Raw genomic sequence first — 57074 nt, forward strand, 5'->3', positions numbered from 1 at the left:
CCGACCGGCGGGAATCGGACACCGGTGCAGAGCTCGCGGTATTCGTGGCTGTGGAGGGACGTTCTCCCGGATCGGACGCGGAGGAGGGGTGCTTGGCGACGCCGACGTCGATTCCTCCCTCCACAGGCGCCGATCAGGCGATTCGTCCGACGTCCGCGGAGGATTCAGCCCACGGCGGTGCAACGGGTCGGCAGGATCGCCGCATGACCTCCTCAGCCCTCACCTCGACACCTGTTCCCGCCGCCCTTCCCTTCGTTCAGTGGGCCGATGCCGCACCGCTCCCCACGGCGTTCGCGGTCAGCCGTCCGCGGCCGAGCCCCGGCCCGGGGAGCCTCGTGCTCGTTGCGCTGCGCGCGGGTTTGCCGGTCGGCTCGCTCCGCTTCGCGTTGACGGGCGCCGGTCCCGAGCTCGTCGCGGGGGCCTGCCTCGGAGCGCTCGGCCGCTTCGGCCGCATCCAGCGCGCGATCGCACTGGTGCGACCTGACGAGCCCGATCCGGAGGCGAGCGCCCGCCTCGTCGTGGCGCTTCGTGAACGGGCGCGGAGCCTCCCCGCGCTGTCGCTGCGAATCGCCGTTCTCCCTCGTCCGGGCCGGGAGCAGGGCTTCGGTGAGACCGGGCGCGAGGACACGCGAGCGGTCGTGGCCGCCGTCGACCGGCTTCTCGACCGGCACCCGGATGCAGCACTGCCGCGGGTCCTGCTCCTCGCCGTGGACGATCTCGTCCGCCGGGCGCTCCGCGACCAGGACGCTCGGGCGAGGCCCGCGGCGCTGGCCGCGCTCATCGTCGCGGTGCAGAGCACTCGCGGCGCGGACCGCCTACTCCTGCTGGCCCGTGGGGGAGCGGAGGTATCCGCGGGATCGCTTGTCACCCTGCTCCGACGCGCCGCAGCCGCCGCCCCGGTGAGCGAGCGAGCCGGTGTCCTCGTCGTGCTCGCCCGGCTCCTGGCGGGCGACGGGCAGGCTGCGCAGGCCCGAGATCTCGCGAGTCAAGCTGTCGCACTCGACCCGCACCACCTCGGCGCGCGTCGTCTCGCGTCCGCCCTCGCCGCCGAGCGGCAGGAGCGCGCGGCATGAGGACTCTAGAGACGCGACCAGGCCTCGGTCAGCACGGCCCGCAGGATCTGCTCGATCTCATCGAACTCCTTCGGACCGATTGTCAGCGGAGGAGCCAGCTGCACGACGGGATCCCCGCGGTCGTCCGCACGGCAGTACAGACCAGCATCGAAGAGCCCCTTCGAGAGGAATCCGCGCAGCAGCCGCTCCGACTCGTCCTCGTCGAACGTCTCCTTCGTCGCCTTGTCCTTCACCAGCTCGATGCCGAAGAAGTAGCCGTCGCCGCGCACGTCTCCGACAATCGGCAGGTCGAGGAGCTTCTCGAGTGTCGAGCGGAAGACGGGCGAGTTCTCGCGGACGCGTTCGTTCAGACCCTCCTCCTCGAAGATGTCGAGGTTCTCGAGCGCGACTGCTGCCGAGACGGGGTGCCCACCGAAGGTATAACCGTGCGGGAACACGACCTGGCCGTGTCGGAAGGGCTCGTAGATCCGATCGCTCACGATGGTCGCGCCGATGGGGGAGTAGCCGCTCGTCATCCCCTTGGCGCAGGTGATCATGTCCGGAACGTAGCCGTACTCGTCGCAGGCGAACATGCGGCCGATGCGACCGAACGCGCAAATGACTTCGTCCGAGACCAGCAGCACGTCGTGCTTGTCGCAGATCTCACGCACCCGCTGGAAGTAGCCGGGAGGCGGCGGGAAACAGCCGCCCGAGTTCTGCACGGGTTCCAGGAACACGGCGGCGACCGTGTCCGGCCCCTCGAACTCGATCATCTCCTCGATGCGATTGGCGGCCCAGAGACCGAATGCCTCCAGATCGTCGCCGTGCTCGGGCGCCCGGTAGAAGTTCGTGTTGGGCACGCGGAAGCCGCCCGGGACCAGCGGCTCGAACATCGACTTCATACCGGGAATGCCGGTGATGGCAAGGGCTCCCTGCGGAGTGCCGTGGTAAGCGACCGAGCGCGAGATCACCTTGTGCTTGCCGGGCTTGCCCTGCAACTTCCAGTAGTGCTTGGCGAGCTTGAAGGCGGTCTCGACGGCCTCGCCTCCGCCGGTCGAGAAGAAGACGCGGTTGAGGTCGCCCGGCGCGTAGTCGGCGAGGCGGTCGGCCAGCTCGATCGCCGAAGGGGTGGCGTACGACCACAGCGGGAAGAACGAGAGTTCCGAGGCCTGCTTCGCCGCCGCCTGCGCCAACCGGCGGCGGCCGTGGCCCGCATTGACGACGAAGAGGCCGGAGAGGCCGTCGAAGTACTTGCGTCCAGTGCTGTCCCAGATGTGGTGGCCCTCGCCGCGCGTCACGATCGGGACGCCCGCTCCGGAGTCCATCGTGGACTGGCGGGTGAAGTGCATCCAGAGGTGGTCCTTCGCCTTCTTCTGCAGCGAGGCGTCATCGATCCCCCCTGGTGCGTCGGTTCCGCGGACGGGATCGCCCGACTCGAGGCCGGAGGTCGAAAAAGCTGTCTCGGTGGTCATCGGTTACCGCGTTCCCCAGTTGTAGAACTGCTTGTGAAGCTTGAGATAGACGAAAGTCTCGGTCGAGAGGACGCCGGGCAGTGCACGAATCTCCTGATTGAGCAGGGCGATCAGGTCGTCGTCGTTCTCGCAGACGACCTCGGCGAGGATGTCGAAGGATCCGGCCGTCAGGACGACGTAGTCGACAGCGGGGATCGAGGCGAGCCGATCGGCCACGTCCCGGGTGTCGCCCGTGACGCGAACGCCGATCATCGCCTGGCGGTAGAAGCCGAGCTGCATGGGATCCGTCACCGCGACGATCTGCATGACTCCCGATTCGGTGAGTTTCTGCACCCGCTGCCGCACGGCCGCCTCGCTCAGGCCGACCGCCTTGCCGATCTCGGCGTACGAGCGCCGCCCGTCGGCCTGCAGCTGCTCGATGATCGCCTTCGAGACCTCGTCGAGCTGAATGGGACGCTGAGACGGAGGGCGGGAAGGGCTCATGCGGTGATTCTGGCAGTCGAGGAGGGGGTGGGCAAGTGAATCCGCATCCGCCGAGGTGCCGCAGCGGTGGAATCGGTGGTTCGAGGGGCGGTCGGGCGATCGGTCGGGCGGGCGATCGAGAGTGCCATCTCGCGCGCGTGACGAACCGTGGCGCGACGGCCGTCACCCCCTTGGTCGAGAGCCGGCAGCGACTAGCATCGGGAGGCGGCTGCGTGCCGGAAGGCACGAGCGATCCGGACAGCCCGACGGCTCGTGACCGGACCGGGCGGGAGCGAGGAGACGCGATGACGCAGATCGGCCGCAGCCGTGCATCCGTCACTGTTCCCGTCTCGGCCTGGACCTCGGACACCCCGTCCGCCGAGGTGACCCTCGGCTGGGCTGCTCGCACCGAGACCGGCCTCGTCCGCAGTGCGAATGAGGACAGCTACCTCGCCAAGAGTCCCGTCTTCGCGGTGGCCGACGGCATGGGCGGGCACGCGGCCGGAGAGGTCGCCAGCGACGCTGTCGTCTCGCGCCTCTCGACTGCAGCCCTGGGCGCAACCGTCGGGGCGGAGGAGATCGACAGGGCGCTGCGCGAAGCCGTCGGGGACATCGCCCGGCAGTCGCACACGGCCGACAGCGGCACCGGCACCACGGTAACCGGTATCGCGCTGACCGCGATCGGCGGCGAGCCCTACTGGTCCGTCTTCAATATCGGCGACTCTCGCGTCTACCTCAGGGTCGCCGGCAGCCTCGTGCAGCTCACCGTCGACCACTCGATCGTCCAAGAGTTGGTCGACGCGGGCCTGATCACGCGAGACGAAGCGGACGTGCATCCGCACAGCAATATGATCACCCGCGCGGTCGGCTTCCACGAGGCGCCCATTCCCGACTACCGCCTGGTCCCCGTCCTCGCGGGATCGCGCCTGCTGATCTGCTCCGACGGACTCACGAAGGAGCTCACCGACGCAGGCGTCGGCCACCTGCTCGCCGGGACGTACTCCGCACGGGAGGCGGCCGATGCGCTGGTAGACGCGGCACTGAGCAACGGCGGGCGCGACAACGTCACCGTGATCGTCGTCGACGTCCTCGCCGTCACCGGCGACGAGGAGACGGGCATCCCCATCTGAGACGAGATGGCGTGCACCGCCGCCGGCCGGTTCGCGTCGGGATCGGGCGGCTCAGGGGTCCCGGCGCTCGGGCTGGGTACGATGGGGAGAGGAAGGGCGTTCTCGGTGATCTGCAGCACGTGTGGCTCCACTCTCGCTCCCGGGGCGATTCTCTGCGGCGAGTGCGGTTCGTCGGTGGCGGCGCATGCCACGACGGGTGGCTTCCGGCCCTCCTCCTCCGGCGACACGACGGTCCTGGACCCGTCCCGTCGTGCCTGGCTGCCGGGCCTGGCCCCCAGCAGGCATCGGCGCCCCGCCCCCGGCGCTCCGATGGCGCCGCCCTCGCAGGGCCTCGTGCGCCTCGATTTCGCCACCGGGCAGCACGCGATCGTCACCGGCAACGGCCTGATCGGACGCCAGCCGCTGCCCGACCCCAACGAGACCTTCCGGCACATCCTCGCGATTCCCGATCCGTCTCGCTCGCTCTCGAAGACCCACCTCGAGTTCGGCTTCGACGAGGGCGGGCTCTGGGTCCGCGACCGCTGGTCGGCGAACGGCTCGATCCTGGTCGCGCCGACTCAGGCGCCGCTCCCGCTCGAAGCCGGCCGGCGGTACCGGGCGAAGCTCGGCAGCCGGATCCTGCTCTCCTCCGTCGAGATGGCCGTCGAGCGCGTCGACGGCTCCGCTGGCGGGTCGGGGCGCCCGAGCGTCACCCGCTGACCGTATCGGCGCTCGGGAACCGAATCAGTGGTGTCCACGTCGTCCGGGTGCGGATGTCGTGACGATCATGTTTCCGGATGAGTGTTCTCCTCCGTTCGCCGTGACAGGCGGACGAGCGCTGTGCCAGTATTTCCCCACATTCGGCCCTCGAGGTCCGAGCCTCGACGCAGTCAGGAGCCCCCGCTATGACCCGTCCCCTCCCGAGGGATCCTGTCCTCCGCCGGGCCATCGCGGTGGCTCGCTCGCACGAGCGCGAGCGCCGGGCGGTCCTCTCCCGTCGAGCGGTCCTCGGCGGTATTGGCCTCGGAGCGAGCACGCTCGCTCTGGCCGCCTGCGCTGCGCAGACCCGCGCCGCTCCGACCGCCGCCGCCGACGGCTCTGCGGGCGACCCGCAACTGGTCTGGGATAACTGGCCCGCCTACATGGACGAGGACGACGACGGGAACTACCCCTCGCTCCAGGGCTTCGAGGAGCAGAGCGGCATCTCGGTCACCTACAACGTCGCCGTCGATGACAACAACACGTACTACGGCAAGGTCAAGGACCAGCTCGCCCTCGGGCAGTACATCGGCGCCGACACCGTCTGCCTCACCGAATGGATGGTGTCGCGGCTGGTCCGTCGCGGCTACGTGCAGGAACTCGACCACGCCAACATCCCGAACATCGCCAATCTCACCCCCTCCCTGGCGAACCCCGACTTCGATCCTGGCCGCAAGCTCTCCCTCCCGTACCAGGCCGGATTCTCGGGGATCTGTTGGAACAAGGAGAAGCTGCCCGACGGCCTGTCCAGCATCGACGAGCTCTGGGACCCCTCGCTCCGAGGCCGGGTAGGCGTACTGAGCGAGATGCGCGACACGATCGGGCTGATCATGCTCGCGCAGGGGACCGATATCGCCGGCTCCTGGGGCGACGACGAGTACATGAACGCGATCGATGTCTTCCGCGAGCAGGTCGATGCCGGTCAGATCCGCAACATCAAGGGGAACGCGTACCTCAACGACCTGCAGAACGAGGACACCCTCGCGGCGATCTGCTGGTCCGGCGACGTCACTCTGATCAATGCCGAGGCCGGCGACAAGTGGGAGTTCGCCTTCCCCGATTCGGGCGGCGCGCTCTGGAACGACACCTTCGTCGTGCCCATGGGCTCCCAGCGCAAGGCGAACGCCGAAGCCCTGATGAACTACTACTACGAGCCCGAGGTCGCCGCCGAGGTGGCTGCCTGGGTCAACTACATCACCCCCGTGGATGGAGCGAAGGACGTCATGGAGAGTATCGACGCGGAGCTGGCCGAGAACCAGTTGATCTTCCCCGACGAGGACACGCTCGCACAGGCGCACGTGTTCCGCACCCTGACCGCCGCGGAGGAGAAGGAGTACCAGGCCGAGTTCCAGAAGGTACTCCTGGGCATCTGATGGCGATCGGGACCTTCGCCGAGAGCGGCGCCGACCTCCAGCTGGTCGGGATCAGCAAGCAGTACCCGGGTTTCGCCGCCGTCGACTCGCTCGACCTCACCATCCCGGCGGGCTCTTTCTTCGCGCTGCTCGGACCCTCCGGATGCGGCAAGACGACGACGCTGCGCTTGATCGCGGGACTCGAGGAACCGTCGGCCGGGCAGATCCTCATCGGCGGTCGCGACGTCACCGAGACCAAGACCTACCAACGGCCGGTCAACACGGTGTTCCAGTCGTACGCGCTGTTCCCGCACCTGTCGATCCTCGAGAACGTCGCCTTCGGGCTGAAGCGGCGGAAGATCGCCGACCCGGTCGGCAAGGCGCACGAGGCGCTCCGGCTGGTCGAGCTCGACCACCTCGCCCAGCGGCGCCCCGCGCAGCTCTCGGGCGGCCAGCAGCAGCGGGTCGCCCTGGCCCGAGCCCTGGTCAACCGGCCGGCGCTGCTCCTGCTCGACGAACCGCTGGGCGCTCTCGACCTCAAGCTCCGCCGCCAGATGCAGCGTGAGCTCACGTCGATTCAGCGGGAGGTGGGCCTCACCTTCCTGCACGTCACGCACGACCAGGAGGAGGCCATGACGATGGCCGACACGGTGGCGGTGATGAACAAGGGCCGCATCGAGCAGATGGGGGCGCCGGAGGAGCTCTACGAGTTGCCCCGCACCGCCTTCGTCGCGAACTTCCTCGGTCAGTCCAACCTCTTCACCGGCGAGGTGGTCGGCAGCACCGATCGGGCGATCACGGTGGACGCGGGTGGACACCGCATCGTGGTCCCCACGGCGCGCTGCGCCCGAACGACCGGCGAGATCACCGTGGGCGTTCGTCCCGAGAAGCTGCTGCTGCTGCTGACGCAGGAGCCGCCGACGAGTTCGGATCGCACCGTGCTCGGGCCCGGGCGCGTGACCGACGTCTCCTTCAGCGGAGTCAGCACCCAGTACACGATCCAGATGCCGGGCGTGGGGCCGGTGGTGGTCTTCGCGCAAAACATGGTCTTCGGGCCTGTCGTTGGCGAGGGTACGCAGGTGTGGGTCGGCTTCAGCACCGAGCACGGTTTCGGCCTGGCGGACGAGCCGGGCGCGATCCCGCGCTTCGCGGCGGACGACTCGACCAGCGCCATTGCCGTGCGGCGACGGGGGCTGTTCGCCGGCCGCAGCGGAGCGGCGTAGGCATGGCCTTCGCCGCTTTCGCGACCGGGTCGGCGACCCCGAAGGCCGCACCGGTCCGTCGGCGCTCGAGCGTCGCGCTGATCCTGCTGCTGCCGGGCATTGCCTACATGCTGCTGTTCTTCCTCGCACCGCTCATCTCGCTCGTGCTCACCTCGTTCCAGGCCGAGGTGCCGGACGGCGACATCGGTGAGTACGCGCCGGGATTCGCCTGGCAGAACTACCTCGCGGTGATGGCGGACTACTGGCCGCACGTGCTCCGCTCCTTCGGCTACGCACTGATCGCGACGGTGCTGGCACTGGTGATCAGCTATCCGCTCGCCTACTTCATCGGCGTCACGGCGCGGCCGTGGCCGCTGGTGCAGAATCTCCTCCTGACGCTCGTGATCGCGCCGTTCTTCATCAGCTTCCTGCTGCGGACCCTGGCGTGGAAGCAGATCCTGGCCGACGAGAGCCCGCTGGTGCAGGCGCTCAAGACCGTCGCGATCCTCCCGAGCGACGGCCACCTCACCGGCACGCCGATCGCGGTGATCTTCGGGATCACCTACAACTTCATCCCGTTCATGACGCTGCCGCTGTACACGACGCTCGAGCGGCTCGACGTGCGGTTCCTCGAGGCCGGCTCCGACCTCTACGCGCACCCCGCCTCGGTGTTCTGGACGGTGACCGTCCCGCTGTCGATGCCGGGCATCGTGTCGGGCACGCTGCTGACCTTCATCCCGGCGGCGGGCGACTACATCAACGCGAGCCGCGACTTCCTCGGCTCATCGCAGACCTCGATGGTGGGCAACGCGATCGAGGCGAACTTTCTCACCCTCGAGAACTACCCGGCGGCGGCCGCGCTCTCGATCGTGTTGATGGCCGTGATCCTGGTCATCGTCGGCTTCTACGTGAAGCGCAGTGGAACGGAGGACCTCCTGTGACCGCGACGGCCGATCGTCCGATCGCCAGCGCCCAGGAGGCGCTCGGTGCACCGGCTCCCAGTCCGATTCGTGGCCGGAGGCGCTTCGGGGGCCTCGGGCTCGGCGTCTACACAGCGCTCGCCCTGATCTTCCTGCTGATCCCGATCGGCTACACCTTCGTCTTCTCGTTCAACGACTCGGGCAAGAGCAATCTCGCCTGGCGCGGCTTCACCCTCGATAAGTGGGTATCGGCGTGGAGCAGCGAGGACGTGATGACCGCCTTCGGCAACAGCCTGCTCGTGGGCGTGATCGCGACTGTGCTGGCGACCGCGCTGGGCACAATGATCGCGATCGCCCTCGTGCGCTTCCGCTTCCGGTTCCGTTCGGCGATCAGCCTGCTGCTGTTTCTTCCGATGGCGACCCCGGAGGTCGTGCTCGGCGCCGGCCTGGCCGCGCAGTTCCTCAGCGTCGGCGCCGAGAAGGGGCTCGTCACGGTCGTTCTGGCGCACACGATGTTCTGTATCAGCTTCGTGGTGGTCACGGTGAAGGCGCGGGTCGCGAGCCTTGACCCGACGCTGGAGGAGGCGGGACGCGACCTGTACGCGTCGCCCCACCAGGTCTTCTGGCGGATCACCTTCCCGCTGCTGCTGCCCGGGATCCTCGCCGCGGCACTGCTCTCGTTCGCCCTCAGCTTTGACGACTTCATCATCACGAACTTCAACTCCGGATCGGTGACCACCTTCCCGAAGTACATCTATATCGCGGCGGCCCGCGGGATCCCGGCGGAGGCGAACGTCATCGCGTCGGCGGTGTTCGTGCTGGCGATCGTCGTCGTGGTGGTCACGCAGGTGTCCTCAGCGGCGCGGGCGAAACGCCTCGCGCGGGAGCAGTAGCACGGGGAGGCGCGAGGGCGCTCAGACGTAGGAGGCGCGGATCGCTCCGACTGGGCGCCCGCCGCCGGAGACGACCGGGTTGAGCCGCACCAGCACCTCGTTCGCCGCGGTGCGGTCCACCGCCTCCGCCTCGACGAGGAGCTTCAGCGCGACCACGGTCGCCGCGCGCAGGCTCCCGTCGAGGATCTTCAGTGCGACGGTGGTGCCGTCCGGTGAGGCCATCACGAGCACGCCCTCGGCACCGAGCTTGGCGACCAGACCCAGGCGCTCGATGACCACCGTGTTGTCGCGGCCCGGTCCATCGATCGCCCAGGCGTTCTCGAGGATCGCGGCGGTGAGCACGCCGGCTTGCCGGTAGAGGCCGAAGGGCGAGGCGGGGGAGGAGGAGACGATCCGCGAGATCCCCTTGGCCAGGGCGGTCAGGGGCAGGGCGTGCACCGGAGCACCGCAGCCGTCGATCCCGGTAGCGACGACGCGCTCGCCCGTCAGGCGCTCGATCGTGTCCACGATGTGCTGCTGCAGCGGATGGCTCCGCTCAAGGTAGTCCTCGGTGCTCCAGTCGTTCTGCACGCAGGCCAGCAGCATCGCCGCGTGCTTACCCGAGCAGTTCATGAAGAGCGCGTCCGGAGTCGCCCCCGCGCGCAGCAGCTGGGCACGGGTCGCGGAGTCGCCGGGCCAGTCGGCCGGGCACTGCAGCGCGGTGTGGTCCAGGCCGGCGCGGAAGAGCAGGTTCTGCACCAGGGCGACGTGCTGGGGAATGCCCGCGTGGCTCGCGGTGGCGATGACCGCCTCCGCGCCGGTCAGCTCGACTCCGGCGGTCATCACCGCGAGGGCCTGGAACGGCTTCAGGCAGGAGCGGGGGAAGACCGGGGCAGTCGGAGCGCCGAGGCTGCGGACGACGCGGCCCTCGGAGTCCAGGAGCACGGCGGAGCCGGCATGGCGGGACTCGACGAACCCGGAGCGCTCGACGACCGCCAGCTCGACGGACTCGGCGACAGTGAAGGTTCCTGCAGGCATCCCCCCATCCTGCCCGATGCGGCGACCGGTCCCGTGCCCGGAAACGCTGAGGGCCACCGGCGAGCGAAGTGTCGCTCCCCGGTGGCTCTCGGTGGATCGCGTCTAGAGAGTGGCGAAGGCGTCGGCGATGACGGACATCGCGTCGTCGAGCAGCTCGTCGGTGAGGGCGAGGCTGGGCAGGAAGCGGACGACGTTGCCGTAGGTGCCGGCGCTCAGCACGAGGACTCCGTGCTGCGCGGCGTAGTCGATGATCGCCTGCACGGCCGCGGTGTTCGGCTCCTTGGTGGTGGCGGCGGTGCCGGGCTGGACGAGCTCGATCGCCATCATCGCGCCGATGCCGCGCACCTCGCCGATGATGTCGTAGCGCTCCTGCAGGCCGCGCAGCGCGGTGCCGAGGCGGGCGCCGATCCGGTCGGCCTCGGCGAGCAGGCCCTCGCGCTCAATGCGCTCGAAGACCGCGACCGCGGCCGCCGCAGCGACGGGGTTGCCGCCGAAGGTGCCGCCGAGCCCACCGGCCTGCGCCGAGTCCATGATCTCGGCGCGGCCGGTCACACCGGCGAGCGGGAGGCCACCGGCGATGCCCTTGGCCGAGAGGACGAGGTCGGGGACGAGGCCCAGGTGCTCGCTGGCGAACCAGGCGCCGGTGCGGGCCATGCCCGACTGGATCTCGTCGGCGACGAAGACGATCCCGTTGGCCGTGCACCACTCCTGCAGCGCGGGCAGGAAGCCCTCGGCGGGGACCATGAAGCCGCCCTCGCCCTGGATCGGCTCGGCGACGAGACAGGCGAGGGCCGAGGCGCCGACCGTCTTGTCGAGGTAGGAGATGGCACGCTGAGCGGCCTCTGCTCCTGACAGGCCGTCGTGGTAGGGGTACGAGCTCGGCGCGCGGTGCACGTCGCTCGCGAACGGTCCGAAGCCCAGGCCGTACGGCAGGGCCTTGAAGTTCATCGCCATCGTGAGGTTGGTGCGGCCGTGGTAGGCGTGATCGAGCACCGCGACGCCGGGGCGCCCGGTGTGCTTGCGAGCGATTTTGACGGCGTTCTCGACCGCCTCCGCACCGGAGTTGACCAGGACGGTCTTTTTGGCGAAGTCACCGGGGGTGTGCTCGGCGAGCAGCTCCGCCACGCGGATGTACGGCTCGTAGGGAGTGACGGTGAAGAGCGTGTGCGTGAGGCGGGCGAGCTGCTGGGCGGCGGCTGCGACGACGGAGTCGTCGGTGTGCCCGATCGTCGTCACGCCGATGCCGGCGCCGAGGTCGATGAAGCTGTTGCCGTCGACGTCGACCAGGATCGCGCCGTGCGCGCGGTCGATGTAGACGGGGAGCGCGGTGCCGACTCCGGTGGGGACGACGGCGAGGCGGCGCTCGTGCAGGGCCCGGGATCGCGGCCCGGGGATCTCGGTCGCGACGCGCCGCTCCTGGGGGACTGCGGACGTGGGAACCTGGGGGGCGAGCGTGTCTGTCATGGTCCTCGAAGTCTACCCGCGGTGCTCCGACACCCAGAGGTCCAGATGGGCGCGAGCGGCCTGATCCACCGCCAGTGAAGGGGAGCCCTGATGACGTCCGAGCACAAGTACGCGGTGTCCGTCGTCTGGGAGGGCGATCGGGGAACCGGCACGAGCGGATACCGCGAGTACGGGCGCCAGCTCACCGTGACGGCACAGGGCCCAGCGCCCATCCTGGCCTCGGCCGACACGCCCTTCCGGGGGGAGGCCGACCGCTGGAACCCGGAGCAACTGCTGCTCGCCGCGCTCGCGCAGTGCCACCTCCTCTCCTACCTGCACGTGGCCGTGAAGAACGGAGTCGTCGTCACCGGCTACTCGGACGACGCGATCGGCGCGATGGTTCACGAGGGGGAGAGCGGCCACTTCACCTCGGTGACCCTCCGGCCGCGCGTGACGGTCGCCGAAGAGTCGATGGTCGAGCTTGCCCAGACGCTGCACGCCGAGGCGTCCCGGCTGTGCTTCATCGCGAACTCGGTGAACTTCCCCGTCGGGCACGAGCCGGAGGCATTCGCGCGCTGACGCTCAGCGGCGCTCGTGCGGGAGCGCACGGCGGATCCGCTCGACCGTGGTCGTCGGCGGTGACTCGTTGTATGCGCCGGCGAGCTCCTGCTCGGAGAGCGCGTGGATGGCGGCCATCACCTCGTCGGTTGCATGCCGGCGGGCCCGGCCGGAGTCAGCCGAGCCGTGCCGCGAGAGGTCCAGCGGTGCGCCGAAGCGGACCGTGATCCGGTGCAGGCGCGGGACCCGCGTGCCGACCGGTTGCAACTCCTGCGTGCCGATCAGGCCCACGGGGACAACCGGCGCACCCGTCGTGAGGGCGAGCCACGCCACTCCGGTGCGGCCCTTGTAGAGACGCCCGTCGCGGGAGCGGGTGCCCTCCGGGTAGACGGCGAACGCCTCATCCCGCTCCAGGATCGCCCGGCCGAGATCGAGCGCCTCCTGAGCTGCCTGGCCCGCGCCGCGCTCGACTGCGACGGCGCCGACGGTCGTGAAGAAGGCCCGCGAGAGGGCGCCGCGCACGCCGGTGCCCGTGAAGTAGTCCGCCTTCGCCAGGAACTGCACGGGCCTTGGCGCGAGCAGGGTCAGGACCGGGGAGTCGATGAAGGAGAGGTGGTTGCTGGCGAGGATCACGCGGCCCTCGGCCGGCACGTTGTCGCGGCCCTGCACGATCGGGCGGTAGACCAGCCGACCGATGCCGCCGAGGGACAGGCGCGCCACGCGCGCGGAGAGGCCGATCCCCGGGGGAGTCGGCCTCTCGTGGTCGTCGTCGATCCGCATTCCGACGAAGATACCGGCGCCTTCATGCCGCACCGGCTATGGCTCAGCCGAACTGGGCGAGCGCCTCCTCGATCACGCTCGCCGCGTCGTCGATGAGCTCTTCGCTGATCACGACGCTCGGCATGATCCGCAGCACGCTGTCCCAGCTGCCCGCGTCGAGCACGATCACGCCGTTCGTAGTGGCGTGCTTCAGGATCGCGGTGAGCGCCTCCGGGTACTGCTTCTTCGTGCCCGGGTGCACGAGCTCGACGCCCCACATGGCGCCCTTGCCGCGCACCTCGCCGACGACGGCGAAGCGCTCGGCCCAGTCGCCGATCCGCGCCTGAAGCAGGCGCTCGACGCGCTGCGCCTCCTCGAGCAGGCCCTCGGACTCGATGGCCTCGAAGGTCGCGAGCGCGGCCGCGGTCGAGACCGGGTTGCCGCCGAAGGTGCCGCCGATACCGCCGGGCTGCACCGCGTCCATGATCTCGGCGCGGCCGGTGACGGCGGCGAGGGGGAAGCCACCCGCGATGCCCTTGGCGGTCGTGATCAGGTCGGGGACCACTCCGTGGTGCTCGATCGAGTACCACGTGCCGGTGCGGGCGATGCCGGCCTGGATCTCGTCGGCGACGAACACGATGCCGTTCTCGGTGCAGAACTCGGACAGTCGGCGGAAGTAGCCCGGCGCCGGGATGATGATGCCGCCGTCGCCCTGGATCGGCTCGACGAAGAGCGCGGCCAACTCCTGCGCGCCGATGTGCGTGGTGATGGAGTCGATCGTGCGCTCGGCCGCCTCCTCGCCCGTCATGCCCTCGGGGTCGCGGAACGGGTAGCTGATCGGGAGGCTGTAGATCTCGCCAGGGAAGGGGCCCATGCCGGCGCGCTCCGGCCAGGGGCGGTAGGTCATCGCCATCGTGAGGTTGGTGCGGCCGTGGAAGGCGTGATCGAGCGTCGCGATTGCGCGCCGGCCGGTGAACTTGCGGGCGATCTTGACGGCGTTCTCGACCGCTTCTGCTCCGGAGTTGACCAGGATCGAGTGCTTCTCGAAGTCGCCGGGAGTGATCTGGGCGAGCTTCTCGGCGACGCGGACGTAGTTCTCGTACGGAGTGACGGTGAAGAGGGTGTGCGTCAGCTTCTCGGCCTGCGCGGCCGCGGCGGCGGCGACTGCGGGGTGCGCGTGACCGATGGTCGTGACTCCGATTCCGCAGCCGAGGTCGATCAGACGGTTGCCGTCGACGTCGACCAGGACGGCGCCCGAGGCGTGGTCCATATAGATGTTCGCGAGCGTCCCAGCCCCGCGGGAGACACTGGCGACGCGGCGCTCCTGCAGGGCGACGGAGCGCGGGCCGGGGAGCTCGGTGACGAGCTCTCGGGACTGGGGGACCGAGAATTCACGCATGCCCCGATGGTAGGCCTCGGACCCCGGCGGGCCTGCACCCAGCGCGTTGCGAGGCGCGCCGTGCAGGATGGGTGCTGATCCCCGAACGTTGCCGGCCGCCGCCGGTCAGAAAGGTGCTCCTGTGCGCAGAACCCTCGCGATCCTCGCCGTCCTCGGCGCCTCTCTGAGCCTAGCGGCCTGCACCCCCGGAGCGCCGGACGCGGCGCCGACCGCCTCCGCGACTCCGCTGGGCTGCGCGAGCGAGGGGGAGGCGACCGCGGCGGTACAGACCAGCGGCGACTTCGGCACCAAGCCGGTCACCGTGTTCCCGAGCCCGATCAGCGTGGACGCCACCGAGCGCTCCGTCGCGATCGAGGGCACCGGTGCCGAGGTCGCCGAGGGCGACACCGTTCTGGTCGATTACACCCTCTACAACGGCAGCAGTGGCGCCGAGTTCTCGGCCAGCAGCTACGCCTCGGGCGGCCGGGCCGCCTTCGAGGTCGACACCGACCAGTACCTCGCCGGGCTCGTGAAGGCCGTGAACTGCGCGAGCGTCGGCTCGCGCGTCATCGCCGTCGTGCCCCCGGCCGATGCGTTCGGCGACGCCGGGCAGAGCGAGTTCGGCATCGCGGCGACCGACTCGATCGTCATGGTTATCGACGTCGAGCAGATCGTGCCGAGCGCCGCTGACGGCGAGCCGCAGCCTCCGGTCGACGGGCTGCCGACGGTGGCGCTCGCCGAGGACGGGGCGCCGACCGTCACGATTCCCTCCACCGACCCGCCCGCCGACCTGCAGCTCGCCGTGCTCAAGAAGGGGAGCGGAGCGACCGTGGCCGACGGCGACCAGCTGATCGTGCAGTACCAGGGTGTCGTCTGGGGCACCGGCACGGTGTTCGACCAGAGCTGGGGCAAGCCGACTCCTGCCGCTTTTGGCACGGGCGGCGTGATCGAGGGCTTCAAGGAGGCGGTGGTCGGCCAGACCGTCGGCTCGCAGGTCCTCGTCACCATCCCGCCGGCGAAGGGCTACGGCGACCAGGGCAACCAGAACGCGGGGATCAGCGGGACCGACACCCTCGTCTTCGTGGTGGACATCCTCGCCGTCAGCTGACCGGGAAGCGCCCTGCGCTCCGTGCCAGGATGGGCGGATGCGCAGGGTCATCATCCTCGGCTCGACCGGGTCCATCGGCACGCAGGCCCTCGACGTCATCGGCGCGAACCGCGAGCGGTTCGAGGTCGTCGGCCTCGCGGCCGGCTCCAACCGCTCCGTGGTCGCCGAGCAGGCGAGAGCGTTCGGTGTCGAGCACACGGCGTTCGGCGCCGAGGAGGCCGAGCAGTTGATCCGCACGGTCGACGCGGACGTGGTGCTCAACGGCATCACCGGCTCGGTCGGCCTCGGGCCGACCCTTGCCGCGCTCGAGGAGGGGCGGACGCTCGCCCTCGCCAACAAGGAGTCGCTGATCGTCGGTGGCGAGCTGGTCACCTCCGTCGCGGCCCCCGGTCAGATCGTCCCCGTCGACTCCGAGCACTCCGCGATCGCTCAGGCGCTCCTCGCGGGCGAGCACCGCGAGGTGCGGCGGCTCGTGCTGACCGCGTCGGGCGGGCCGTTCCGAGGCCGCGACCGCGCCTCCCTCCGCGATGCCACCCCCGCTCAGGCACTCGCGCACCCGACCTGGGACATGGGCCTGGTCGTCACCACCAACTCCTCGACCCTGGTCAACAAGGGCCTCGAGGTGATCGAGGCGCATCTACTCTTCGACGTGCCCTACGACCGGATCGACGTCACTGTGCACCCGCAGTCGGTGATCCACTCGATGGTCGAGTACGTGGACGGCTCGACGATCGCCCAGGCGTCGCCGCCGGACATGCGCCTGCCGATCTCGCTCGGCCTCGATTGGCCGCACCGCGTCGCCGGAGTCGGTGTGCCGCTGGACTGGACCCGCTCGCACAGCTGGACCTTCGAGCCGCTGGACGAGGAGGCGTTCCCCTCCGTGCGCCTCGCCAAGCGCGTCGGCGAGGCCGGCGCCTCCTACCCCGCCGTCTTCAACGCCGCGAACGAGCAGGCCGTGCAGGCTTTCCACGCCGGCCGGATCGGCTACCTCGACATCCTCGAGACGGTGGAGGCCGTGGTCGACGCGCACAGCGTCGACGGCGCGCTGACCCGGGAATCGCTGGCCGCAGCGGAGCAGTGGGCGCGCCGCACAGCGGACGAGCGGATCGCTCGGGGCTGACGCGACGCCGTAACGTCAGCTGAGAGTGCTCCTCATCCACCATCGCGGCTGAGGTGCGCTCTCAGCTGACGTTGTGCGTTCGACCCGCGGGTACACACGGCTCAGTGCATCCGTGCAGGCGCACCCCAGCGCGGGCGACCGGCTCCGGCCTACAGTGAGTCGGTGGAATCCGTGCTGCTCTTCGTCCTCGGCGTCGTCATCATCGCCGTCGGCGTCGCCCTCTCGATCGCGCTGCACGAGGTCGGGCATCTGCTCCCGGCCAAGCTGTTCGGCGTCAAGGTCACTCAGTACATGATCGGCTTCGGTCCGACGCTCTTCTCCCGGCGCCGCGACGAGACCGAGTACGGCGTCAAGGCGATCCCGCTCGGCGGCTACATCGCGATGATCGGGATGTACCCGCCGAAGCATCCGGGGGATCCCGTCACGGAGTCACCGGTCGGCATGTTCCAGGGCATCGGGTACGAATCGTCGGACAAGCGCGCGTCGAAGCGGCCGTCCATGATCGACGAAGCCCGTGCAGCGAGCGCCGAGACGATCGGCGAGGGCGAGGACCACCGTGCCTTCTACCGCCTCCCCGTGTGGAAACGCGTGATCGTGATGGCAGGCGGGCCCTTCATGAATCTCGTGATCGCCTCGGTCCTCTTCACCGTCCTGCTCTGCGGCATCGGCATCCCGCAGAGCACCAGCACCCTCGCCGCGGTGTCGCAGTGCGTGGTCCCGGAGTCGCAGCGCGCAACCGCGACCTGCACCGCCGACGACCCGCTCGCCCCCGGAGCTGCCGCGGGACTCCTGCCCGGTGACACGATCACGGCGATCGACGGCACTCCGGTGAGCACCTGGAACGATCTGACTCCGATCATTCAGCGTTCGGCAGGAGTACCGCTGAGCGTCTCGGTCGTCCGCGACGGCAGCTCGCTGACCCTCACCATCACCCCCGCCGAGAACGAGGTGGCGGTCACCGACCCGAACGGCGCGGCCGTCACCGACAGCTCCGGCGCACTTCGGACGCAGACGGTCGGCTTCATCGGCATCTCGCCCACCTCGGGACTCGCTCAGCAGCCGGTCACGGCGGTGCCCGAGACGGTCTGGTCGAACATCACGAGCGTCGCCCACGTCATCCTGAATCTGCCGCAGCGCCTCATCGACGTCGCTCAGGCGGCGTTCGGCTCGGAGGCGCGCGACGCCAACGGCCCGATCAGCGTCGTTGGAGTGGGCCGCATCGCAGGCGAGATCGCCGCCTCCGATCAGCTGCCGATCGTCTCGAAGGTGCAGACCATGGTCGGCGTCCTCGCTTCCCTCAACGTCGCCCTGCTCGTGTTCAACCTGGTGCCCCTCCTGCCGATGGACGGCGGACATATCGCGGGTGCCCTCTGGGAGGGCCTGCGCCGCCGGATCGCCAAGCTCTTCGGACGCCGCGACCCCGGCCCCGTCGACATCGCGCGCCTCCTTCCGCTGACGTACGTCGTCGTGCTCGTGCTCGGAGGGATGAGCGTCCTTCTGATGTATGCCGACATCGTGAAACCGATCACGCTGTTCTGACCTGCCACGCCGATCCTTCGCCGGAAGCGATTCGTCCTGTCACCCTGGGGGGACTCCAGCCGGTTTCGCTCGCTTCACGGGGTCGCTCCCTGCTCGGGCGTGATGGGCTGGGGTGGCGAGGTGCGATGTGCAGGGGATTCGGCTTCCCGGATTCCAGCGACGCGACTGGGAGCGCTCTCAGCCGTCGGGGTCCTGCAGATCGGACGGGGTCCTGCAGATCGAACGGGGTCCTGCACATCGAACGTTCTCCTGCAGATCCGTTCGCCCGAGCGAGGCGCGACGGGACTCGATCGCCCCTCGGTCTCCCCTCCGGGTCGGGTGCCGCCTGGGAAGACGCGGCGAGCGGACGGGGGGTCCCGCGGCGCGCGTACGATGGGGCGCGTGCCAGCAGTGAATCTGGGTCTTCCCAAGGTCCCCATGACCCTCGCCCCCCGCCGCAAGTCCCGCCAGATCAAGGTCGGGAAGGTGCTCGTGGGCGGTGACGCGCAGGTCAGCGTCCAGTCGATGTGCACCACTCCGACCACGAACATCAACGCGACCCTTCAGCAGATCGCCGAGCTGACCGCCTCCGGCTGCGACATCGTCCGAGTGGCCGTCCCCAGCCGCGACGACGCGGAGGCGCTGCCGATCATTGCGAAGAAGAGCCAGATCCCGGTCATCGCCGACATCCACTTCCAGCCGAACTACGTGTACGCCGCCATCGACGCCGGCTGCGCCGCGGTCCGGGTGAACCCCGGCAACATCCGCAAGTTCGACGACCAGGTCGGGAAGATCGCTGCCGCCGCAAAGGCCGCGGGCGTCTCGATCCGCATCGGCGTCAACGCCGGCTCGCTCGAGCCGAGCATCCTGCAGAAGTACGGTAAGCCCACCCCCGAGGCCCTCGTCGAGAGTGCCGTGTGGGAGGCGAGCCTGTTCGAGGAGCACGACTTCCACGACTTCAAGATCTCGGTCAAGCACAACGACCCGGTCGTTATGGTGAAGGCCTACCGCCAGCTCGCCGAGCGCGGCGACTGGCCGTTGCACCTCGGCGTCACCGAGGCGGGCCCGGAGTTCCAGGGCACTATCAAGTCGGCCACCGCCTTCGGCATCCTGCTCGGCGAGGGCATCGGCGACACCATCCGCGTGTCCCTCTCGGCCCCGCCGGCGCAGGAGGTCAAAGTCGGACTGCAGATCCTGCAGTCCCTGAACCTCCGCGAGCGCAAGCTCGAGATCGTCTCCTGCCCGAGTTGCGGCCGCGCGCAGGTCGACGTGTACACCCTCGCCAATGACGTCACCGCCGGCCTCGAGGGCATGAGCGTCCCGCTGCGCGTCGCCGTCATGGGCTGCGTCGTCAATGGTCCGGGTGAGGCGCGCGAGGCCGACCTGGGCGTCGCCTCCGGCAACGGCAAGGGCCAGATCTTCGTCAAGGGCGAGGTCATCAAGACCGTGCCCGAGGCCGAGATCGTGCAGACCCTGATCGAGGAGGCCAACCGCCTGGCCGCCGAGATGCCCGCGGACGATACGTCGACCGGAGCCCCGGTCGTCTCCGTCGGCGCGAACTAAGTCGGCGCGGGGCGGATCGACGTGGTCCGTCCCGCTCTGCGTCTCGCTCTCGGCGTCGTCGCCGTGGCGCTCCTCGCCTCCGGAGTCGCCGCGCTCCGCAGCGGTCCGTCGTCCGAGGCCGGGGAGTGCATCGACAGCCGGACTCCGCAGGATCCGTTCGGCTGCGACCGCTGGGTGCTGACCGCGGCCGAAGGGGAGACCCCGTACACGGCCTGGGTCGAGGACGCCCGCGTTCGCCTCCGCTCCGAGCGCATCGGCGGGGCGCCCACCCTGGTCGTCGGTACTGGCTGCCTGGTGGTCAGCGCGACGTACCGGATCGACGGCGGCGTGCTGGTTCCGGGCGGCGAGGTAACCGGATCGGACGCCTGCTCCGACGCGCCGAGCCCCGAGGCGATCCGACTCCGAGCGCTCCTCTCGGGTCCGATGGCGATCGGAGGGACTCCCGACGACGTCCTGCTGGACGGCACGGGCGGCGCCGTCGTCTTCTCGCGCATCCCGGGCTGAGGCGCTCCGGCGCATCGCGAGCCGCGGGAGTGCAGCGGATAGGATCGTCCCTCGTGGTCACCCGTCTCTCGCATCTGTTCGTCCGCACGCTCCGGGAGGACCCCGCCGACGCCGAGGTCGCGGGCCACCGCCTCCTTGTCCGCGCGGGCTACATCCGCCGCCAGGCGCCCGGCGTCTTCGCCTGGCTGCCGCTGGGCCTGCGGGTGAAGCGTCGCATCGAGCGGATCATCCACGAGGAGATGGAGGCGGCCGGCGCCCAGGAGGTGCACTTCCCTGCTCTGCTGCCCCGCGAGCCCTACGAGCTCTCGGGACGCTGGACGGAGTACGGCGACGGCGTGTTCCGGCTGAAGGACCGCAAGGACGCCGACTACATGCTGGCCCCGACGCACGAGGAGTTCTTCACGCTGCTCGTCAAGGACCTCTACTCCTCCTACAAGGACCTGCCCTTGTCGATCTACCAGATTCAGGACAAGTACCGTGACGAGGCGCGTCCGCGCGCTGGCCTCCTGCGCGGCCGCGAGTTCACGATGAAGGACGCCTACTCCTTCGACTACACCGACGCCGGGCTCGATGCGAGCTACCAGCGCCAGCGCGACGCCTACGAGCGGATCTTCGCGCGCCTAGGGCTGGAGTACGTGATCGTTCAGGCCGACGCCGGCGCGATGGGCGGCTCGCGCAGCGAGGAGTTCCTGCACCCCACCCCCGTCGGCGAGGACACCTTCGTCCGCTCGGCCGGTGGCTACGCCGCGAACGTCGAGGCGTACCGAACCCCCGTCCCTGCGGCGCTGCCCGTCGAGGGTCAGCCGGAGGCGCGCGTCTTCGACTCACCCGACACCCCGACCATCCAGACTCTGGTCGACCTGGCGAACTCGACCCAGCCCCGCCCCGACGGCCGCGCCTGGACCGCGGCGGACACGCTCAAGAACGTGGTCTTGGCGCTCACCGCGCTCGATGGCACCCGCGAGCTCGTGATCGTCGGCCTGCCCGGCGACCGCGACGTCGACCTCAAGCGGGCCGAGGTGGCCTTCGCGCCGGCCGAGGTCGAGGCCGCGACGGCCGAGGACTTCGCGAAGCACCCCGGATTAGTCAAGGGCTACATCGGCCCGTGGTCGTCGGAGGGCGCGGTTCTGGGCGAGGAGTCCACGACTGGCGTGCGCTTCCTGCTCGACCCGCGGGTGGTCGACGGCACCGCCTGGATCACCGGGGCCAACGTGTCCGGGCAGCACGTGCTCGACCTGGTCGCGGGTCGCGACTTCCACGGCGACGGCACCATCGAGGTCGCGGATGTGCGCACCGGCGACGAGGCGCCCGACGGCTCCGGCCCGATCGAGACCGCCCGGGGCATGGAGATCGGCCACGTCTTCCAGCTCGGCCGCAAGTACGCCGACGTCCTGGGCCTGAAGGTGCTCGATGAGAACGGCAAGCTCATCACCGTCACGATGGGCTCCTACGGGATCGGCGTGACCCGTATCCTCGCGATCATCGCCGAGGCCACGCACGACGACCGCGGCCTGCTCTGGCCCGCGAACGTCGCCCCCTTCGACGTGCACGTGATCGCGACTGGCAAGGACGCGGCGGCACTGCAGCTCGCGGAGTCGGTCGGCGCCTCGCTGGAGGCGGCCGGCCGCGACGTGCTGATCGATGACCGACCGAAGGTCTCGCCGGGCGTCAAGTTCGGCGACGCCGAGCTGATCGGTGTGCCCGTGATCGTCATCGCCGGGCGGAGTGCAGCCGACGGGATCGTCGAGCTCTGGGACCGCCGGTCCGGCGAGCGCGAGCAGCTCCCCGTCGCCGAGGCTCTCGTCCGACTGGGCGCCTGACACCCCTGCGAGAGCCCTCGCCGCCGTCCTCCCGGGCGCGCGGCGAGAGCTTTCGTGCCCGTCCCACTCCGCCCGACGCAGCGAGATGATCGCGCTGGCCACCACGGTGATGAAACCGGCGCCCCGGCAGGACCCGAACATCCGAGTCAGCTCCACCACTGCTCTCGCCGCCGCAGCATCTGCTGCACAGCCGCCTACCCCGGACGAAGTGGCTGCTCTCGCGTCTGCATCCCCCGACGCGCTGGCCAACACAGCCACGCCCACTCCGTCTCCGCGGGGGTCAAAACAGAAGAGCGTTGTCAGCAACGCGCCTCTGCTTGCGTTCGGAACGGACAGCACCGCGCCTGTCACGGTCAGCGCACCGTTCGCCGACACCGCCACCGCAGCCCCGACACAACAGGCGGGCGTGACTGTCTACGACAACCGCAACAGCACGTCCACGGTCGCCGTCACGCACACCGACGGCTCCGTTGCTGTCAACACCGTCATAGGGAGCAGTTCCGCCCCTCACGCCCACAGTGACAACCTCGATCTTCCTGTCGGATCGAGCTTGCACGCCAATGACAGCGGCACAGTCAGCGTGCTCGACGCGGTCGGGTTCTGGAGCGGAGGCGTGAAGGCCGCTTGGGCCCGCGACGCGAACGGAACGAGTATTCCTACCCATTACGACATCGCTGGCACGACACTCACTCAGATCGTCGACCTCTCTCAACCCGGTATCGCCTTCCCTCTGGTCGCGGACTCGTGGTTCGGTCAAGACCTCATCGATCACGTCACGTGGGTACAGGGCGACCCGCAGCGGGGACCCACCGCGCAGGTCTACCCCACGGACTACGGACGCGACCAGCTCGCCGTAGGCCCCGACGCCAACGAGGCCGCCTGGGGAGAAGCCCTGGAGAAGGGCGACCGGTCTTGACTCGATCACAACAACCTCCACGACCAGTTCAGCTGTCACTTCCTCGGCCGCACCTCCATCGCAGGCAAGGAGAGCTGGAACCTCGACAGCAACCGACCCGACGTCGGACTCGCTGCCACGATCGCCGCCTCCTGCACTCCACAAGGTGGAGAAGGCTAGCTCAACGGGCAGGAACGGTCGGTTCCTGATCGTTGTGTTCTCTCGGACGCCGCACCGGGCGCGTCCTGTCGGATCTTTCACGACGCCCTCTGCCACTCCTCCCGTTCCTCCCACCGCTTCCGGGTGTGCGGGTGGACCGTGCGGCCGCGTCGGGTACCCTGGATCGCTGATCCGGGTGTGAGCCCGGGGCGAACGTCCGCGGTCACCACCGCTGGATCCAAGTGAATAGAGAGAAAGGCCCGCCCGTGGACATCGACTTGAGCGTTCTGCGACTGATGGAGCGCGAGCGCGAGATCCCGTTCGAGGAACTCGTGCAGATCATCGAGCAGGCGATCCTGACCGCCTACCTCAAGCACATCGGCCAGGCCGACGACGCCGACAAGGCCACCGCCGTCGCCGCCCGTGTGCACCTGGACCGTAAGACCGGCCACGTCTCGGTCTTCGTGCCCGAGTACGACGACGAGGGCGCCGTCGTGGGCGAGGCCGAGGACTCGCCGCGCGACTTCGGCCGCATCGCCGCCTTCGCCGCCAAGCAGGTCATCAATCAGCGCCTGCGCGACATCGCCGATGAGCACGTGCTCGGCGAGTTCAAGGGCCGCGAGGGCGATATCGTCGCCGGAGTCATTCAGCAGGGCCCGAACCCGCGGATGATCCACGTCGACCTCGGCTCGATCGAGGCGATCCTCTCGCCGGAGGAGCAGGTGCCCGGCGAGGACTACAGCCACGGGCGCCGGATCCGCGTCTACGTCACGAGCGTTGGCCGCGGGCCCAAGGGCCCCTCGGTCCACGTGTCCCGCACCCACCCGTCGCTCGTGCGCAAGCTGTTCGCGCTCGAGGTCCCCGAGATCGCATCCGGCGTGGTCGAAATCGTCTCGCTCGCCCGCGAAGCCGGTCATCGGACCAAGATCGCCGTTCGCGCGACCGAGCCCGGTGTGAACGCCAAGGGCGCCTGCATCGGCGAGCTCGGCCAGCGCGTGCGCGCGGTGACCGCTGAACTCAATAACGAGAAGATCGACATCGTCGACTACTCCTCCGACCTGCCGACCTTCGTCGCCAGCGCTCTCTCACCGGCCAAGGTGACCAGCGCGTTCGTGATCGATCAGAGCCTCAAGGCCGTCCGGGCGCTCGTCCCCGACTATCAGCTCTCGCTCGCCATCGGCAAAGAGGGCCAGAACGCCCGGCTCGCCGCCAAGCTCACCGGCGCGAAGATCGACATCCAGCCCGATTCGGTGATGGACGGGGAGTGATCCGCGCGCATCGGCTCGACGGGGGAGCGGTCTCGGAGGGGAGGGAGTAGGGTGGAACCCGTCAGAACGTGCGTCGGCTGCCGTTTGCGCGCTCCCCGGGCCTCTCTTCTGAGGCTGGTCCTCCACTCGAACGTCCTCGCGGTAGATCCGCGTGCCGTTCGTCCCGGACGGGGAGCGTGGCTCCACAACGCGGTCGACTGCTACGAACTCGCGGTCAAGCGCCGCGCGTTCGGCAGGGCGTTTCGGACGCGCGAGAGCGTGGACGCGAGCGAACTGGAGCAGTACCTCGCACGATCCGACCGGCTCGGTCCCTCATCCGGAGGGCCCGGAGCAGCGCACGATCACACCATAGAGAACAGGCAGAACGGCCCGTGAACTGATCATGAGCGAAGACTGATGAGCGGCTCGATATGAGACCCGTCCGTTCGTAACGCCTGCCCCCGTCTTGGGTGCAGGCCCAAGACAGGAGAGAAGTGGCAAAACCACGCGTACACGAGATCGCATCCGAACTCGGTGTCGATAGCAAGGTCGCACTTGCGAAGTTGAAAGAGCTCGGCGAGTTCGTCAAGGGACCGTCCTCGAGCATCGAACCCCCGGTCGCCCGCAAGCTCCGCCAGGCCCTTCAGGGCCAGGGCGGATCCGCAGCGGGCGCGTCGTCGACCCCGGCGACCCCTACCGCCAGCGCCCGGCCCGGGGCTCCCCGCCCCGCCGGCGCACGCCCCTCCGCGCCGACGCCCGGCCCGGTGAAGCCGCCCGCTCCGGCGCCGGCTCCGCCGATGTCGGTCGCCGAACGCCAGGCTCAGGCTCAGGCCGCCCAGGAGGCCGCGGCCGCTCAGCGCGCTCAGGCCGCGAAGGACGCCCCGGCCGAGGCCGCCGCTCCGGCTCCGACCGAGGCGGCCGAGGCCCCGGCCGCGACCGACAAGCCGACGTCCGGCCCCACCCCGGGCGGACCCAAGCCTGTGACTCCGCGTCCGGCTCCCGCCGCGAACACTCCGCGCCCCAGTGGTGCCTCGGGCGGCTCCAACCGCCCCGGCGGCACCCCGCGTCCGGGCAACAACCCGTTCGCCAGCAACCAGGGCATGGGACAGCGTCCGGCCGCCCCGCGCCCCGGCAACAACCCCTTCGCCAGCTCGCAGGGCATGGGATCGCGTCCGACCCCGGGCAACATTCCCCGCCCCGCAGCTCCGCGCCCCGGCACGCCCCGACCCGGCGGACCCGGTATGGGCCAGCGCCCCGCCGGCTTCGGCCAGCGTCCCGGCGGGCCCGGCGGCGGCGCGGGACGTCCCGGCGGTGCCGGTCGTCCCGGCGGCGGCGGATTCCAGCGCCCCGGCGGTGCTCCCGGTGCCGGTGGCGGCTTCGCCCCCCGTCCCGGTGGCGGCGGCGGTCGCGGTCGCGGCCCCGGCGGTGGGACCGCGGGCGCCTTCGGCCGCGGTGGCGGCAAGAGCAAGGCCCGCAAGTCCAAGCGCACGAAGCGTCAGGAGTTCGAGCTCAGGGAGGCCCCGTCGCTCGGCGGTGTCAGCGTTCCCCGCGGGGACGGCAAGACGGTCATCCGTCTTCGCCGCGGCGCGTCGATCTCGGACTTCGCCGACAAGATCGAGGCCATGACCGGCGTGCCGGTACCCCCCGGCAACCTGGTCACCGTCCTCTTCGCCCTCGGCGAGATGGCGACGGCGACCGAGTCGCTCGACGAGGCCACCTTCGAGGTGCTCGGCTCCGAGCTCGGCTTCACGATCCAGGTCGTCTCGCCCGAGGATGAGGACAAGGAGCTCCTCGAGGGCTTCGGTCTCGACCTCGAGCAGGAGCTGGACGACGAGACGGACGAGGACCTCGAGATCCGTCCCCCCGTCGTCACCGTCATGGGTCACGTCGACCACGGAAAGACGCGCCTGCTCGACGCGATCCGCAACGCCAACGTCGTCGCCGGCGAGGCGGGCGGCATCACGCAGCACATCGGTGCGTACCAGGTCGTCGCGGAGCACGAGGGCATCGAGCGTCCGATCACCTTCATCGACACCCCGGGTCACGAGGCGTTCACCGCCATGCGAGCCCGCGGTGCCCAGGTCACGGACATCGCGATCCTGGTGGTCGCGGCGGATGACGGCATCATGCCGCAGACCATCGAAGCGCTGAACCACGCCCAGGCGGCCAACGTGCCGATCGTGGTCGCGGTGAACAAGGTGGACAAGCCCGACGCGAACCCGGCCAAGGTGCGCCAGCAGCTCACCGAGTTCGGGCTCGTCGCGGAGGAGTACGGCGGAGACGTCATGTTCGTCGACGTGTCGGCCCGTGCCGGCACCGGTATCCAGGACCTCCTGGACGCCGTGCTGCTCACCGCGGACGCCGGTCTCGACCTGCGCGCCAACCCCGACAAGGAGGCGCGCGGAGTCGCGATCGAGGCGAAGCTCGACAAGGGACGCGGTGCGGTCGCGACCGTCCTCATCCAGTCGGGAACGTTGCGGGTCGGCGACGCGATCGTCGCCGGAACGGCGTACGGCCGCGTGCGTGCGATGGCGGACGAGAACGGCAACGCCGTCCTCGAGGCCGTACCGTCGCGTCCGGTTCAGGTGCAGGGACTCTCGTCCGTGCCCCGCGCCGGCGACACCTTCCTCGTCACCGAGGAGGATCGCACCGCTCGCCAGATCGCCGAGAAGCGCGAAGCCGCTCAGCGCAACGCCCTGCTGGCCAAGGCCCGCAAGCGCATCTCGCTCGAGGACTTCACCCGTGCTCTCGAGGAGGGGAAGGTCGAGTCGCTCAACCTCATCATCAAGGGCGACGTGTCCGGTGCCGTCGAGGCGCTGGAGGAGTCGCTCGTCAAGATCGAGGTCGACGACTCCGTGCAGCTGCGGATCATCCATCGCGGTGTCGGTGCGATCACGGAGTCGGATGTCAACCTCGCGACGATCGACAACGCGATCATCGTGGGCTTCAACGTCCGCCCCGACCCGAAGGCCCGCGAGCGCGCTGCCCGAGAAGGAGTGGACATCCGCTTCTACTCGGTCATCTACAACGCGATCGAAGAGGTCGAGAACTCGCTCACGGGCATGCTCAAGCCCGAGTTCGAGGAGGTTCAGTCCGGTGTCGCCGAGATTCGCGAGGTGTTCCGCTCCTCGAAGGTCGGCAACATCGCGGGTGTCATCGTCCGCTCCGGCACGATCACCCGCAACTCGAAGGCGCGTGTCATTCGTGACGGCGTGGTCGTCGGTGACAACCTCGCCATCGAGTCGCTGCGTCGCTTCAAGGACGACGTCACGGAGGTCCGTACGGACTACGAGGCCGGTATCGGTCTCGGTAAGTACAACGACATCCAGATCGGCGACGAGATCGAGACGATCGAGATGAAGGAGAAGCCGCGAGGCTGATTCGTTCCACTGGAAGGCCCGGGTCCGCCCGGGCCTTCCGGCGTTTCTCCTGGTGCGCAGTGGGATCGGGAGGGGACTCTCGTCCTCTCCCTCCTCCGGAGGAATGGGAAACGCCCTCGTCTCGGAGGCGCGGACCCTCCGACGGGCGCTGCCGCGGGTTGAGACCGAGGCGGCCGCGGCCGTCGCAGACTCGGGAAGACGTCGGACGACGCAAGGCCCCCCGGACGGGAACAGTCGGACGGGCGGGGAGTGGTTGAATGGCGAGCTGAACGGTTCGCCGAGAGAGATGTGAGGACCAGTCATGGCAGATCCGGCCCGGGCGAGGAAGCTTGCCGAACGTATCCAGGTGATCGTCGCGAAGCGGCTCGAACGCGGTCTCCGTGACCCGCGCCTCGGCTTCGTCACGATCACCGATGTGCAGGTGACCGGCGACCTGCAGCACGCTTCCGTGTTCTACACGGTGTACGGCACCGACGAGGAGCGTGCCGATTCGGCCGCCGCCCTCAAGGCCGCCACTGGCATGCTGCGGACCGAGGTGGGGAAGAACATCACCGCGCGGCTCACTCCGTCGCTCGAGTTCATCCTCGACGCGCTTCCCGAGAACGCGAAGCACATCGAGGATCTTCTCGCCACCGCGCGCAGCCAGGACTCGCAGGTGCAGTCGCTCGCCGCTCAGGCGGACTACGCAGGCGAGGCCGACCCCTACGTGAAGCCCCGCGAGGACGACACCGAGGATTAGACGCCGAGGTTGAACGCAGCGGAGCCCGTGGCGACGTCGAGCGAGTCCAGGACGACGACAGCGGTGCAGCCGGCGCCGCGGAATAGCGTCGCCGCTGCGTACACGATCGCGAGCTGGGCGGGATCGTCGGTGTCGAGCCGGCGGACGTAGGCGCCGTCGACGGCGACGACCTTCTCCTCGGGGAGGGTGCGGGTCGCCCCCGTCGACGCTGTGCTGCACGCCGTGGTAGTCGAGGCGGGCGACGCCCGTGCGGTCGATGTCGGGGCGGGAGAGGCGGAGGCGGCGACCGGTCGCGGCGCCGACCCTACCCGCCCCCTCCGACGCCGGACGATGAACCGGCCTCAGGAGCCGGGGAGGAGATAGCCGTTGTCGGCGTCCCCGGTCGCCAGGCCGTCGGCCAGAAGCCCGGCCAGAGCCCGACCGCGTTGCTCAGCGTCGGGCCAGAGCGACTCCACCTCGGCCGCCGTGACCGGGCCGTGGGCGGCGCGCAGCTCGGCGAGGATGAGCCCGCGGACCTGACGATCGGAGCCTTCGAACCGCTTCTGCTTCGACTTCACCGCTCCGGTGTGCTCCGGGTAGCCCTCAGCCCGCCAGCGGCAGAGGTCGCGGATCGGGCACTCGCCGCAGCGCGGGGCTCGGGCGGTGCAGACGATCGCCCCCAGCTCCATCGCTCCGGCGTTGAAGGCCGCGGCGTCGGGTAGCGACTCGGGCAGCAGCGCCGACATCGCGTCGAGGTCGGCCTTCGCGCGCGGAGGACCGGGCTCGGCCGCACCGCCGACTGCGCGTGCGATCACCCGCCGGACGTTGGTGTCGACCACCGGATGGCGCCGTCCGTAGGCGAAGACGGCGACGGCGCGCGCGGTGTAGTCGCCGATGCCGGGCAGCGCGAGGAGGGTGTCGACATCGTCCGGGACCACGTCGCCGTGCTCCTCGGCGATCGCCACGGCGCAGGCGTGCAGGCGGAGTGCCCGTCGCGGGTAGCCGAGGGACTGCCAGGCGCGCACCGCCTCGCCGGGCGGGACAGCAGCGAGGGCGGAGGGGGTCGGCCAGCGTTCCAGCCAGGCGGCCAATCGGGGCACGACGCGCAGGACAGGGGTTTGCTGCAGCATGACCTCGCTGACCAGAGTGCCCCAAGCGGGGAATCCCTCGCGGCGCCACGGCAGGTCGCGTGCGTTCGTGCGGTACCAGGCGACGATCGCAGTGGCGAGGGCGGCGGAGGGCATCAGCCCACACTAGGCGCTGGCGCGTATCGTGGGCGGATGACCAGGTGGGCTCCGCAGAAGGCCGATGTGCTCGACGCTCTCGCGGCGGAGGTGCTGCACAACTACGCGCGCGGACGGGTCACGGTCGGTATCGACGGCGACGACCCGGAGGTGAGCGGCGCATTCGCTCTCGAGCTGGCGGAGGCGCTGCGCCGGGCCGGTCGGGACGCGATCATCGCGCACCTTGCGGACTTCCGCCGTCCCCGGGCCGAGCGGGAGGATCCCGCCGTGCCCGAGCAGCAGCGCTCCTACGCGGGCGGCTACAACTACGAACTCCTGCGGCGGGTGCTCCTGGATCCGTTCACGCTCGGCGGAAGCACGGGATTCGTGCTCGCGGGCTTCGACTCGCTGCGGGACCAGGCGAGGCAGGCGCGCTGGCGGACCGCCGGCCGCGATGCGGTGCTGCTCGTGGACGGCGAGTTCGCGCTGCGGCCGGAGTTGCGCGGGGCGTGGAGCACCAGCATCCGGCTCGATACGCAGGAGCCGCCGGTTGATCGGGCCTACCGCGCCACGACGGATCCGCGCCGGCTCGCGGGCATCCTCGTCGACATCCGCGATCCGGAGCAGCCCCGCCGCATCTTCGCCGACTCCTGCTGAACGCGCCGCCTGCACAGCGAACGCAGAGAAGAGCCGGGACGGAGTCTCAGACCGCGGCGGCCCGGCGAACGACCTCGGCGGGGGGCAGGAAGGTGCCCGCCCGCTCGACCTCATGCACCAGGTCGACCAGCAGCTGGTTGACCGGGGCCTCGCGTCCACCGCGATGAGCGGTGCGGACCACGGCTCCGGCCAGGTGGTCGATCTCGCTGGGCACCCCGCGTCGGATGCTCTGCAGCGTCGATCCGGGGTTGGGCACCTCGCCCATGCCGGCGGCCATCCGGCGGGGGAGCAGCTCGACCACGGGCAGCGGAGCGGCGGCGAGTGCGCGGACGGAGGCGTTCGAGAGGCCCTGGAGCGAGCCGAAGCGGATGCCCGCAGCGATGCCGGTCCGGGCGGCCTCGCGCATCGCCCGAGCCAGGACTCGGCGCAGGCCCTGGTCGGCGATCGTCTCCTGCACCGAGAGCCCGGTGATCGCCGGGAGGGCGTTCATCTCGTTGATCAGCAGCTTCGTCCACTGCGCGCCGAGGAAGTCGTCCGTGACCGCGGTGGGGACTGCCTCGCCGAGAAGAGCGGCGGCGCGGCGCACGTCGTCGTCGGCCGGACGGCCGGGGACGCCGAGCGTGGTCGTCGCAGCGGCGGTGACGGTGACGCGACCGGGCTCGAGGTGGCTCGCGGCGAACAGGGCCAGGGCGCCGACGAGGCGAGCGTCGCGCACCTGGCGGGCGGCGGCGGTGAGGCCGTCGAGTCCGTTCTGGACGACGACGACCAGAGTGCCGTCGACGGTGCGACGGTTGCTGCGCAGCGCGTCCTCGGCGTCCTGCGCCTTCGTGCAGACGATGGCGAGATCCGGGACGAGGTCGAGGGTCTCACCGCAGCGGACCCACGCGGTGTGCTCGCCCCACGCCCCATCCAGACGGAGCCCCGAGCGGCGGACCGCGGTGAGGTGGTCGCCGCGAGCGGTGACCTCGACGTCGTGCCCCGCCTTGTCGAGAAGGGCGGCGACGGTGCCGCCGACGGCGCCTGCTCCGAGTACTGCGATCCTCATCCGGACAGCCTAGGGCGGGGAGGAGCGGGGTCCGACGCCACCCCCAGAGAGGACTCCCGATCCGTCCGTGTATCCTCACATCCGTGCTCGAGACCCCCGCCCCGGCTCCGAACGGCATCCTCCTGCTCGACAAGCCCGGCGGCATCACCAGCCACGACCTCGTCTCGCGGACTCGTCGCCGCGCGGGGACCCGGAAGGTCGGCCACGCGGGCACACTCGATCCGATGGCCACCGGGCTGATGATCCTCGGGCTCGGCCCCTCGACGCGGCTGCTCACCTACCTGGTGGGCCTCGACAAGCAGTACGAGGCGACCATTCGGCTCGGCGCCTCGACCAGTACAGACGACCGCGAGGGCGAGGTCCTCGCCTCCGCCGACTCCGACCTCGTGGCAGCTCTCACCCCGGAGGCGGTGGCCGACGGCATCGCGGCCCTCACTGGAGCGATCGAGCAGGTTCCGAGCACAGTCAGCGCGATCAAGGTGGACGGCCGGCGTGCCTACGCTCGCGCCCGCGACGGCGAGGAGGTCGTTCTCGCCTCCCGTCCGGTGACCGTCTCGGCCTTCGACCTGCTGGAGAGTCGCCGGATCGACACCCCCGACGAGGGTGCACGCCTTGACCTCGACGTGCGCGTCACCTGCTCCTCCGGCACCTACATCCGTGCGCTGGCTCGTGACCTCGGCGCGGCGCTCGGAGTCGGCGGGCACCTCACGACCCTCCGCCGCACCGCCGTCGGACCGTTCTCGGTGGCGCAGGCCGGCGAGATCGACGAGCTCGACGTCCCCGCCGCGCTCCTGTCGCCGACGCGCGTGGCAGGCGAGCTGTTCCCGCTGCTCCACCTCGATGCGCAGGAGGCGGGTGACCTCGCCAATGGCAAACGCATCCCGGCCCCGGAGGCGGTCGCGGGTTCGACGGGGCTCCTCGCCGCCGTCGGCCCGGGGGAGCGGCTGATCGGCCTCGCCGAGCGCCGCGGCACCCAGCTCAAGAGCGTGGTCAACTTCCCGACCGAGGACCTGCGGACGGTCGCGTCGTGATCGAGTGGTTCACGACCCTCCAGGTGGGGATCGCCGTCGTGGCGGGCCTGCTCTGCCTGGTGCTCGGGCTGCTCGCCCGCCGCCCCTCTGATGTCTCGGTGGGAGCGACGGCGATCGTCGAGTTGCTCCTGATCGTGCAGCTGGCGGTCGCGCTCGTCTCTCCCCTGGTCGGCAACCGCCCGTCGGGGAGCCTGCCGGAGTACTACATCTACCTGATCTCGGCGCTGCTCCTGCCGCTCGCCGCGGGCTTCTGGGCGCTGATCGAGCGGAGCCGCTGGAGCACCGTGATCCTGGGCGTCGCCTGCCTCTCGATCGCGGTGATGGTCTACCGGATGCACCAGATCTGGTTCTTCCAGAGCGCCTGATCCGGCCTACCGCCGGACCCGGCCCGGCGAGCGCCTAGCATGGACCTGCGATGTCGAAACCAGCCAGCGATGCGTCCGGACGGGCCGCCCACAACCCTCGAAACCCCTCGGCCTCCGGAAGCGGCGACTCGACCCGCTCGGCCCGTTCGCGCGGTATCGGCAGCCTGCTCGTCGTGGTGTACGGGATTCTGGCGCTTGCCGCGACGGGTCGCTCCGTCTTTCAGATCATCGACCGCTTCGACGAGGCGCCGCTGGCGTTCTCGCTCTCGGCGCTCTCAGCCGTGGTGTACATCGTGGCGACCGTCGCGCTGGTCCAGCCGGGGCGCGCCTGGCAGCGAGTGGCCTGGGTGACCATCACGTTCGAGCTGGTGGGCGTGCTCGTGGTCGGCGCGCTCAGCCTGCTCGCACCGCAGCTGCTCGGGCTCACCAGCGCCGATCCGTTCGGCCGTCAGTCGACAGTCTGGGCGGCGTTCGGCGCGGGGTACCTGCTCATCCCGCTCGTCCTGCCGATGCTCGGCCTCTGGTGGCTCCGCGTGCAGGGGCGGCGCTCATCAAGGGCGGGGGTCTGATGCGCGTCGAGACTCGCCCCGGCGATCTAGCCGGGATCGGCCCCTCCGCGGTCACGATCGGCAAGTTCGACGGCGTCCACTCCGGGCATCGGGCCGTGATCGGCACGCTGCATGAGCGGGCGCGCGAGCGGGCTCTGGCCGCCGTGGTCGTCACCTTCGACCGCAATCCCCTCAGCGTGATCGCGCCGGAGAAGTGTCCGCCCGTCCTGGCCGGCAACGAGCAGAAACTGGAGTTGCTCGCGGGAACCGGCGTCGACGCGACGCTGTTGCTCACCTTCGACGAGGAGTTCCGCGCGCTCTCGCCGGAGGAGTTCGTTCAGCAGATCCTGGTCGACGCTCTCGAGGCCCGCGTGGTGCTCGTCGGCTCCGACTTCCGCTTCGGCGCCCGGGGCGCGGGCGACGTCGACCTGCTCCGCGTGCTCGGGCGGCAGTACGGCTTCGAGGTCGAGCTGATCGACGACGTGCGGCCCGAGGATGGCCGCCGCGTCTCCTCCACCTGGATCCGCCAGCTGCTCGCAGAAGGCGATGTGGAGCACGCGACGCGCCTGCTCGGGCACGAGCCCGTGGTCCGCGGAGTGGTCGTGCACGGCGCGAAGCGCGGGCGCGAGCTCGGCTTCCCGACCGCGAATCTCTCTCCCCAGTCGCAGGGCCTGATCCCGGCCGACGGCGTCTACGCGGGGCGGCTCAGCACCGACGGCGTCACGCATCCCGCCGCGATCTCGGTCGGCAGCAACCCCACCTTCGTCGGAGTGCCGCCGAAGCAGGTCGAGGCGTACGTGCTCGACCAGACGCTCGACACCCTCGACCTCTACGATCGCGTGGTCGACGTGGCGTTCGTCGGCCGGATTCGCGGCCAGGTCGCCTACGAGGGCGTCGAGCCGCTCATCCGCCAGATGAACCAGGACGTTCTGCGCGTCCGCGAGGTCCTCGGTATATCGCCTGAGCGCGAGTCAAGGCCCGCCTAGCAGGGCCCGCGAGCCCGCACCAGCGGGGGAGGTCGCGGCGCCACCGGCGTAGCGTGGCGACATGAGCGATACCCCCACTGACTCGGCGCGACCCCTCGCGCTCGTCACCGGCGCCACCGGCTACATCGGTGGTCGGCTGACACCCCGCCTTCTCGAGGCGGGCTTCCGGGTGCGCGTTCTCGTGCGTGATCCGCGCAAGCTCTCCGACGTGCCGTGGGCGGGTGAGGTCGAGGTCGCCCAGGGCGATCTCGGCGATCCGGAGTCGCTGACCGCGGCCGTGGAGGGCGTCGACGTCCTCTACTACCTCGTCCACTCGATGGGCTCTGGAAACGACCACGCCCACTTCGAGGAGGTCGAGAGCCGGGCCGCGCAGAATGTGGCCACGGCGGCGAAGGCGGGCGGCGTCGGTCGCATCGTCTACCTCGGCGGCCTGCACCCCGAGGGCCAGGAGCTCTCGAAGCACCTCCGCTCGCGGGCGGAGGTGGGCCGGATCCTGATGGAGTCGGGCGTGCCGACCATCGCGCTGCAGGCCGGCGTGATCATCGGCTCCGGATCGACCTCCTTCGAGATGGTTCGTCACCTCACCGACGTGCTGCCGTACATGCCCGCGCCGCAGTGGGTGCGCAACTTCATCCAGCCGATCGCGGTGCGCGACGTGCTGCATTACCTCATCGGTGCCGCTTCGCTCCAGGACGCCTCGCTGAACCGGACCTTCGACATCGGCGGGCCGGACGTGTTGCGCTACGGCCAGATGATGAACGGCTACGCAGTGGAGGCTGGTCTGCCGCAGCGGCCGATCGCGTCTCTGCCGGTGTTCACGCCGTGGCTGGCCTCGCAGTGGGTCAACTTGGTCACGCCGATCCCGCGCTCGCTCGCGGTGCCGATCATCGCCTCCCTCCAGTACGACTGCGTGGTGCACGAGCAGGACATCCGCTGGCTCATCCCCGACCCGGAGGGCGGATTGACCTCGTACCGCCGGGCGGTCCGGCTTGCGCTGGGAAAGATGCAGGCGGGCGAGATCGAGACGAGCTGGCAGAACGCGGAGGTCGTCGGCGCCCCCAGCGATCCGCTGCCGAGCGACCCGGAGTGGGCCGGCCACACGGTCTACGTCGACCTCAAGGAGCGGCGCACCCCCGCCGACCCGGCCAAGCTCTGGCGCGTGATCGAGGGCATTGGCGGCACCAACGGCTGGTACTCCTTCCCGCTCGCGTGGGTGATCCGCGGCTGGATGGACCGCCTGGTCGGGGGAGTAGGGCTCCAGCGCGGGCGCCGCGACTCCGCCCGCCTCCACGCGGGTGACGCGCTGGACTTCTGGAGGGTCGAGGCGATCGAGCGGCCCACGCTCCTGCGCCTGCGCGCCGAGATGAAGGTGCCCGGAGGCGCCTGGCTCGAGATGCGTGCCGAGCCCTCCGGAGACGGCGGATCGGTCTACACACAGCGCGCGGTCTTCTTCCCGCAGGGCCTCGCCGGCCGACTCTACTGGTTCGCGATCCTGCCCTTCCACGGCATCATCTTCAACGGTATGGCCAACCGCATCACGGCCACTGCGGCCGACCTGCCGGACTCCGGCGACGAGCGCTCCCCTGGCGGGCGCAGGGTGCAGCGGTGACAATGGAGGGGTCCGACGGCGGCGAGACCGCCCGGGACGCCGACGAGAGGAGCACGATGAGCGAACGGTCGATGGCGGACGCGGGGCGCGATCTCCAGCTGGGGAAGGTCCTTTTCATCGGGGACAGCATCATTCAGGCCGGTGCCTGGGGCGACTGGCTGACGGAGTCGACAGTCGTCGACGAGGGAGTCGGTGGGGCCACTACGGCGGACGTCGTCGCGCGGCTGCCCGAGCTCGTCGCGCAGGAGCCGGACACGGTGGTGCTGTTGATCGGCACCAACGACCTGGCCTGGCACCGCACCACCGAGCACGTCGTGCGCAACATCGAGACCGTGGTCGCAACGTTCCGCCGCGACCTGCCCGATGTGCGCATCCTGGTCACCTCGGTTCTGCCGCGCGGGCACGAGTTCGCCCCGCAGATCCGCGAGATCAACCGCCACCTCTGGCAGTTCGCGCCCACCGCGCACGCGGGCTACCTCGACCTGTGGCCGGTGCTCGCGGGGGAGGACGGCGGACTCCTCGAGCAGTACTCGCCGGACGGTCTGCACTTGAACGAGGACGGCTACCACGCTTGGCGGGAGGCGTTGGGCCCGGCGCTCGAGGCTGTGGTGCGGATGCCCCCGCGGACCCGTCCGCTCACGCTGCCGTACGACGAGTTCGCGCGGCCGAAGACGGCGTAAACACGAGCGAGGGGGAGCCGACTGGCTGGTCGGCTCCCCTCCCCGTCACTCTGCGGCGAGGGCGGCCTCGAACGCGGCGAGGGCGGCCTCCGAGAAAAGCACGAAGCGAACCTCGTCGAGGGCGCCGTCGACGGTCGCCGACCGCACCGACTCCACCGCGATGCGCGCCGCGTCGTCCATCGGCCAGCCGTACACGCCCGCCGAGACAGCCGGGAAGGCGACCGTGTGTGCGCCGAGGCCGACCGCGATACGAACCGATTCGCGATAAGCGGAGGCGAGAACGGCACTGCGGTCCTCCGAGCGGGAGTGGACGGGGCCGACGGTGTGCACGACCCAGCGGGCCGGGAGGCGGCCTGCGGTGGTGGCGACGGCCGAGCCGGCGGGCAGGCCGCCGGGCAACTCGGTCTCGCGGAGCCGGTGGCAGGCGGCGAGGATCTCCGGACCGCCCGCGCGGTGAACTGCTCCATCGACGCCGCCCCCGCCGAGGAGGGACGAGTTCGCGGCGTTCACGATCGCGTCGACGTGCTCGCGGGTGAGGTCGCCGAGGACGGCTCGCAGAGAAGTCATGCGTCCTCTTCCAGGCTGCGGCCGAGAGCGGCGATCGCCGCCGGACCGACTCGGCAGCACCCGCCGATCAGGTCAGCGCCCGCCGCGCGCCAGGAGGCGACGAGTGCCGGATCGAAGGCCGCGTCGCCCGTCCAGCGGCGACCGACGGCGTCCCACTCCTCACCGCTATTGGGGTAGACGACGACCAGCTTGCGGGTGACCGAGCGGGCGATGCGCGTAGCCTCGGCGACGTCACCGGGGGGCCAGCAGTTCACTCCGACGCCGATCACCTCCACGGAGGCGGCGGCGACGGTGAACGCTTCGGCCAGGGGTTCCCCGGCCGCGGTTCGGCCTGAGCGTCCGCTCACGCAGATCCAGGCGGGGATGGAGGAGCCCGCGAGGGCGGCCACGACGGCGCGCACCTCCCGGACGGAGGGGATCGTCTCGACCGCGAGCAGGTCCGGGCCGGCCGCGGCCAGCGCCTCGAGGCGGGGGCGGTGCCAGGCGACGAGCTCGTCCACGGTGAGATCGTCGTCGCCGCGGTACTCGGAGCCGTCGCCGAGGCTCGCACCGTAGGGGCCGACGGAGGCGGCGACCCACCCGCTCTGCGCCCGCCTGGCCAGCGCGACGCTCTCGCGGAGCGCGTGCTCGGTGAGCCCGGGAGCAAGGCCCGCGGCCGCGAATCCGCTCGCCGACACCTGGTAGCTCGCGGTCACCGCCACCCGTGCGCCCGCCTCGGCGAACGCGCGGTGGGCGGCGACGATCCGCTCAGGTTCTTCGAGCAGGACCCGAGCGCTCCAGAGGGCGGAGTCGACAGCGGCCCCCTGCGCCTCTAGCTCGGTGCCCAGGCCGCCGTCGAGCAGCAGCGGACGGTTCCTGGCGGCGGCGATGAGTGCGGCGCTCACGAGCGGTTGTGGGAGAGCTCGAAGATGGTCACGAGTTCGGCGATCGCGGCCTCGCGGGCGTCGCCGCCCTCCTCGAACATCGCGGTGATGTGCGTGCGGAGGTGGTTCTCGACGATGAGCTTGTTCAGCGAGCCGAGCGACTTTTGAATGGCGAGGGACTGCGTGACGATGTCGACGCAGTAGTCCTCGTTCTCGATCATCCGCTCGAGGCCGCGCATCTGGCCGCCGAGGATGCGGGCACGGTGCAGCGAACGCTTTTTGAGGTCCTCGATCACTCCGCCAGCCTACGCTCCGCCGTCCGTACCCGGGTGGGGTATCGGCCCCCGTACGATCGAGAGGTGAGCACCCGCAAGCCGACCAGGACGACCGCCGCCCGCTACCCCTCGCGGGACCGGGCGCGGATGGCGCTCGCGCCCGGGATCCTGGCAGCGATCGTGCTGTTGGCCGGGCTCGCCCTCGTCGGCTCCGATGCCTATGACGTGATCCGGTACCCGGTAGCGATCCTCGCGGCGGTGATCGGCTGGTTCGCGATCCAGGCGCGCGCTTTCCTGTGGCTGATCGGGCTCGTCCCGGTGCTCGTGCTGTGGAACCCGGTGCTGCCGTTCGCTTTTCCGGACGCGGTCTGGTCGTCACTGAGCCTCGCCGCGGTCGGCGTCTTCGTCGCCGCCGGGCTGATCATCCGCGTCCCGACCCCGGAGTGACGTCGGGCGCGCCTCCCCGCGCGGCGCAGGACCGCCGAGAGCCCGCCGAGGAGTAGACTTCTTCTGCATCCGCACGCCGGGGACGCTGCGACCGGGTTTCAGACCCGTTGCTCGGAGCTCCTGACAGCCACCGGATGCACCGACGCCCGTCGTCTCCCCGGAGGCGATCCGGCGGATGCACGGCGACGGCAGCGCGCGGGAATCCCTCCTCCGCCCCCGTCACACATCGAGGAGGAGCATGGCTCGCAGCGGCCAGCGTCAGTCCGGACAGACGCGTCGAGCGTCGAACGCCGCCGGGAGCCGACCCCGATCGCGTTCGCGCGGTGTGGACAACGCGGGGATCATTCCGATCCTCGCCCGCCGCGTCCGCGAGGTGGAGGCGAAGGCCCAGACCGGCAAGGTCGGGCCGACCAACCGGACGAAATTCTTGGTGATCGCCCTGCTGATGCGCGAGGAGCGCAAGCGGGTCAAGGTCGACACCTCGCTCAGCGAGGCCCAGCGCGCCGAGGAGATGAAGCGCCTCGACGGCATCGCCACGATCCTCGCCAAGACGGCCGCGCGCGACACCAGCCTGATCGCGCTGCTCGAATCGGAGGCGGGCGTCACGCCGGCCGCGCAGAAGCTGCGCCGCGACTGGCTGTTGGAGGCGGGTGCCGAGCTGAGCCCCGACGAGCTTGTGATCGTGACCGAACCGGAGCCCAAGGCCGAGGTGGCGGTGAACCAGGTCGTGCCCCCGTCGGTGCGTGCGCGCCAGCTGGCGAACCCCTTCCTCCCGCCGGACTTCTCGATCGCGGAGGCCGTAGCCCCGGCGCCGCGCCGCCGGCTGGACGACTGGGAGCTGCTCGGTCCGCTCTTCAAGGCCTTCGAGTACGGCGCGGGCGGACGGGCCGCGAGCATGGAGCTCCCGGAGCCGCCGAAACTCGACCGCGTCTCCCCGCGTGGGCGCGAGCTGATGCCGCACCAGGCGCGCTTCATCGAGAGCGCCCGCGAGGGCCACCGCAGCTTCCTACTCGCCGACGAGCCGGGCCTGGGCAAGACCGCGCAGAGCCTGCTCGCCGCCTCCGTCGTGGGTGCGTACCCGTTGCTCGCGGTGGTGCCGAACGTCGTCAAGATGAACTGGGCGCGCGAGGTCGAGCACTGGACCCCGCAGCGCCGCGCCACGGTGATCCACGGTGACGGCGGCACGCTCGACGCGTTCGCCGACGTGGTCATCGTCAACTACGACATCCTCGACCGGCACATCGGCTGGCTCGGGAGCCTGGGCTTTCGCGGCATGGTGGTCGACGAGGCGCACTTCATCAAGAACCTCCGCTCGCAGCGCTCGCAGAGCGTGCTCGCGCTGGCCTCGAGGATCCGCGAGACCACTCCGGGACACGACCCGCTGATGATCGCGCTCACCGGTACTCCGCTGATCAACGACGTCGACGACTTCCGCGCCATCTGGCGCTTCCTCGGCTGGATCGACGAGACCAAGCCGGGGCCGGATCTCCTGGGCCGCCTGGAGGAGACGGGCCTGACTCCCGCCGACACCGGCTTCTACCCGGAGGCGCGCGAGGCGGTCATCGACCTCGGCATCGTCCGACGCAAGAAGATCGACGTCGCCGCTGATCTGCCCTCGAAGCGGATCGTCGACCTGCCCGTCGAACTCGACGACGACCTCGGTCGCTCCATTCAGAAGGCCGAGCGTGAGCTCGGAGCGCGGATGCTCCAGCGTTTCCGGGCCGTCACCGCCTCGATCACGCACGAGCTCGACGACGACGAGCGCGAGCGGTTCATCCGCATCGTGGCGCAGAGCGAGCTGGAGGAGTCGAAGTCGGCCAAGACCGGCGAGAACGTCTTCACGATGGTCCGCCGGATCGGCCAGGCGAAGGCGGCACTGGCCGCCGATTACGCCTCGCAGCTGGCCCGCTCGGTAGGCAAGGTGGTCTTCTTCGCCAAACACATCGACGTGATGGATCAGGCCGAGGAGACTTTCGAGAAGCGCGAGCTCGCCTCGGTGTCCATCCGCGGCGACCAGACCGCGGCGTTCCGGCAGACCCAGATCGACGCCTTCAACGAGGACCCCGACGTCTCGGTCGCTGTCTGCTCACTCACCGCGGCGGGCGTCGGCGTGAACCTGCAAGCCTCCTCGAACGTGGTGCTTGCCGAGCTGTCCTGGACCTCGGCCGAGCAGACACAGGCCATCGATCGTGTGCACCGCATCGGTCAGGAGGAGCCGGTCACGGCCTGGCGGATCATCGCGGCGCATACGATCGACGCGAAGATCGCCGAACTCATCGATGCCAAGGCGGGCCTCGCCGCCCGCGCGCTCGACGGTGCGGACGCCGAGACCGCCTCGGCTGACACGGTGCAGCTGGACGCGCTCATGCACGTCCTGCGCGAGGCGATCGGCTGAGCGGCGCGTGGACCGGACGCGATCAGCGGATCAGCGCCCGGTCCAGCGGAGCCGCGAAGAAGTCCCGCTCGAAGACGCTCGAGCGCAGGAACGCTTCTCGCATCGCAGCGCGCTCCCGCGGCGTGGCGTCTGCGGCTGCCTGCTCAGTGATCACGATCGCCCTCTCGGTGGCGGCTTCGAACACCGGATCGGCGTAGCTGAGCAGCCAGTCCGCGTAGGGGTGTTCCGCGTGGCCCGCGGCAGCCAGGCGGGAGCCGACGTCGGCGTAGAGCCAGAAGCAGGGGAGCAGGGCGGCGACGATCTCGCCGTAGCCGCCGCGGGCACCGACCGCGAGCAGATGATCGACGTAGCTGCGAGTGACCGGGGCGTGCTGCGCCTCCCTGCTGCCGAGCCGGTCGCGGTGCAGCTGCGCCTCCGTCGCGAGAGCGGATGCCGAGCCCTCGGCCCAGAAGACCTGCTCGGCGGTGGTCGGCGCCCGCTGTGCCGCCACGGCCAGCACCCGCGCGTACTCGGTGAGGTAGAGCGCGTCCTGCTCCAGGTACCACTCGAAGTCCTCCCGGCGCAGCGAGCCGTCGCCGAGCGCCCGGACGAACGGCAGCGTGTCGATCTCATCGCGGAGCTCCCTCGTCTCCTCCCAGACACCCGTGCAGAACGTCGGCGGGCGGAGGCGGTGGAAGTGGTCGACGGGGCCGAGACCGGAGCCGACCTCGAGCGCGTCGGCGGCGCGCAGGGCGCCGGTCAGCCATTCCTTCGCCTCGATCAGCGCCTCGACCAGCGCGTCGGAACCGGCGCCGCGGCCGGCCAGGAGCGTCGCCATCGCAGAGGAGAGCGAGCAGCCGGTGCCGTGGGTGTTCGCGGTGGCGACGCGCACTCCGGGTACTTCGCGCACCCGGCCGTCGGGGGTGAGGATCGCGTCCGGAGTGGCGGGGCCGTCGAGGTGGCCGCCCTTCACCAAAACGGCCGCGTCGAGAGTGCGCGCGAGGGCGGCGCCCTGCGCGAGCGCGGTCGGCCAGTCGGAGGCGGTGGCGGCTCCGGCGAGCACGCCCAGCTCGGGGAGGTTCGGCGTCACCAGGTCGGCCCGACGGAGCAGGCCGTGCACGGCCTCCTCGGCCTCGGGGGCGAGCAGCCGGTGCCCGCTGCTGGCCACCATCACCGGATCGACGACCACGACGGGCGGGCGCACGTCATCGAGCCACTGCGCGACGACTCCGGCGTACTCGGCCGTGGCGAGCATCCCGATCTTCACGGCATCGATCGTCACATCGTCGCTCACCGCGTCGAGCTGCTCGCGGAGGAACGCGGCGGGCGGCAGGTGCACGGAGCGGACACCGTGCGTGTTCTGCGCGACGAGGGCGGTGACAACGGCCATGCCGTAGCCGCCGAGCGCACCGATGGTCTTCAGGTCGGCCTGGATGCCCGCGCCGCCGGTCGGGTCGGTGCCGGCGATGCTGAGGACGCGGGGGATGCGCGGGGGGAGCGGGATGCGCGAGGCGAGTGGGCTGCGCGGGGCGAGTGGGCTGGCAGGGGTGGCGGGGGTTTCTGGGGTGCCGACGGAGGCTGCGGTGGTGCGGGACGGGGCGCTGCCGGCGGTCATCGGTCCCACTCCGCCCGGATGCTGCGGGCGGCCTCCGCGGGGTCCGCGGCGGTGCAGACCGCCGAGACCACGGCGAGTCCCGCTGCACCGGCACACCGGAGCGGAGCCGCGTCCTGCGCTCCGACTCCGCCGATCGCGACACAGGGCAGTGGCGTCGCGGTGGCGAGGGCCGCGAATCCGTCGATGCCGAGGGGCGCGGGGTGGTCAGGTTTGGTCGAGGTCGGCCGGATCACGCCGACGCCGAGGTAGTCGACCGTGCCCGCTGGCAGGGCGCGGACGGCTGCGAGGTGCGCGGGAGTGTTCGCGGTGAGGCCGATCACGGCGTCGGCTCCGAGGAGTGAGCGCGCGGCGACGACGGGGAGGTCGGACTGCCCGAGGTGGACACCGTGCACGCGGGCACCAGCGAAGCGGGCGGCGAGGACCACGTCGACACGGTCGTCGACCAGCAGCGTGGTGCGCTCGGTGAGAACAGCGGCGACCGCGAGGGTCAGGGCGACGAGCTCGGCGGCCGAGGCATCGTGATCGCGGATCTGGACGGTCGTGACTCCGCCCGCGACCGCCGCCGCGACCACGGCGGGCACGCCGCGCGCGCCGCACTGGGCGGTGTCGGTGACGAGGTGGAGCGAGAGGTCGACGCTCATGCGATCCGCGCGCCCGACTCGGCCTCGGCCGGCCCGAGGGCCGCGAGGGCGTCGAGGAGGCCGACGGCGAAGGACCCGGGGCCACTGCTCGTTGCGGCGGCACGCTCGGCGGCGAGGCCCCACACGGCCGAGGCGCTGACGGCGGCGTCGAGCGGGCGGACCCCTGCGCCGAGGAATGCGGCCATCACCGCGCCCAGCGCGCAGCCGCCGCCGGTCACCCGGGTCAGCAGCGGGTGGCCGCCGGTGACCCGGACGACGCGCTCGCCGTCGGTGACGAGATCGATCGCTCCCGAGACGGCGAGAACGCCGCCCGTGCGGCGGGCCAGGTCTCGGGCGGAGTCGAGGGCCTGCTCGGCGGTGTCGACCGCGTCCACTCCACGCCCGCCCGCACCGGCTCCCGCCAGGGCGAGGATCTCGGAGGCGTTGCCGCGGATGATCGCGGGCCGCGCCTCCAGCAGCTCGACGGCGAGAACGGTGCGCACGGGCAGCGGGCCGACGGCGACGGGATCGAGCACCCACGGGGTACCGGCGCGGGTGGCCGCGGCGACCGCCTCCCGCGCGCCCTCGCGCTGCTCCGCTCCGGGCGTGCCGAGGTTGACGAGGACGGCGGAGGCGATACCCGCGAAGACGCCCGCCTCGCCGGGCAGATCGCACATCGCTGCGCTGGCGCCGAGGGCGAGCAGGCTGTTCGCGGTGAAGCCGGTCACAACCGCGTTCGTGATGCACTGCACGAGCGGCTCGGCGGCGCGGAGGGCGACGAGATCGCGACCGACGGACGCCGGGCCGGGCACCGCACGGGGCGCCGGGTCGGCGGCCGTGTCGGCGGGGAGGGGCGGGTGGACAGGCGTGCGAATACTCATTCGCGACATCCCTTCGCTAGTACGAACTAGATCAGGTTCAACGGGTCTTCTCTCAGCCCAGGCGGGCACCCCGTGTCACTGCGGATGACCCTAGCAGCGGGCGCGGCGACGCCCGCCCGCGTCGTCGGGCCGCGTCGCCGGCCTCGGCCTCTCTGGCCGTATCGGCCTCTGCGGCCGCACCGACCGAGGCTCCCGCCCCACCGCGTCGGCGCCGCCTCAGCCGGTGAGGATCGTGCTGTCGCCGCGGGGTCCGACGACGACGCGCAGGCCGATCGGCAGCCGCTCGCGCATCGCATCGACGTGGCTGATCAGGCCGATCGTGCGGCCGCCGGAGCGCAGCGCGTCGAGCGTGCCGAGCGCCGTCTCCAGCGTCTCGGCATCGAGCGAGCCGAAGCCCTCGTCGATGAACATGGTCTCGAGCGAGATCCCGCCGGACTGCGCCGTCACCACGTCGGCCAGGCCGAGTGCGAGGGCCAGCGAGGCGAGGAAGGTCTCGCCGCCGGACAGCGAGGCGGGGTGCCGCCGGACGCCGGTGAAGGCGTCGAGCACGTCGATCCCGAGGCCGGAGGCAGCGCCGCGGTAGGCGAGCGAGTCGTCGTGAGCGAGGGCGTAGCGGCCACTGGTCATCGCGTCGAGGCGGAGGTTCGCGGCGGCGACGATCTCCTCCAGCCTGCCGGCGAGCGCGAAGGCCTCCAGATCCATCCTGCGGGTGTTCTGCCCGCGGCCCGAGACGGTCTCGGCCAGGGCGCGCAACTCCTCGTGGCGGCGGAGGCGTTCGTCGAGCGCGCCGAGGCGGCCCGCGGCCACTGCAGCGAGCTCGGCCAGGCGCGAGGAGCGGTGCTCTAGCACGGAGAGTCGAGCTCGCGCCTCGTCGCGGCGAGCGGAGGCGTCGCGCGAGTGCTCCTCCGCGGCGAAGACGTCGGCGGGCGTGCTGGGCAGTGCGCGGAGCTCGGGCTCGGCGAGTGTCGCCTCGGTGGTGTTGCGGCGCCGCTCGTGTTCGGCGACGGCCGCCTCAGCGCGGGCGCGGTCGCCGCTCGCCAGTGCGGCGGACTCGGCCTCCTCAGGCGTGGCGAAACCGCGCTCGGCCAGAACCTGGGCGAGCTCGGCTCGGGCAACGGCGGCGGCCTCGGCGCGGGCGCCCGCCGCCTCCTCGGCCTCGACCAGGGCGACGGCTCGGCGGCGCTGGGCACTGAGGTCGGCGACGCGCGCCGTGACGCTCTCCGCTCCGTCCCGCGAGATCTCGACCCGCTCCCGTAGCAGCCTCAGCGCCTCGGCGGCGAGGGCGGCCTCGCCGACACGGGCCTGATGCTCGATGCTGGCGGCGTCCCTGTCGCTCGTGATGGCGTCGATCCTGGAGCGCAGCCGGGTGCGCTCGTGCCGGAGCTCCGCCACGCGGGCGGCGGCAGCCCGGGCCGAGGCCAGACGCTCCTCGTCGGCCGAGCGGAGCGAGTCCAGGTCGGCATCGTCGCCGACTCGCTCGTCGAGCGCTGCCAGGGCGAGGGCGGCGATGCCCTCGCGCTCCCGGGCGGAGTCGAGGGCGGCGGAAGCGCGCTGGACCGCGGTGTGCGCGCGGTCCAGGTCGGCGGTACCGACCGTCGTCGGTCCGTCGTGATCGGCCGGGCGGGGGTGCTCCGGCGAGCCGCAGACCGGGCATGGCGCTCCCGGCTCCAGGCGCTCGGCCAGCTCGCCGGCGAATCCGGCGAACCGGCGCGCGATGAGGGCGGCCTGTTCGGCGGCGCGCTCGCCGTGCGCACGAGCGGCGTCGGCGTAGGCGGTCCGCAACCGGTGCAACTCCGCGGCGGCGAGGTCGCGCTCGTGGACCGCGGCGATCCTCCGTTCGACGGCGGCGAGCTCCTCGGCGCGGGCGGCAACGGCGGCGGCCTCGTCGGCGAGGGACTCCTCCTCTTCGGCGAGCGCATCCACTCGAGCGGGCAGCTCGCGCAGCTCCTCCTCCACACCGGCCAGGGTGTTCGCGGCCGTCTGCTCGGCGCGGGCGGTGCGCTCAGCGGCACGCTCCGCTTCGGGGAGCCTGCGTTCCTCGGCCAGCGCCTCGGTCAGCGCGCCCAGCACGGCGGCGAGGTGCTCGGCCGTCTCGGCGGCCGGCCCTGCGGCGGAGTCGCCGTAGGCCTCTGCCGCGAGGTCGCGCTGTTGCAGCGCCGCCCGCTCCTTCTCGTCGGCGGCGCGGGCCGAACGGAGCAGCGGCAGCACTCCGTCGGCGCGGCGGGCGCGCTCGATCGCCGCCCGCTGGCGCTCGACGTGCGCCTCGGCGACCGCCAGCTCCTCCGCCTCGATCAGCGCGAGTCGGCGCCGCTCCTGCCCGCGGGCGATGCGACGGGCCTCGTCGAGAGCGGTGCTCGCCGCTGCCTGCACTGCGTCGGCGGTCGCGGCGTCGGACCGGGCCTCGTCGAGCGGGGCGGCGAGACGGGCCGGCAGCCCGGCGAACCAGGCCGCATCGGGAGTGGGCGGTTCTGCACCGTCGTCGATGAGCCGGGAGGCCTCGTCGGCGAGTGCGGTCACGGCCGCTCGCTCCTCCTCCAGCCCCACGGCGCTCGCATCGCGCTGCTCCAGCAGGCGCCGGCGGAGCAGATCGAAGCGTTCGGTCGCGAAGAGGGTGCGCAGGAGCCGCTGCCGGTCGTCGTTCTTCGCGAGCAGGAACTCGTGGAAGCGGTTTTGCGCCAGCAGGATCACCTGGAGGAACTGGTCCTTCGTCAGCCCGACGATGCGGCCGATGTCAGTGGCCACCTCCTTGGCGCTGGATGAGAGGCCGACCCACGAGGCGTCGATCTGCTCCAGCAGCTCGACCTTCGCGGGTTGAGTGGTCGTCCCCGGACCGCGACGCTTGGGCCGCGCATACTCGGGCGAGCGGCGCACCCGGTAGACGCGCCCCGCCGCCTCGAACTCCAGCTCGGCGAAGGTCTCGTCCTCGGGCCCGCTGTGGTCGCTCCGCAGGCGCGAGGCCGTGCCGTCGAAACGCGGGACCGAGCCGTAGAGCGCGAAAGCGATCGCGTCGAGGATCGTCGACTTTCCGGCGCCCGTGCGGCCGGCGATGAGGTAGACGCCCACGTCTTCGAGCCGGTCGAAGTCGATGCACTGCTCGGCGCGGAACGGACCGAGGCCGGCGAACGCGAGGCGGCGGATCCTCACCGCAGCGCCTCGGCGTCGACCGCTGCGAGAGCGTCGAGGGTGAGGGCGCGCTCGGCGGCGGTGGCGCCGTGGCCGTCGCGGACGTGGGCGAGGAAGTCGTCGACGACCTCGACGTCGCTCCGCCCGCGGGCCCGCTCGGCGTAGGCGGGCGGCTCGGCGGCGGCGTGCGGGGGCCGGTGCTCGAGCGTCGCGCAGCCCGGGAACCGCGACTGCAGGCGCGCCATCGCGTCGAGCGGGCGTACAGAATCCGTCAGTACCGCCGACACCCAGTCGCCCTCCACGTCGGCTAGGGAAGGATCGCGCAGCAGCTGCTCGAGCTCGCCCTCGATCACGCTCAGCCGCCGCGGCACCGGGAGCGGCGACCACTCAACGCCCGCCAGCCCCTCGGCTCCGATCGTCACCAGCCAGGCGCCGCGCGGCTTCGCGGCCTCGCCGAACGAGTAGTGCAGCGGCGCCCCGGAGTACCGCACGCTCGGCGTGAGTTCGGCCCGCCCGTGGATGTGCCCGAGCGCCGCGTAGTCGGCGGCGGCGAAGTGCTCGACCGAGACATAGTCGAGCCCGCCCGCCGTGATGTCGCGCTCGAGCACCGCGGGCGGGGCTCCGACGGCGAAGCAGTGCGCGAGCACGACCCAGGGCCGACCGGCGGCCTCAGCGGCGGCACGGACCCGGCGCATCGCGAAGGCGAGCACGTCCTCGTGGCGCCGCAGCGGCTCCTCCGGGTGCCGGTGGCGGTAGAGCGCCGGTTCGAGGAACGGGATGCCGTGCACGCCCACCTCGAGACCGGACCCATCGCGGAGCACAACCGGCTCGGCGTACGCCTCCGGATCGGTGAGCACGTGCACGCCCGCGGTGCGCAGCAGCCCAGCCTGGAAGCCGAGCCGGGCGGGGGAGTCGTGGTTGCCGCTGGTCAGCACGACGTCCGCCCCGGCCGCGCGGATCGCCTCGAGGGTGCGGGTGAGCAGCGTGTAGTGCTCGGCGGCGGGAACGGCGGAGTCGAAGACGTCTCCGGCGATCAGCACCGCGTCGACCTGCTCGGCGCTCACCGTCTCGACGAGGGCCTCAAGCACCGTCGCGAGCGCCGCCACGGTGGAGTGCCCGTGAAAGGTGCGGCCGATGTGCCAGTCGGAGGTGTGCAGCAGCTTCACGGTCGTCCTTTCTCTGCGTCGTCCGGGGAGCGACTCCAGGCTAGTGAGAGCCTCCGACACCGGTGGCGCACCGGACACCTGCCGTTCACCCCGGGGTGCACAATAGGGCGTCGGTCGAGCAAGAGGAGAAGGTCGTGAAGCTACCCCGCGTCCCCGCGACGATCCTCGGGCTGGGCTCGCGCACCCGCGCGGCCGCCGAGGACACCGCACCGATCCAGCGACTCCGCCCGGACGATGAGCCGACGCGCACCAGCACCGTCGACAACGCGATCTACCAGGACGGCCGCCGGGTGGTCTCGCCGGGCAGCATCCCGGAGGCGCTCGCCGCCCTGCAGAAGCTGCCCGACGCGATGGCATGGATCGGCCTGTACCGGCCGAACGCGGCCGAGCTGGCGGCGCTCGAGGACGAGTTCTCCATGCACCCGCTCGCCCTCGAGGACGCGATCAGTGCGCACCAGCGGCCCAAGCTCGAGCGCTACGGCAGCGACATGTTCGTGGTGCTGCGCGCCGCCAGCTACGCCGACCAGCGCGAGGAGGTCGACTTCGGCGAGCTGCACCTGTTCGTCGGCGCGAACTTCGTCGTCACGGTCCGCCACTCCGAGAAGCCCGACCTCTCGCTGGTGCGGCGGCGGATGGAGGCCGACCCGGAGCTGCTGCGCGTCGGCCCGGTCGCCGTGCTCTACGCGATCCTCGACGCCGTGGTGGATCAGTACTCGCCCGTCGTCGCGGGTCTTGAGAACGACATCGACGAGATCGAGGCGCAGGTCTTCGAGGGCGACCCCGCGGTGTCCCGCCGCATCTACGAGCTCAGCCAGGAAGTGCTCGACTTCCAGCGCGCGGTCGCTCCGCTGACCGGCATGCTCACCCGGCTCGTCACCGACTTCGAGGTGTTCCAGTCGGATGTGGAGCTGCGCCGCTACATCCGCGACGTCGCTGACCATGTCGCGCTGGTCACCGAGCGGGTCGACGGTTTCCGCACGACGCTCCGCGAGATCCTGGCCGTGAACGCGACCCTCGTCGCCCAGCGCCAGAACGAGGACATGAAGAAGCTGGCGGAGGTCGGCAACCAGCAGAACGACGAAGTCAAGCGGATCTCGGCGTGGGCGGCCATCTTCTTCGCGCCGACCATGATCTCGAGCATCTACGGCATGAACTTCGACGTGATGCCCGAGCTGCATGTCGCCTGGGGCTATCCGGCGTCGCTCGCGGCGATGGTCGTCTCCAGCGTGGTGCTGCACCGGCTCTTCAGGCGCTGGGGTTGGCTCTGAGCGCCCGGGCCGCCTGTTCGCCGTGCTGAAGGAGCACGCCACCGCTCGCCGCTTCGGCCTCGCGACCCGCCTCGTCGGCGAGCCCGACGTCCCGTTCCCCAGCACGGCCGCGGTCGCGCTCGACGACCAGGCCCAGTTCGACCCGATGGACGTCCTCCAAGCCGTCGCGTTCAAGCCGTCTAGCTCCGGGCCTCCACCGGACAGCCCGAACGACCTGACATTGCAGTTCCTCCGCTCGCCCCACTACACGGACTGGAAGTGGGAAAGTCTTGCCGGCACCGTCGACAAAGAATTCATCTCGTTCGTTCAGGCCAAGAGCCGCGAGCGTGTCTATCACACGGTCGGCCCCGATCTGTCCACGATGATGTCCGTCGATCACATGATTGCCGCGATGACCGGCGCTCGCTACTACGGCGTACCCACCGACACATCGGCCTCCAGTGCGGGTGACTTCCTCGGATGGTCGGGTGACGTGACCCAGACTTTCGTCGACTACGCGAACTCACGTAACTCGGGCGAAGAACGTGATCCATACTCATTCTACCGGGCATGGATCGGCCGCCGAGGAAAATTTGATGCCGATGATCACCAGGCGGATATCGACGGCTACGTTCTCGGCCTCCTCGCAAAGGGGAAGACGACATCGGTATCAGCGGCGATGCGGACGTACTGCACAGCGACTTCGGGCGGCTACCGGACGAAATACAAGCAGTTCTTCGACGGGCGGTTCGGTGGTAGCTATACCAATGCCTACAACGCCGCTGTGCACTGGTTGACGACCTAAAATTCAGGATTACTGGAAAATGACCCCTTCCAACGATCAGGCGACCGAAGCCGAGCACAATCTCGGTGATTTCGCGGTGCTCATCCTCGCCATCGTGGCGCTCCTCTGCGCGATCGGGCTGACAGCAACCGATTCTCCCCTTGTCGGCATAGCATTCGTCGTCCAGGTGCTGGTCCTGGTTATGGTCGGATGGCGTACGTTGCACGTTCAGACAAGGCAACGACGCATCATGTGGAGTCTCGCCACGCTGGTGATGATCGGAATACCAATCTGGACCGCGGCTGTACCCCTTGGCGTGCTGAACCTGATGCGGTCTGACAACCAGCAGCAGATCGTCGCATGCGGCCGAGCCGCGTCAGCCGACCGTCTCCACCAAAGGATTGGTGATGTTACCGACCAATTGCTGCCGCCCGCGTCCATGTGTCGAACAGTCGAAGGGAATGTCTATTTCCTCACGCCGGTTTCGCAAACCGTTATTCTGACTGTCGCATATGTGGTGTTGCACCTCGTGGTCGTCGGGCTTCTCTGGATTTCCTTTTTTGGGATACAAATACGCAAGCATGAGGCGCATGCAAAAGACCATTGATCGAGATGGATTCGCACGTGTCGATCACGAACTACTCGGCTGAGCCAGGGCGCCTCCCGGGCCGTCAGTCCTCGTCGGCTCCCGGCTCCGCGACGTCGTCACCGTCGGCGCCCGACGCGTCGCCGGTCGTGTGCAGGTCGGTGTCGCCCGGGATGCTGAAGTCGCTCAGCGGGTCGAGGGGCTTCGTCTTATCGGTGCTGTCGGTGCCGTCGGGTCCGTCGGTGTGCTCGCTCATGCCTGCCACCCTACGAGCGTCCGGCGAGGCGCTGCACCGCGGCGACCGGGATCGACAGCCACTCGGGCCGGTTGCGCGCCTCGTAGATCGCCTCGTAGACGGCCTTGTCGAGCTCGAAAGCGTCGAGTACCGCCCGGTGCGCGGTTACCGCATCGCCGGCTCGCTCGGTGTACCCATCGAGGAAGGCGGCACGACTCCGAGCCGACCAGGCCGCCCGGGAGGTGCCAGGCGCGGCCTGCTCCTGCGCCCCGGCCGCGTAGTCGAAGGAACGCAGCATCCCGGCGACGTCGCGCAGTGCCACATCCGGCAGTCGACGCTCGTGCATCGGCCGCAGCGGCTCGCCCTCGAAGTCCAGCAGCACCCAGCCGCGGCTGGGCACCGAGAGTACCTGGCCGAGGTGGTAGTCGCCGTGGATGCGCTGGAGCCGCGGCCACGGCGCGCCCTCGGCGGCCCGGAACACGGCCTCGATCGCCTCCGAGTCCTCGGCAATGACGGGGACCTCGGCCGACGCGATACGCAGCCGCCGGCGCATGGTCGCGACCATCCGCTCGACGACCTCGGACGTGGTGTCTTCGGTCGGCATGACCTCGGCGAGCGTCGCGTGCACCTCGGCGGTGGCCCGGCCCAGCTCGCGGGCGGGGCCGGTGAAGTCGGAGTCGGCGGCGACCGCTTCGAGAGCGACGCGCCAGGCGTCCTGCACGCCGGGGAGGAACTCCTGCGCGAAGGCGAGGTGGCCGAAGGCTCGACCCGTCTCCTCGCCCTCGTCGTCCCACTCGCCGGTCACATTGCCGATCACGGGTGGGACGAGGGCGCTGCCGGCGGCGTTGAGGGCCGACTGAACGGTCACGTCCGGGTTGTCGCCGTGGTGCAGGGCGCGGAAGACCTTCACGATCACCGGAGTCGCGGCGGATCCGTCGTCTGCGGTAGTGCGGATGATCACCGACGTGTTCGACTGCTCGCCGCTGAGCACCGCCGATGACGCGAACGCTCCGATCACGGCTCCCGGCTGCCGGTGGCCCTCGGCACCGGCACCACCCTGGGCGCCATCCGTGTCGGAGCGGCCGCCGTCGGCGATCATGCCGAGCAGGGCGCGCGCGAACGCCGGGTCGCGCGGCGCGTCGTACACCCAGCGCGCGTCGTCGGAGTAGACGAGGGCGTCCTCGAGTCCGGCCACGGGGGCCGGGTGCACCGTCACCGGCACCTGGTAGAGGACCGGGCTGGTTCCGGCCCGGTCGAGGAAGAAATGGTCCACCACCTCCGCGTCGCCGAGGTGCAGCGACCACGCGCCGCGGACCTCCAGCTCGGGTCGCCGCCCCTTACTCGCGTACCATCTCTGATCCGCCACCCATGCGGCGATCCGGTCGATCGACAAGCCTGCGCTCATGCTCTTCCCTCCGTCGGCACCCCGACCCTACTGGCCGCTGACAACGGGTGGAGGGGCTTGCGGCGAGCAGGTCGAGCCCACCAGATCACGCCGACCAGATCACGCCAGGCCGAGCACGTCCAGCGTCCAGGCGTATTCGAAGGCGATCTCGCGCCAGCGCTCGTAGCGCCCGCTGACTCCGCCGTGCCCCGCCGTCATCTCGGTGCGCAGCAGCACGGGAGCACCGACCTCGCGCAGTCGCGCCACCCACTTCGCCGGCTCCACGTAGAGCACCCGGGTGTCGTTCAGGCTCGTCGTGGCGAGGATCCGCGGATACTGCACACCCTCCCGCACGTTCTCGTAGGGCGAGTACGACTTCATGTAGGCGTACACCTCGGCGTCGTGCAGCGGGTCGCCCCACTCGTCCCACTCGATCACCGTCAGCGGCAGCGACGGATCGAGGATCGACGTGAGCGCGTCGACGAACGGCACCTGTGCGAGGATCCCGGCGAACGCCTCCGGAGCGAGGTTGGCGACCGCGCCCATCAGCAGGCCGCCGGCGGATCCGCCCTGTGCGACCAGCCGCTCCGGAGTCGTGAACCCCGCGTCGACCAGGTGCCGGGCCGCCGAGACGAAGTCGGTGAAGGTCGTCCGCTTGGTCAGCGTCTTCCCGTTCTCGTACCAGGAGCGGCCCATCTCCCCGCCGCCGCGCACGTGGGCGATGGCGAAGACGACGCCGCGGTCCAGCAGCGAGAGGCGCGCGATCGAGAAGCCCGGGTCGATGCTCGCCTCGTAGGAGCCGTAGCCGTAGAGCAGGAGAGGCGCGGGCGCCGAGTCCGGGTCGGCGGCGTCGCGGCGCCAGACGAGCGAGAGCGGCACGCGCATACCGTCCTCGGCGACCGCCCACTCCCGCCGCTGCACGTAGAGCGCGGGATCGTACTCGCCGAGCACCGGCTGCTGCTTGAGGACCGTCCGCTCGCCGGTCGCGACGTCGAGCGCGAGCACGGTCGAAGGGGTGATGAAGGAGGTGTACGCGAGGCGGAGCGAGGTCTGCTCCCACTCCGGATTACCGGCGAGGCCCGCGTCGTAGAGCGGCTCGTCGAAGACGATCTCCTCGAGCCGTGCGTCGCCGCCGTCCTCGCGGAGCAGCCCGAGCCGGGTGGCTCCCTCGGAGCGGTAGGAGACGACGACGTGCCGGGCGAAGGCGTCGACGCCCTCGATCCGGCGACCCTCCTGGTGCGGCACGACGACGCGGCGCTCACGGGCGCGGGCATCGGCGTCGAGCGACAGGTCAGCCGGCTCCTCGACGATCTCGAAGTCGAGCGCACCGTCGTTGTGCACGATCAGGAGGCGGTCGCGCCCATCGACGACGGCGTGCTCCACCTCGTACTCCACGCCCTCGCGGCGCGGCCAGACCGAGCGGAAGGAGCCGGTCGGGTCCGACGCGTCCAGCAGCAGGCACTCGCTGGTGATCTTGCTGCCGATCTCGATGACGAGGAAGCGGCGGCTGCGGGTGAGCCCCACTCCGATCCAGTACCGCTCGTCGGGTTCGGCGAAGACGACCTCGTCGGGAGCCCCACTGCCGACCGCGTGGCGCCAGATGGTGTCGGGGCGCCACGACGCATCGACGGTCGGGTAGAAGACGAACCGCGCGTCGGCACCGAAGGTCGCACCGCCTCCCGTGCCCTCGATCACGTCGGGCAGGTCCTCGCCGGTCTGGAGGTCGCGGATGCGCAGGGTGTACCGCTCGTCGCCCTCGACGTCGGTGCCGAAGAGGAGGTAGCGGCCGTCGGCGGAGACGTCGAAACTGCCGAGCGAGAAGAAGTCGTGCCCCTCCGCCTGCGCGTTGCCGTCCAGAACGACCTGCTCGCCCACCAGCGGGCCGCCCTCGGCGATCGACGGCGGCGTCCAGTCGTCCGGCCCGGTGATCGGCGCGCGGCAGTGCACGGCGTACTGGCGGCCCTCGTAGGAGCGCGAGAAGTACCACCACGAGCCCTCACGCACGGGGACCGAGAGGTCGGTCTCCTTCGTACGGGAACGGATCTCCTCGAACAGGCGCTCGCGCAGCGGCGCCAGGGGAGCCAGCGTCGCCTCGGTATAGGCGTTCTCGGCCTCGAGGTGCGCGATCACCTCGGGGTTCTCCTTCTCGCGCAGCCACTCGTAGGGGTCGAGCACCACGTCGCCGTGATGACGGCGCTCGAGGGGGACACGGCGGGCGACGGGCGGAACGGGCACGGTCATCGCTCCAGCCTAGGGCGAGGGCGCGCCAGGCCGCCCCGGGTGCCCGTCGGGCCCCGCGCGTGACCACAATGGAGCCATGGCCAGCGGTGCGGAGAACAAGTCGGCGACATCCCCGGCGGGCGGCGCGCGGAGGGTGCAGACCGAGGTCGAGCGCACGTACGACGTGGACGCCGGCACTCGCCTCCCCGACCTCGTCGGCGCCGGGAGCGTGGCGACAGCGCGCGCGGAGCAGCCGGTGACGCTGCGCGCCGAGTACTTCGACACCGTCGACCGCGCGCTCTCCCGGGCGCGCATCACCCTGCGCCGTCGCGAGGGCGGAGCCGACCAGGGCTGGCACGTCAAACTGCCCGGCTCCTCCGGCCGCACCGAGATCCACACGGACCTCACGCCCTCGCGGACCGTGCCGTCCGCCGTCCGCGAGCCCGTACTCGGCCACGTCGGGCGGGCACCGCTCGAACCGCTGGCGCTGCTCGAGACCGTCCGCTCGATCACCCGCGCCGTCGACTCCCGGGGCAGGCAGCTCGCCGAGATTGCCGACGACCTCGTGTCCGCCCGCGACCAGCGCACCGGACGCGAGCGGCGCTGGCGCGAGTGGGAGGTCGAGCTGGTCGACGTTTCGGGGGAGGAGGGGGAGCGGATCCTCGACGCGATCGAGCAGCGCCTCCTCGCCGCGGGCGCCCGCCCGGCCGAGAGCGCCTCCAAGCTCGCGCGCGCGACGGGCGGCCCGATCGACGAGCCAGTCGCGGATCCGCGTGACGGCGGGGAGGCGGCGCTCGCCGCGGTCCGCACACTCCTGCGGGAGCTGCGCGCCGTCGACCCACGCGTGCGCCTCGAGGCCGATGACGCCCTGCACCGGATGCGCGTCCTCACCCGCCGACTCCGCTCCGTTCTCGCCGCCTCCCGCTCCGTGCTCGATCGCGCGGCCACCGACCCCGTGCGCGACGAGCTGCGCTGGCTCGGCGGCGTCCTGGGCGCCGCCCGCGATCAGGAGGTCCTCACCGCCCGGTTCCGCGCGTCCCTCGCCGCGGTCCAGGGCGCCCCGAGCGCCCCCTCCGCTCTGCTGGAGGAGATCGAGCGGAGGCACGCGGCAGCGCTGCGCCGCGTCGCCCGCACCCTGCGCGGCGGCCGCTACCTCGCGCTCCTCGCCTCGCTCGACGTCGTGCTCGCCGATCCGCCCCGCACCGCCAAGGCAAACTCGAGCGCGACGACGCTGGTGCGTCGCTCGGTCGCGAAGGAGCTCTCGCGGATCGCGGACGCCCGCGCGGCGATGTCGGGCGGCTCGCTCAAGGCCCGGCACGACCTGCGGAAGGCGGCGAAGCGACTCCGCTACACCGTTGAGGCCTGGCGTGCGGTCGTCCCCGAGGCCGTCGGTGCCCGCCGTCGCTCGTTCGCCGAGACGGCTGAGGAGCTCGCGGACGCCCTGGGGGAGGAGCGCGACGCGCTCGCTGCTCGCACGCTGATCCTCGACGAGACCGACCGCAGCGGCGAGGGCGCCTTCGCGCTCGGTGTCGTCGCGGCCGAGGAGCGGCATCGCGCCCGCCGGGCCGCGAAGGCCGCCGAGAAGGCGATGAGCCGTCTGGAGTCGCTGTCAAGCTGACGGCCCGGTCACACGCACGAAATCCACGGCGGATAATGTGAATCATGCCTTCCGTCCGTGCTCTTCCGTCACCACTCCTGCGCCCGCGCCACTTCGACCGCGACGATGTCGTGGTCCACGCCGGCCTGTTCTCGCTGGTGAACTCGAGTACGACGCCGCGCGCGGCCTGGACCGAGGACCTGATCGCGATCGGCGAGGTCCTCGACGCCGCCGAATTCCCCTACCGCCTCATCCGCGGCACCGACGGCTCGCCGTTCCTCGCGGTCGACCGCGTGCTCGGCGCCGAGCTGGCGACCCTGCTGGCTCGCGCGTTCGCCACCGAGCCCTTTTACGCGAAGACCGTCGACAAACGCGGAACCCCGCCGCAGCTGCTGGCCGAGGGAGTTCTCGCTCCGTACCCGCGCGCCGCCGTCTTCAAGCTGTTCCGTCCGCGCGTCTCCTCCACCGGATCGCTGCGCTACGGCGCCAGGAGCGGCGTCCGCCTGGAGCTGTGGAAGGTCGGCGAGGAGGAAATCAT

General features: G+C 70.8%; 52 protein-coding genes, 1 pseudogene and 1 riboswitch (1 of these 54 only partly in view). Of the genes and pseudogenes, 34 read left to right on the forward strand and 19 right to left on the reverse strand.

The window, feature by feature from the left end; translation table 11 throughout:
• Positions 1 to 203 precede the first annotated feature (203 nt).
• On the forward strand, positions 204 to 1073 hold the full coding sequence (locus C5D07_RS09020; protein ID WP_104259192.1) for a hypothetical protein: 870 nt from the start codon (positions 204 to 206) through the stop codon (positions 1071 to 1073).
• A gap of 5 nt (positions 1074 to 1078) precedes the next feature.
• Here C5D07_RS09020 and C5D07_RS09025 read toward each other — a convergent pair whose 3' ends face one another.
• Both C5D07_RS09025 and C5D07_RS09030 read right to left on the reverse strand, forming a co-directional pair.
• Positions 1079 to 2524, reverse strand: a complete 1446-nt coding sequence (locus tag C5D07_RS09025) for an aspartate aminotransferase family protein (protein ID WP_068253984.1) — start codon at positions 2522 to 2524, stop codon at positions 1079 to 1081.
• Between the two features lie 3 nt (positions 2525 to 2527).
• Positions 2528 to 3007, reverse strand: a complete 480-nt coding sequence (locus C5D07_RS09030) for an Lrp/AsnC family transcriptional regulator (RefSeq protein ID WP_068253981.1) — start codon at positions 3005 to 3007, stop codon at positions 2528 to 2530.
• 284 nt (positions 3008 to 3291) lie between these two features.
• On the opposite strand from C5D07_RS09030, the gene C5D07_RS09035 reads away from it, so the two are divergent.
• From C5D07_RS09035 to C5D07_RS09060, 6 genes are all read left to right on the forward strand, one after another.
• Entirely contained in the window at positions 3292 to 4116 is an 825-nt protein-coding gene (locus tag C5D07_RS09035) for a PP2C family protein-serine/threonine phosphatase (RefSeq protein ID WP_068253979.1), read from the forward strand.
• A 105-nt stretch (positions 4117 to 4221) separates the two neighbouring features.
• Complete coding sequence (locus tag C5D07_RS09040) at positions 4222 to 4815, forward strand: hypothetical protein (protein WP_146076659.1); 594 nt, start codon at positions 4222 to 4224, stop codon at positions 4813 to 4815.
• 185 nt (positions 4816 to 5000) lie between these two features.
• Positions 5001 to 6227, forward strand: coding sequence for an ABC transporter substrate-binding protein (locus C5D07_RS09045; RefSeq protein WP_084415912.1), 1227 nt, complete (start codon positions 5001 to 5003; stop codon positions 6225 to 6227).
• Entirely contained in the window at positions 6227 to 7429 is a 1203-nt protein-coding gene (locus C5D07_RS09050) for an ABC transporter ATP-binding protein (RefSeq protein ID WP_104259193.1), read from the forward strand. The genes C5D07_RS09045 and C5D07_RS09050 overlap by 1 nt, the downstream gene beginning before the upstream one ends.
• 2 nt (positions 7430 to 7431) lie before the next feature.
• Positions 7432 to 8349, forward strand: a complete 918-nt coding sequence (locus C5D07_RS09055) for an ABC transporter permease (RefSeq protein WP_068253970.1) — start codon at positions 7432 to 7434, stop codon at positions 8347 to 8349.
• A gap of 65 nt (positions 8350 to 8414) precedes the next feature.
• Positions 8415 to 9221 (forward strand): ABC transporter permease, encoded by an 807-nt coding sequence (locus tag C5D07_RS09060; RefSeq protein ID WP_237358270.1) that lies wholly within the window; start codon positions 8415 to 8417, stop codon positions 9219 to 9221.
• 21 nt (positions 9222 to 9242) lie between these two features.
• Here the strand turns inward: C5D07_RS09060 and C5D07_RS09065 are convergent, their stop codons facing one another.
• Positions 9243 to 10238, reverse strand: a complete 996-nt coding sequence (locus C5D07_RS09065) for an asparaginase (protein WP_068253967.1) — start codon at positions 10236 to 10238, stop codon at positions 9243 to 9245.
• A 102-nt stretch (positions 10239 to 10340) separates the two neighbouring features.
• Positions 10341 to 11702 (reverse strand): 4-aminobutyrate--2-oxoglutarate transaminase, encoded by a 1362-nt coding sequence (gene gabT / locus C5D07_RS09070; RefSeq protein ID WP_068253964.1) that lies wholly within the window; start codon positions 11700 to 11702, stop codon positions 10341 to 10343.
• Positions 11703 to 11792: 90 nt separating this feature from the next.
• Here gabT and C5D07_RS09075 point away from each other — a divergent pair, with 90 nt between their 5' ends.
• Entirely contained in the window at positions 11793 to 12260 is a 468-nt protein-coding gene (locus tag C5D07_RS09075; RefSeq protein WP_068253961.1) for an OsmC family protein, read from the forward strand.
• Positions 12261 to 12263: 3 nt separating this feature from the next.
• Here the strand turns inward: C5D07_RS09075 and C5D07_RS09080 are convergent, their stop codons facing one another.
• Both C5D07_RS09080 and C5D07_RS09085 read right to left on the reverse strand, forming a co-directional pair.
• The gene (locus C5D07_RS09080; protein WP_068257381.1) at positions 12264 to 13019 is read right to left on the reverse strand and encodes a lysophospholipid acyltransferase family protein; all 756 of its coding nucleotides are present in this window, start codon (positions 13017 to 13019) and stop codon (positions 12264 to 12266) included.
• A 43-nt stretch (positions 13020 to 13062) separates the two neighbouring features.
• Positions 13063 to 14397 (reverse strand): aminotransferase class III-fold pyridoxal phosphate-dependent enzyme, encoded by a 1335-nt coding sequence (locus C5D07_RS09085; protein ID WP_068253959.1) that lies wholly within the window; start codon positions 14395 to 14397, stop codon positions 13063 to 13065.
• A 121-nt stretch (positions 14398 to 14518) separates the two neighbouring features.
• Here C5D07_RS09085 and C5D07_RS09090 point away from each other — a divergent pair, with 121 nt between their 5' ends.
• The 12 genes and pseudogenes from C5D07_RS09090 to rbfA all read left to right on the forward strand — a co-directional run bounded on the left by C5D07_RS09090 (position 14519) and on the right by rbfA (position 28429).
• Entirely contained in the window at positions 14519 to 15484 is a 966-nt protein-coding gene (locus C5D07_RS09090) for an FKBP-type peptidyl-prolyl cis-trans isomerase (RefSeq protein ID WP_068253956.1), read from the forward strand.
• Positions 15485 to 15521: 37 nt separating this feature from the next.
• Entirely contained in the window at positions 15522 to 16604 is a 1083-nt protein-coding gene (dxr, locus tag C5D07_RS09095) for a 1-deoxy-D-xylulose-5-phosphate reductoisomerase (protein ID WP_104259195.1), read from the forward strand.
• A gap of 162 nt (positions 16605 to 16766) precedes the next feature.
• Positions 16767 to 18143: a M50 family metallopeptidase gene (locus tag C5D07_RS09100; protein ID WP_211286370.1), complete on the forward strand. Its 1377-nt coding sequence runs from the start codon at positions 16767 to 16769 to the stop codon at positions 18141 to 18143.
• A 381-nt stretch (positions 18144 to 18524) separates the two neighbouring features.
• Positions 18525 to 19685: a flavodoxin-dependent (E)-4-hydroxy-3-methylbut-2-enyl-diphosphate synthase gene (ispG, locus tag C5D07_RS09105; RefSeq protein WP_181026329.1), complete on the forward strand. Its 1161-nt coding sequence runs from the start codon at positions 18525 to 18527 to the stop codon at positions 19683 to 19685.
• Positions 19686 to 19706: 21 nt separating this feature from the next.
• Positions 19707 to 20189 (forward strand): hypothetical protein, encoded by a 483-nt coding sequence (locus tag C5D07_RS09110; RefSeq protein ID WP_068253945.1) that lies wholly within the window; start codon positions 19707 to 19709, stop codon positions 20187 to 20189.
• Positions 20190 to 20242: 53 nt separating this feature from the next.
• Positions 20243 to 22009: a proline--tRNA ligase gene (locus C5D07_RS09115; protein ID WP_068253942.1), complete on the forward strand. Its 1767-nt coding sequence runs from the start codon at positions 20243 to 20245 to the stop codon at positions 22007 to 22009.
• Between the two features lie 85 nt (positions 22010 to 22094).
• Positions 22095 to 22925 carry a hypothetical protein gene (locus C5D07_RS15365; protein WP_146076658.1) on the forward strand — a complete coding sequence of 277 codons (831 nt, stop codon included), beginning with the start codon at positions 22095 to 22097 and terminating at the stop codon, positions 22923 to 22925.
• A 15-nt stretch (positions 22926 to 22940) separates the two neighbouring features.
• Positions 22941 to 23084, forward strand: a pseudogene (locus C5D07_RS16430) (DUF2599 domain-containing protein); the annotation flags it as partial.
• Positions 23085 to 23329: 245 nt separating this feature from the next.
• A complete protein-coding gene (gene nusA / locus C5D07_RS09130; RefSeq protein ID WP_068253939.1) occupies positions 23330 to 24331 on the forward strand; it encodes a transcription termination factor NusA in 1002 nt (333 codons plus the stop codon).
• Between the two features lie 51 nt (positions 24332 to 24382).
• The gene (locus C5D07_RS09135) at positions 24383 to 24706 is read left to right on the forward strand and encodes a YlxR family protein (RefSeq protein WP_084415910.1); all 324 of its coding nucleotides are present in this window, start codon (positions 24383 to 24385) and stop codon (positions 24704 to 24706) included.
• Between the two features lie 98 nt (positions 24707 to 24804).
• Positions 24805 to 27690 carry a translation initiation factor IF-2 gene (infB, locus tag C5D07_RS09140; RefSeq protein ID WP_068253936.1) on the forward strand — a complete coding sequence of 962 codons (2886 nt, stop codon included), beginning with the start codon at positions 24805 to 24807 and terminating at the stop codon, positions 27688 to 27690.
• A 301-nt stretch (positions 27691 to 27991) separates the two neighbouring features.
• Positions 27992 to 28429, forward strand: a complete 438-nt coding sequence (gene rbfA / locus C5D07_RS09145) for a 30S ribosome-binding factor RbfA (RefSeq protein WP_104259198.1) — start codon at positions 27992 to 27994, stop codon at positions 28427 to 28429.
• Between the two features lie 341 nt (positions 28430 to 28770).
• Here rbfA and C5D07_RS09150 read toward each other — a convergent pair whose 3' ends face one another.
• Positions 28771 to 29652 carry an HhH-GPD family protein gene (locus C5D07_RS09150; RefSeq protein WP_068253927.1) on the reverse strand — a complete coding sequence of 294 codons (882 nt, stop codon included), beginning with the start codon at positions 29650 to 29652 and terminating at the stop codon, positions 28771 to 28773.
• 36 nt (positions 29653 to 29688) lie between these two features.
• Between C5D07_RS09150 and C5D07_RS09155 the strand changes: the two genes are divergently transcribed.
• Positions 29689 to 30288 (forward strand): nucleoside/nucleotide kinase family protein, encoded by a 600-nt coding sequence (locus C5D07_RS09155; protein WP_146076657.1) that lies wholly within the window; start codon positions 29689 to 29691, stop codon positions 30286 to 30288.
• 46 nt (positions 30289 to 30334) lie between these two features.
• Here the strand turns inward: C5D07_RS09155 and C5D07_RS09160 are convergent, their stop codons facing one another.
• Positions 30335 to 31333 carry a ketopantoate reductase family protein gene (locus C5D07_RS09160; RefSeq protein WP_104259200.1) on the reverse strand — a complete coding sequence of 333 codons (999 nt, stop codon included), beginning with the start codon at positions 31331 to 31333 and terminating at the stop codon, positions 30335 to 30337.
• Between the two features lie 83 nt (positions 31334 to 31416).
• On the opposite strand from C5D07_RS09160, the gene truB reads away from it, so the two are divergent.
• The 6 genes from truB to C5D07_RS09190 all read left to right on the forward strand — a co-directional run bounded on the left by truB (position 31417) and on the right by C5D07_RS09190 (position 36552).
• Positions 31417 to 32364, forward strand: a complete 948-nt coding sequence (truB, locus tag C5D07_RS09165; RefSeq protein WP_104259201.1) for a tRNA pseudouridine(55) synthase TruB — start codon at positions 31417 to 31419, stop codon at positions 32362 to 32364.
• Positions 32361 to 32729, forward strand: coding sequence for a hypothetical protein (locus C5D07_RS09170; RefSeq protein WP_104259202.1), 369 nt, complete (start codon positions 32361 to 32363; stop codon positions 32727 to 32729). The genes truB and C5D07_RS09170 overlap by 4 nt, the downstream gene beginning before the upstream one ends.
• A 50-nt stretch (positions 32730 to 32779) precedes the next feature.
• The gene (locus C5D07_RS09175; RefSeq protein ID WP_068253913.1) at positions 32780 to 33298 is read left to right on the forward strand and encodes a hypothetical protein; all 519 of its coding nucleotides are present in this window, start codon (positions 32780 to 32782) and stop codon (positions 33296 to 33298) included.
• Positions 33298 to 34263 (forward strand): bifunctional riboflavin kinase/FAD synthetase, encoded by a 966-nt coding sequence (locus tag C5D07_RS09180; RefSeq protein WP_068257375.1) that lies wholly within the window; start codon positions 33298 to 33300, stop codon positions 34261 to 34263. The genes C5D07_RS09175 and C5D07_RS09180 overlap by 1 nt, the downstream gene beginning before the upstream one ends.
• 61 nt (positions 34264 to 34324) lie before the next feature.
• Positions 34325 to 35872: an SDR family oxidoreductase gene (locus tag C5D07_RS09185; RefSeq protein WP_104259203.1), complete on the forward strand. Its 1548-nt coding sequence runs from the start codon at positions 34325 to 34327 to the stop codon at positions 35870 to 35872.
• A 56-nt stretch (positions 35873 to 35928) separates the two neighbouring features.
• Positions 35929 to 36552, forward strand: coding sequence for a GDSL-type esterase/lipase family protein (locus tag C5D07_RS09190; protein WP_249028212.1), 624 nt, complete (start codon positions 35929 to 35931; stop codon positions 36550 to 36552).
• Between the two features lie 45 nt (positions 36553 to 36597).
• Here the strand turns inward: C5D07_RS09190 and C5D07_RS09195 are convergent, their stop codons facing one another.
• The 3 genes from C5D07_RS09195 to C5D07_RS09205 are packed head-to-tail and all read right to left on the reverse strand — an operon-like array spanning position 36598 to position 38278.
• The gene (locus C5D07_RS09195) at positions 36598 to 37119 is read right to left on the reverse strand and encodes an O-acetyl-ADP-ribose deacetylase (protein ID WP_104259204.1); all 522 of its coding nucleotides are present in this window, start codon (positions 37117 to 37119) and stop codon (positions 36598 to 36600) included.
• The gene (gene mmuM / locus C5D07_RS09200) at positions 37116 to 38003 is read right to left on the reverse strand and encodes a homocysteine S-methyltransferase (RefSeq protein ID WP_104259205.1); all 888 of its coding nucleotides are present in this window, start codon (positions 38001 to 38003) and stop codon (positions 37116 to 37118) included. The genes C5D07_RS09195 and mmuM overlap by 4 nt, the downstream gene beginning before the upstream one ends.
• Positions 38000 to 38278: a metal-sensitive transcriptional regulator gene (locus C5D07_RS09205; protein ID WP_068253902.1), complete on the reverse strand. Its 279-nt coding sequence runs from the start codon at positions 38276 to 38278 to the stop codon at positions 38000 to 38002. The genes mmuM and C5D07_RS09205 overlap by 4 nt, the downstream gene beginning before the upstream one ends.
• 63 nt (positions 38279 to 38341) lie before the next feature.
• On the opposite strand from C5D07_RS09205, the gene C5D07_RS09210 reads away from it, so the two are divergent.
• Both C5D07_RS09210 and C5D07_RS09215 read left to right on the forward strand, forming a co-directional pair.
• Positions 38342 to 38704 (forward strand): DUF6804 family protein, encoded by a 363-nt coding sequence (locus C5D07_RS09210; protein ID WP_237358156.1) that lies wholly within the window; start codon positions 38342 to 38344, stop codon positions 38702 to 38704.
• A 238-nt stretch (positions 38705 to 38942) separates the two neighbouring features.
• Complete coding sequence (locus tag C5D07_RS09215) at positions 38943 to 41099, forward strand: DEAD/DEAH box helicase (RefSeq protein WP_104259206.1); 2157 nt, start codon at positions 38943 to 38945, stop codon at positions 41097 to 41099.
• A gap of 22 nt (positions 41100 to 41121) precedes the next feature.
• Here the strand turns inward: C5D07_RS09215 and thiD are convergent, their stop codons facing one another.
• From thiD to C5D07_RS09240, 5 genes are all read right to left on the reverse strand, one after another.
• A complete protein-coding gene (gene thiD, locus C5D07_RS09220) occupies positions 41122 to 42693 on the reverse strand; it encodes a bifunctional hydroxymethylpyrimidine kinase/phosphomethylpyrimidine kinase (protein ID WP_084415908.1) in 1572 nt (523 codons plus the stop codon).
• Entirely contained in the window at positions 42690 to 43334 is a 645-nt protein-coding gene (gene thiE / locus C5D07_RS09225) for a thiamine phosphate synthase (RefSeq protein WP_068253896.1), read from the reverse strand. The genes thiD and thiE overlap by 4 nt, the downstream gene beginning before the upstream one ends.
• The gene (gene thiM, locus C5D07_RS09230; RefSeq protein WP_084415907.1) at positions 43331 to 44194 is read right to left on the reverse strand and encodes a hydroxyethylthiazole kinase; all 864 of its coding nucleotides are present in this window, start codon (positions 44192 to 44194) and stop codon (positions 43331 to 43333) included. Before thiM ends, thiE begins: the two co-directional genes overlap by 4 nt.
• Positions 44186 to 44277, reverse strand: a riboswitch (TPP riboswitch). It overlaps the preceding gene by 9 nt.
• Positions 44278 to 44410: 133 nt before the next feature.
• On the reverse strand, positions 44411 to 47338 hold the full coding sequence (locus tag C5D07_RS09235) for an AAA family ATPase (protein WP_104259207.1): 2928 nt from the start codon (positions 47336 to 47338) through the stop codon (positions 44411 to 44413).
• Positions 47335 to 48483 carry an exonuclease SbcCD subunit D gene (locus tag C5D07_RS09240; RefSeq protein WP_068253890.1) on the reverse strand — a complete coding sequence of 383 codons (1149 nt, stop codon included), beginning with the start codon at positions 48481 to 48483 and terminating at the stop codon, positions 47335 to 47337. Before C5D07_RS09240 ends, C5D07_RS09235 begins: the two co-directional genes overlap by 4 nt.
• A gap of 134 nt (positions 48484 to 48617) precedes the next feature.
• On the opposite strand from C5D07_RS09240, the gene C5D07_RS09245 reads away from it, so the two are divergent.
• Genes C5D07_RS09245 through C5D07_RS09255 form a run of 3 tightly spaced genes read left to right on the forward strand, consistent with a single transcriptional unit; the run spans position 48618 to position 51121 of the window.
• A complete protein-coding gene (locus C5D07_RS09245) occupies positions 48618 to 49751 on the forward strand; it encodes a magnesium and cobalt transport protein CorA (RefSeq protein ID WP_084415906.1) in 1134 nt (377 codons plus the stop codon).
• A gap of 22 nt (positions 49752 to 49773) precedes the next feature.
• Entirely contained in the window at positions 49774 to 50535 is a 762-nt protein-coding gene (locus tag C5D07_RS09250; protein WP_104259208.1) for a hypothetical protein, read from the forward strand.
• Positions 50536 to 50554: 19 nt separating this feature from the next.
• Positions 50555 to 51121 (forward strand): hypothetical protein, encoded by a 567-nt coding sequence (locus tag C5D07_RS09255; protein WP_068253884.1) that lies wholly within the window; start codon positions 50555 to 50557, stop codon positions 51119 to 51121.
• 64 nt (positions 51122 to 51185) lie between these two features.
• Here the strand turns inward: C5D07_RS09255 and C5D07_RS15780 are convergent, their stop codons facing one another.
• From C5D07_RS15780 to C5D07_RS09270, 3 genes are all read right to left on the reverse strand, one after another.
• Entirely contained in the window at positions 51186 to 51356 is a 171-nt protein-coding gene (locus C5D07_RS15780; protein ID WP_157593794.1) for a hypothetical protein, read from the reverse strand.
• Positions 51357 to 51366: 10 nt separating this feature from the next.
• Positions 51367 to 52740 (reverse strand): maltokinase N-terminal cap-like domain-containing protein, encoded by a 1374-nt coding sequence (locus tag C5D07_RS09265; RefSeq protein ID WP_104259209.1) that lies wholly within the window; start codon positions 52738 to 52740, stop codon positions 51367 to 51369.
• 99 nt (positions 52741 to 52839) lie between these two features.
• Complete coding sequence (locus tag C5D07_RS09270; RefSeq protein WP_104259210.1) at positions 52840 to 54960, reverse strand: S9 family peptidase; 2121 nt, start codon at positions 54958 to 54960, stop codon at positions 52840 to 52842.
• 76 nt (positions 54961 to 55036) lie between these two features.
• On the opposite strand from C5D07_RS09270, the gene C5D07_RS09275 reads away from it, so the two are divergent.
• The gene (locus C5D07_RS09275; RefSeq protein WP_104259211.1) at positions 55037 to 56557 is read left to right on the forward strand and encodes a CYTH and CHAD domain-containing protein; all 1521 of its coding nucleotides are present in this window, start codon (positions 55037 to 55039) and stop codon (positions 56555 to 56557) included.
• A 44-nt stretch (positions 56558 to 56601) separates the two neighbouring features.
• On the forward strand, positions 56602 to 57074 hold the start of the coding sequence (locus tag C5D07_RS09280; RefSeq protein WP_068253872.1) for a stealth family protein. The gene runs 1072 nt beyond the window's last position; 473 of the gene's 1545 nt are visible here — the first part of the coding sequence; its start codon is at positions 56602 to 56604; its stop codon lies off the right edge, out of view.

This window comes from Rathayibacter tritici (assembly GCF_002932875.1).
Lineage (GTDB): Bacteria > Actinomycetota > Actinomycetes > Actinomycetales > Microbacteriaceae > Rathayibacter > Rathayibacter tritici.

Bases quoted from the DNA above. Each gene is read 5' to 3' on its own strand.
- C5D07_RS09180 (WP_068257375.1), top strand. From the start codon at position 33,298: ATGCGCGTCGAGACTCGCCCCGGCGATCTAGCCGGGATCGGCCCCTCC.
- C5D07_RS09080 (WP_068257381.1), bottom strand. From the start codon at position 13,019: ATGCGGATCGACGACGACCACGAGAGGCCGACTCCCCCGGGGATCGGC.
- thiM (WP_084415907.1), bottom strand. From the start codon at position 44,194: ATGAGTATTCGCACGCCTGTCCACCCGCCCCTCCCCGCCGACACGGCC.
- C5D07_RS15365 (WP_146076658.1), top strand. From the start codon at position 22,095: ATGATCGCGCTGGCCACCACGGTGATGAAACCGGCGCCCCGGCAGGAC.
- C5D07_RS09055 (WP_068253970.1), top strand. From the start codon at position 7,432: ATGGCCTTCGCCGCTTTCGCGACCGGGTCGGCGACCCCGAAGGCCGCA.
- C5D07_RS09155 (WP_146076657.1), top strand. From the start codon at position 29,689: ATGACCAGGTGGGCTCCGCAGAAGGCCGATGTGCTCGACGCTCTCGCG.
- C5D07_RS09025 (WP_068253984.1), bottom strand. From the start codon at position 2,524: ATGACCACCGAGACAGCTTTTTCGACCTCCGGCCTCGAGTCGGGCGAT.
- rbfA (WP_104259198.1), top strand. From the start codon at position 27,992: ATGGCAGATCCGGCCCGGGCGAGGAAGCTTGCCGAACGTATCCAGGTG.
- C5D07_RS09035 (WP_068253979.1), top strand. From the start codon at position 3,292: ATGACGCAGATCGGCCGCAGCCGTGCATCCGTCACTGTTCCCGTCTCG.
- C5D07_RS09075 (WP_068253961.1), top strand. From the start codon at position 11,793: ATGACGTCCGAGCACAAGTACGCGGTGTCCGTCGTCTGGGAGGGCGAT.
- C5D07_RS09085 (WP_068253959.1), bottom strand. From the start codon at position 14,397: ATGCGTGAATTCTCGGTCCCCCAGTCCCGAGAGCTCGTCACCGAGCTC.
- C5D07_RS09275 (WP_104259211.1), top strand. From the start codon at position 55,037: ATGGCCAGCGGTGCGGAGAACAAGTCGGCGACATCCCCGGCGGGCGGC.
- C5D07_RS09195 (WP_104259204.1), bottom strand. From the start codon at position 37,119: ATGACTTCTCTGCGAGCCGTCCTCGGCGACCTCACCCGCGAGCACGTC.
- dxr (WP_104259195.1), top strand. From the start codon at position 15,522: ATGCGCAGGGTCATCATCCTCGGCTCGACCGGGTCCATCGGCACGCAG.
- C5D07_RS09185 (WP_104259203.1), top strand. From the start codon at position 34,325: ATGAGCGATACCCCCACTGACTCGGCGCGACCCCTCGCGCTCGTCACC.
- C5D07_RS09175 (WP_068253913.1), top strand. From the start codon at position 32,780: ATGTCGAAACCAGCCAGCGATGCGTCCGGACGGGCCGCCCACAACCCT.
- gabT (WP_068253964.1), bottom strand. From the start codon at position 11,702: ATGACAGACACGCTCGCCCCCCAGGTTCCCACGTCCGCAGTCCCCCAG.
- C5D07_RS09160 (WP_104259200.1), bottom strand. From the start codon at position 31,333: ATGAGGATCGCAGTACTCGGAGCAGGCGCCGTCGGCGGCACCGTCGCC.
- C5D07_RS09030 (WP_068253981.1), bottom strand. From the start codon at position 3,007: ATGAGCCCTTCCCGCCCTCCGTCTCAGCGTCCCATTCAGCTCGACGAG.
- C5D07_RS09270 (WP_104259210.1), bottom strand. From the start codon at position 54,960: ATGACCGTGCCCGTTCCGCCCGTCGCCCGCCGTGTCCCCCTCGAGCGC.
- C5D07_RS09020 (WP_104259192.1), top strand. From the start codon at position 204: ATGACCTCCTCAGCCCTCACCTCGACACCTGTTCCCGCCGCCCTTCCC.
- C5D07_RS15780 (WP_157593794.1), bottom strand. From the start codon at position 51,356: ATGAGCGAGCACACCGACGGACCCGACGGCACCGACAGCACCGATAAG.
- C5D07_RS09150 (WP_068253927.1), bottom strand. From the start codon at position 29,652: ATGCCCTCCGCCGCCCTCGCCACTGCGATCGTCGCCTGGTACCGCACG.
- C5D07_RS09045 (WP_084415912.1), top strand. From the start codon at position 5,001: ATGACCCGTCCCCTCCCGAGGGATCCTGTCCTCCGCCGGGCCATCGCG.
- C5D07_RS09255 (WP_068253884.1), top strand. From the start codon at position 50,555: ATGACCCCTTCCAACGATCAGGCGACCGAAGCCGAGCACAATCTCGGT.
- C5D07_RS09050 (WP_104259193.1), top strand. From the start codon at position 6,227: ATGGCGATCGGGACCTTCGCCGAGAGCGGCGCCGACCTCCAGCTGGTC.
- thiE (WP_068253896.1), bottom strand. From the start codon at position 43,334: ATGAGCGTCGACCTCTCGCTCCACCTCGTCACCGACACCGCCCAGTGC.
- C5D07_RS09265 (WP_104259209.1), bottom strand. From the start codon at position 52,740: ATGAGCGCAGGCTTGTCGATCGACCGGATCGCCGCATGGGTGGCGGAT.
- C5D07_RS09065 (WP_068253967.1), bottom strand. From the start codon at position 10,238: ATGCCTGCAGGAACCTTCACTGTCGCCGAGTCCGTCGAGCTGGCGGTC.
- thiD (WP_084415908.1), bottom strand. From the start codon at position 42,693: ATGACCGCCGGCAGCGCCCCGTCCCGCACCACCGCAGCCTCCGTCGGC.
- C5D07_RS09215 (WP_104259206.1), top strand. From the start codon at position 38,943: ATGGCTCGCAGCGGCCAGCGTCAGTCCGGACAGACGCGTCGAGCGTCG.
- C5D07_RS09190 (WP_249028212.1), top strand. From the start codon at position 35,929: ATGAGCGAACGGTCGATGGCGGACGCGGGGCGCGATCTCCAGCTGGGG.